Annotated in this window: 60 protein-coding genes, 1 tRNA gene, 2 rRNA genes and 1 pseudogene (2 of these 64 cut by a window edge); 46 read left to right on the plus strand and 18 right to left on the minus strand. The window is 64.1% G+C overall.

The window, feature by feature from the left end; genetic code table 11:
* From ACO06X_RS20250 to ACO06X_RS20260, 3 genes are all read left to right on the plus strand, one after another.
* Positions 1-950: ribosomal RNA gene (locus ACO06X_RS20250) — 23S ribosomal RNA — on the plus strand (it extends 1,843 nt beyond the left edge of the window).
* Positions 951-1,061: 111 nt separating this feature from the next.
* Positions 1,062-1,176 (plus strand): 5S ribosomal RNA (gene rrf / locus ACO06X_RS20255).
* A 114-nt stretch (positions 1,177-1,290) separates the two neighbouring features.
* Positions 1,291-1,367: transfer RNA gene (locus ACO06X_RS20260), tRNA-Met, on the plus strand.
* Between the two features lie 347 nt (positions 1,368-1,714).
* On the opposite strand, the gene ACO06X_RS20265 is transcribed toward ACO06X_RS20260, so the two are convergent.
* The 5 genes from ACO06X_RS20265 to ACO06X_RS20285 are packed head-to-tail and all read right to left on the minus strand — an operon-like array spanning position 1,715 to position 8,660.
* Positions 1,715-2,512, minus strand: a complete 798-nt coding sequence (locus tag ACO06X_RS20265) for a TIGR02391 family protein (RefSeq protein WP_087575911.1) — start codon at positions 2,510-2,512, stop codon at positions 1,715-1,717.
* 18 nt (positions 2,513-2,530) lie between these two features.
* The gene (locus tag ACO06X_RS20270; RefSeq protein ID WP_421837916.1) at positions 2,531-6,172 is read right to left on the minus strand and encodes a DEAD/DEAH box helicase; all 3,642 of its coding nucleotides are present in this window, start codon (positions 6,170-6,172) and stop codon (positions 2,531-2,533) included.
* Positions 6,172-7,065, minus strand: coding sequence for an aminotransferase (locus ACO06X_RS20275; RefSeq protein ID WP_421837917.1), 894 nt, complete (start codon positions 7,063-7,065; stop codon positions 6,172-6,174). Before ACO06X_RS20275 ends, ACO06X_RS20270 begins: the two co-directional genes overlap by 1 nt.
* 52 nt (positions 7,066-7,117) lie before the next feature.
* The gene (locus tag ACO06X_RS20280) at positions 7,118-7,990 is read right to left on the minus strand and encodes a nucleotidyl transferase AbiEii/AbiGii toxin family protein (RefSeq protein ID WP_006954982.1); all 873 of its coding nucleotides are present in this window, start codon (positions 7,988-7,990) and stop codon (positions 7,118-7,120) included.
* A complete protein-coding gene (locus ACO06X_RS20285; protein WP_006954983.1) occupies positions 7,983-8,660 on the minus strand; it encodes a type IV toxin-antitoxin system AbiEi family antitoxin domain-containing protein in 678 nt (225 codons plus the stop codon). The genes ACO06X_RS20280 and ACO06X_RS20285 overlap by 8 nt, the downstream gene beginning before the upstream one ends.
* 230 nt (positions 8,661-8,890) lie before the next feature.
* Here ACO06X_RS20285 and ACO06X_RS20290 point away from each other — a divergent pair, with 230 nt between their 5' ends.
* Genes ACO06X_RS20290 through ACO06X_RS20310 form a run of 5 tightly spaced genes read left to right on the plus strand, consistent with a single transcriptional unit; the run spans position 8,891 to position 12,150 of the window.
* Positions 8,891-9,874, plus strand: coding sequence for an ArdC family protein (locus tag ACO06X_RS20290; protein WP_293778710.1), 984 nt, complete (start codon positions 8,891-8,893; stop codon positions 9,872-9,874).
* Positions 9,871-10,272 carry a DUF2958 domain-containing protein gene (locus ACO06X_RS20295; protein WP_087573771.1) on the plus strand — a complete coding sequence of 134 codons (402 nt, stop codon included), beginning with the start codon at positions 9,871-9,873 and terminating at the stop codon, positions 10,270-10,272. The genes ACO06X_RS20290 and ACO06X_RS20295 overlap by 4 nt, the downstream gene beginning before the upstream one ends.
* Positions 10,272-11,504, plus strand: a complete 1,233-nt coding sequence (locus ACO06X_RS20300) for a hypothetical protein (RefSeq protein WP_087573772.1) — start codon at positions 10,272-10,274, stop codon at positions 11,502-11,504. The genes ACO06X_RS20295 and ACO06X_RS20300 overlap by 1 nt, the downstream gene beginning before the upstream one ends.
* Positions 11,501-11,884, plus strand: coding sequence for a hypothetical protein (locus ACO06X_RS20305; RefSeq protein WP_087573773.1), 384 nt, complete (start codon positions 11,501-11,503; stop codon positions 11,882-11,884). Before ACO06X_RS20300 ends, ACO06X_RS20305 begins: the two co-directional genes overlap by 4 nt.
* 56 nt (positions 11,885-11,940) lie before the next feature.
* Complete coding sequence (locus ACO06X_RS20310) at positions 11,941-12,150, plus strand: hypothetical protein (RefSeq protein WP_087573774.1); 210 nt, start codon at positions 11,941-11,943, stop codon at positions 12,148-12,150.
* On the opposite strand, the gene ACO06X_RS20315 is transcribed toward ACO06X_RS20310, so the two are convergent.
* Positions 12,134-12,322 carry a DUF6771 family protein gene (locus ACO06X_RS20315; RefSeq protein ID WP_421837918.1) on the minus strand — a complete coding sequence of 63 codons (189 nt, stop codon included), beginning with the start codon at positions 12,320-12,322 and terminating at the stop codon, positions 12,134-12,136. The genes ACO06X_RS20310 and ACO06X_RS20315 overlap by 17 nt on opposite strands.
* A 106-nt stretch (positions 12,323-12,428) precedes the next feature.
* The gene (locus tag ACO06X_RS20320; protein WP_087573775.1) at positions 12,429-12,926 is read right to left on the minus strand and encodes a GNAT family N-acetyltransferase; all 498 of its coding nucleotides are present in this window, start codon (positions 12,924-12,926) and stop codon (positions 12,429-12,431) included.
* A gap of 201 nt (positions 12,927-13,127) precedes the next feature.
* On the opposite strand from ACO06X_RS20320, the gene ACO06X_RS20325 reads away from it, so the two are divergent.
* From ACO06X_RS20325 to ACO06X_RS20370, 10 genes are all read left to right on the plus strand, one after another.
* Positions 13,128-13,343, plus strand: a complete 216-nt coding sequence (locus ACO06X_RS20325; RefSeq protein ID WP_087573777.1) for a hypothetical protein — start codon at positions 13,128-13,130, stop codon at positions 13,341-13,343.
* Positions 13,344-13,480: 137 nt separating this feature from the next.
* A complete protein-coding gene (locus tag ACO06X_RS20330; RefSeq protein ID WP_087573778.1) occupies positions 13,481-15,664 on the plus strand; it encodes a ParB/RepB/Spo0J family partition protein in 2,184 nt (727 codons plus the stop codon).
* 65 nt (positions 15,665-15,729) lie between these two features.
* The gene (locus ACO06X_RS20335; protein ID WP_087573779.1) at positions 15,730-15,924 is read left to right on the plus strand and encodes a hypothetical protein; all 195 of its coding nucleotides are present in this window, start codon (positions 15,730-15,732) and stop codon (positions 15,922-15,924) included.
* Positions 15,925-16,008: 84 nt separating this feature from the next.
* Entirely contained in the window at positions 16,009-16,476 is a 468-nt protein-coding gene (locus ACO06X_RS20340; RefSeq protein WP_087573780.1) for a DUF6878 family protein, read from the plus strand.
* 10 nt (positions 16,477-16,486) lie between these two features.
* Entirely contained in the window at positions 16,487-16,900 is a 414-nt protein-coding gene (locus ACO06X_RS20345) for a DUF6915 family protein (protein ID WP_087573781.1), read from the plus strand.
* The gene (locus ACO06X_RS20350) at positions 16,897-17,166 is read left to right on the plus strand and encodes a hypothetical protein (RefSeq protein WP_087573782.1); all 270 of its coding nucleotides are present in this window, start codon (positions 16,897-16,899) and stop codon (positions 17,164-17,166) included. The genes ACO06X_RS20345 and ACO06X_RS20350 overlap by 4 nt, the downstream gene beginning before the upstream one ends.
* 77 nt (positions 17,167-17,243) lie before the next feature.
* Complete coding sequence (locus ACO06X_RS20355) at positions 17,244-17,990, plus strand: hypothetical protein (RefSeq protein ID WP_421837919.1); 747 nt, start codon at positions 17,244-17,246, stop codon at positions 17,988-17,990.
* A gap of 75 nt (positions 17,991-18,065) precedes the next feature.
* Positions 18,066-18,539 (plus strand): hypothetical protein, encoded by a 474-nt coding sequence (locus ACO06X_RS20360; protein ID WP_421837920.1) that lies wholly within the window; start codon positions 18,066-18,068, stop codon positions 18,537-18,539.
* Complete coding sequence (locus ACO06X_RS20365) at positions 18,536-18,826, plus strand: hypothetical protein (RefSeq protein WP_087573785.1); 291 nt, start codon at positions 18,536-18,538, stop codon at positions 18,824-18,826. The genes ACO06X_RS20360 and ACO06X_RS20365 overlap by 4 nt, the downstream gene beginning before the upstream one ends.
* Complete coding sequence (locus ACO06X_RS20370; RefSeq protein WP_087573786.1) at positions 18,823-19,626, plus strand: DUF7007 domain-containing protein; 804 nt, start codon at positions 18,823-18,825, stop codon at positions 19,624-19,626. The genes ACO06X_RS20365 and ACO06X_RS20370 overlap by 4 nt, the downstream gene beginning before the upstream one ends.
* A 119-nt stretch (positions 19,627-19,745) precedes the next feature.
* On the opposite strand, the gene ACO06X_RS20375 is transcribed toward ACO06X_RS20370, so the two are convergent.
* The 7 genes from ACO06X_RS20375 to ACO06X_RS20405 all read right to left on the minus strand — a co-directional run bounded on the left by ACO06X_RS20375 (position 19,746) and on the right by ACO06X_RS20405 (position 26,486).
* Positions 19,746-20,018: a DUF3325 family protein gene (locus tag ACO06X_RS20375; protein WP_176392277.1), complete on the minus strand. Its 273-nt coding sequence runs from the start codon at positions 20,016-20,018 to the stop codon at positions 19,746-19,748.
* Complete coding sequence (locus tag ACO06X_RS20380; protein ID WP_176392278.1) at positions 20,015-21,484, minus strand: PepSY-associated TM helix domain-containing protein; 1,470 nt, start codon at positions 21,482-21,484, stop codon at positions 20,015-20,017. Before ACO06X_RS20380 ends, ACO06X_RS20375 begins: the two co-directional genes overlap by 4 nt.
* Entirely contained in the window at positions 21,481-21,768 is a 288-nt protein-coding gene (locus ACO06X_RS20385) for a hypothetical protein (protein ID WP_176392279.1), read from the minus strand. Before ACO06X_RS20385 ends, ACO06X_RS20380 begins: the two co-directional genes overlap by 4 nt.
* A complete protein-coding gene (locus ACO06X_RS20390; RefSeq protein WP_293778692.1) occupies positions 21,756-24,248 on the minus strand; it encodes a TonB-dependent siderophore receptor in 2,493 nt (830 codons plus the stop codon). Before ACO06X_RS20390 ends, ACO06X_RS20385 begins: the two co-directional genes overlap by 13 nt.
* 98 nt (positions 24,249-24,346) lie before the next feature.
* The gene (locus tag ACO06X_RS20395) at positions 24,347-25,282 is read right to left on the minus strand and encodes a FecR family protein (RefSeq protein ID WP_176392280.1); all 936 of its coding nucleotides are present in this window, start codon (positions 25,280-25,282) and stop codon (positions 24,347-24,349) included.
* Positions 25,279-25,791 (minus strand): RNA polymerase sigma factor, encoded by a 513-nt coding sequence (locus ACO06X_RS20400; RefSeq protein ID WP_087573791.1) that lies wholly within the window; start codon positions 25,789-25,791, stop codon positions 25,279-25,281. The genes ACO06X_RS20395 and ACO06X_RS20400 overlap by 4 nt, the downstream gene beginning before the upstream one ends.
* A complete protein-coding gene (locus tag ACO06X_RS20405; RefSeq protein WP_087573792.1) occupies positions 25,788-26,486 on the minus strand; it encodes an energy transducer TonB in 699 nt (232 codons plus the stop codon). The genes ACO06X_RS20400 and ACO06X_RS20405 overlap by 4 nt, the downstream gene beginning before the upstream one ends.
* A gap of 369 nt (positions 26,487-26,855) precedes the next feature.
* On the opposite strand from ACO06X_RS20405, the gene ACO06X_RS20410 reads away from it, so the two are divergent.
* The 7 genes from ACO06X_RS20410 (at position 26,856) to ACO06X_RS20440 (ending at position 35,490) form a co-directional block, all read left to right on the plus strand.
* Positions 26,856-27,050 carry a hypothetical protein gene (locus ACO06X_RS20410; RefSeq protein ID WP_087573793.1) on the plus strand — a complete coding sequence of 65 codons (195 nt, stop codon included), beginning with the start codon at positions 26,856-26,858 and terminating at the stop codon, positions 27,048-27,050.
* Positions 27,051-27,147: 97 nt separating this feature from the next.
* Complete coding sequence (locus tag ACO06X_RS20415; RefSeq protein ID WP_087573794.1) at positions 27,148-31,512, plus strand: strawberry notch-like NTP hydrolase domain-containing protein; 4,365 nt, start codon at positions 27,148-27,150, stop codon at positions 31,510-31,512.
* A gap of 8 nt (positions 31,513-31,520) precedes the next feature.
* Complete coding sequence (locus tag ACO06X_RS20420) at positions 31,521-32,585, plus strand: DUF7146 domain-containing protein (protein WP_176392283.1); 1,065 nt, start codon at positions 31,521-31,523, stop codon at positions 32,583-32,585.
* A gap of 312 nt (positions 32,586-32,897) precedes the next feature.
* Entirely contained in the window at positions 32,898-33,824 is a 927-nt protein-coding gene (locus ACO06X_RS20425; protein ID WP_087573795.1) for a DUF2493 domain-containing protein, read from the plus strand.
* 51 nt (positions 33,825-33,875) lie between these two features.
* Positions 33,876-34,118, plus strand: a complete 243-nt coding sequence (locus ACO06X_RS20430; protein ID WP_087573796.1) for a hypothetical protein — start codon at positions 33,876-33,878, stop codon at positions 34,116-34,118.
* A complete protein-coding gene (locus ACO06X_RS20435; protein ID WP_087573797.1) occupies positions 34,115-34,717 on the plus strand; it encodes a DNA-3-methyladenine glycosylase I in 603 nt (200 codons plus the stop codon). The genes ACO06X_RS20430 and ACO06X_RS20435 overlap by 4 nt, the downstream gene beginning before the upstream one ends.
* Positions 34,718-35,166: 449 nt before the next feature.
* Positions 35,167-35,490 carry a DUF736 domain-containing protein gene (locus ACO06X_RS20440; protein ID WP_087573798.1) on the plus strand — a complete coding sequence of 108 codons (324 nt, stop codon included), beginning with the start codon at positions 35,167-35,169 and terminating at the stop codon, positions 35,488-35,490.
* Between the two features lie 88 nt (positions 35,491-35,578).
* On the opposite strand, the gene ACO06X_RS20445 is transcribed toward ACO06X_RS20440, so the two are convergent.
* The gene (locus ACO06X_RS20445; RefSeq protein WP_087573799.1) at positions 35,579-36,472 is read right to left on the minus strand and encodes a Shedu immune nuclease family protein; all 894 of its coding nucleotides are present in this window, start codon (positions 36,470-36,472) and stop codon (positions 35,579-35,581) included.
* Positions 36,473-36,802: 330 nt separating this feature from the next.
* Between ACO06X_RS20445 and ACO06X_RS20450 the strand changes: the two genes are divergently transcribed.
* The 3 genes from ACO06X_RS20450 (at position 36,803) to ACO06X_RS20460 (ending at position 38,367) form a co-directional block, all read left to right on the plus strand.
* On the plus strand, positions 36,803-36,964 hold the full coding sequence (locus ACO06X_RS20450) for a hypothetical protein (RefSeq protein WP_176392285.1): 162 nt from the start codon (positions 36,803-36,805) through the stop codon (positions 36,962-36,964).
* Between the two features lie 148 nt (positions 36,965-37,112).
* Positions 37,113-37,565, plus strand: coding sequence for a hypothetical protein (locus tag ACO06X_RS20455; RefSeq protein ID WP_087573800.1), 453 nt, complete (start codon positions 37,113-37,115; stop codon positions 37,563-37,565).
* Between the two features lie 484 nt (positions 37,566-38,049).
* Positions 38,050-38,367 (plus strand): DUF736 domain-containing protein, encoded by a 318-nt coding sequence (locus tag ACO06X_RS20460; protein WP_087573801.1) that lies wholly within the window; start codon positions 38,050-38,052, stop codon positions 38,365-38,367.
* A gap of 148 nt (positions 38,368-38,515) precedes the next feature.
* Here ACO06X_RS20460 and ACO06X_RS20465 read toward each other — a convergent pair whose 3' ends face one another.
* A complete protein-coding gene (locus tag ACO06X_RS20465) occupies positions 38,516-38,938 on the minus strand; it encodes a helix-turn-helix domain-containing protein (protein ID WP_254911426.1) in 423 nt (140 codons plus the stop codon).
* Between the two features lie 474 nt (positions 38,939-39,412).
* Here ACO06X_RS20465 and ACO06X_RS20470 point away from each other — a divergent pair, with 474 nt between their 5' ends.
* From ACO06X_RS20470 to ACO06X_RS20520, 11 genes are all read left to right on the plus strand, one after another.
* Positions 39,413-39,703 carry a DUF2285 domain-containing protein gene (locus ACO06X_RS20470; protein ID WP_087573803.1) on the plus strand — a complete coding sequence of 97 codons (291 nt, stop codon included), beginning with the start codon at positions 39,413-39,415 and terminating at the stop codon, positions 39,701-39,703.
* 99 nt (positions 39,704-39,802) lie between these two features.
* A complete protein-coding gene (locus ACO06X_RS20475) occupies positions 39,803-40,024 on the plus strand; it encodes a transcriptional regulator domain-containing protein (RefSeq protein ID WP_366484225.1) in 222 nt (73 codons plus the stop codon).
* A gap of 55 nt (positions 40,025-40,079) precedes the next feature.
* Positions 40,080-40,577 carry a DUF2285 domain-containing protein gene (locus tag ACO06X_RS20480; RefSeq protein WP_421837921.1) on the plus strand — a complete coding sequence of 166 codons (498 nt, stop codon included), beginning with the start codon at positions 40,080-40,082 and terminating at the stop codon, positions 40,575-40,577.
* 114 nt (positions 40,578-40,691) lie between these two features.
* Positions 40,692-40,991, plus strand: coding sequence for a helix-turn-helix transcriptional regulator (locus ACO06X_RS20485; protein ID WP_087573805.1), 300 nt, complete (start codon positions 40,692-40,694; stop codon positions 40,989-40,991).
* 6 nt (positions 40,992-40,997) lie between these two features.
* Positions 40,998-41,882, plus strand: a complete 885-nt coding sequence (locus ACO06X_RS20490; RefSeq protein WP_087573806.1) for a replication initiator protein A — start codon at positions 40,998-41,000, stop codon at positions 41,880-41,882.
* Positions 41,883-42,206: 324 nt separating this feature from the next.
* Entirely contained in the window at positions 42,207-42,980 is a 774-nt protein-coding gene (locus ACO06X_RS20495) for a DNA-methyltransferase (RefSeq protein WP_087573807.1), read from the plus strand.
* Entirely contained in the window at positions 42,977-43,495 is a 519-nt protein-coding gene (locus ACO06X_RS20500) for a DUF2840 domain-containing protein (RefSeq protein ID WP_087573808.1), read from the plus strand. The genes ACO06X_RS20495 and ACO06X_RS20500 overlap by 4 nt, the downstream gene beginning before the upstream one ends.
* Positions 43,492-44,094 (plus strand): S26 family signal peptidase, encoded by a 603-nt coding sequence (locus tag ACO06X_RS20505; RefSeq protein WP_087573809.1) that lies wholly within the window; start codon positions 43,492-43,494, stop codon positions 44,092-44,094. The genes ACO06X_RS20500 and ACO06X_RS20505 overlap by 4 nt, the downstream gene beginning before the upstream one ends.
* Entirely contained in the window at positions 44,081-44,425 is a 345-nt protein-coding gene (locus ACO06X_RS20510; protein WP_087573810.1) for a DUF736 domain-containing protein, read from the plus strand. The genes ACO06X_RS20505 and ACO06X_RS20510 overlap by 14 nt, the downstream gene beginning before the upstream one ends.
* A gap of 4 nt (positions 44,426-44,429) precedes the next feature.
* Entirely contained in the window at positions 44,430-45,239 is an 810-nt protein-coding gene (locus tag ACO06X_RS20515) for a lytic transglycosylase domain-containing protein (protein ID WP_087573811.1), read from the plus strand.
* 244 nt (positions 45,240-45,483) lie between these two features.
* Complete coding sequence (locus ACO06X_RS20520) at positions 45,484-47,229, plus strand: relaxase/mobilization nuclease domain-containing protein (RefSeq protein ID WP_087573817.1); 1,746 nt, start codon at positions 45,484-45,486, stop codon at positions 47,227-47,229.
* Positions 47,230-47,236: 7 nt separating this feature from the next.
* Here the strand turns inward: ACO06X_RS20520 and ACO06X_RS20525 are convergent, their stop codons facing one another.
* Positions 47,237-47,752 carry a GNAT family N-acetyltransferase gene (locus ACO06X_RS20525; protein ID WP_087573812.1) on the minus strand — a complete coding sequence of 172 codons (516 nt, stop codon included), beginning with the start codon at positions 47,750-47,752 and terminating at the stop codon, positions 47,237-47,239.
* A 20-nt stretch (positions 47,753-47,772) separates the two neighbouring features.
* The gene (locus tag ACO06X_RS20530; protein ID WP_421837922.1) at positions 47,773-48,075 is read right to left on the minus strand and encodes a DUF1778 domain-containing protein; all 303 of its coding nucleotides are present in this window, start codon (positions 48,073-48,075) and stop codon (positions 47,773-47,775) included.
* Positions 48,076-48,366: 291 nt separating this feature from the next.
* Here ACO06X_RS20530 and ACO06X_RS20535 point away from each other — a divergent pair, with 291 nt between their 5' ends.
* The 7 genes and pseudogenes from ACO06X_RS20535 to ACO06X_RS20565 all read left to right on the plus strand — a co-directional run.
* Positions 48,367-49,200: a DUF3800 domain-containing protein gene (locus ACO06X_RS20535; protein ID WP_217895225.1), complete on the plus strand. Its 834-nt coding sequence runs from the start codon at positions 48,367-48,369 to the stop codon at positions 49,198-49,200.
* A gap of 35 nt (positions 49,201-49,235) precedes the next feature.
* Positions 49,236-49,457: pseudogene (locus ACO06X_RS20540) on the plus strand (type IV secretory system conjugative DNA transfer family protein); the annotation flags it as partial.
* A 93-nt stretch (positions 49,458-49,550) separates the two neighbouring features.
* On the plus strand, positions 49,551-50,084 hold the full coding sequence (locus tag ACO06X_RS20545) for a sigma-70 family RNA polymerase sigma factor (RefSeq protein ID WP_176392498.1): 534 nt from the start codon (positions 49,551-49,553) through the stop codon (positions 50,082-50,084).
* A gap of 54 nt (positions 50,085-50,138) precedes the next feature.
* Positions 50,139-51,191: a FecR family protein gene (locus tag ACO06X_RS20550; RefSeq protein WP_087576084.1), complete on the plus strand. Its 1,053-nt coding sequence runs from the start codon at positions 50,139-50,141 to the stop codon at positions 51,189-51,191.
* A 216-nt stretch (positions 51,192-51,407) separates the two neighbouring features.
* Entirely contained in the window at positions 51,408-53,756 is a 2,349-nt protein-coding gene (locus ACO06X_RS20555) for a TonB-dependent siderophore receptor (RefSeq protein WP_176392499.1), read from the plus strand.
* Between the two features lie 9 nt (positions 53,757-53,765).
* On the plus strand, positions 53,766-54,965 hold the full coding sequence (locus ACO06X_RS20560) for a PepSY-associated TM helix domain-containing protein (RefSeq protein WP_421837923.1): 1,200 nt from the start codon (positions 53,766-53,768) through the stop codon (positions 54,963-54,965).
* Positions 54,952-55,041, plus strand: the 5' end (the start) of a protein-coding gene (locus ACO06X_RS20565) for an energy transducer TonB (RefSeq protein ID WP_087576087.1). It continues 699 nt past the right edge of the window; the window shows 90 of its 789 coding nt (coding positions 1-90); the start codon lies at positions 54,952-54,954; the stop codon falls past the right edge of the window. The genes ACO06X_RS20560 and ACO06X_RS20565 overlap by 14 nt, the downstream gene beginning before the upstream one ends.

Consider the following 55,041-nt stretch of genomic DNA (forward strand, 5'->3'; position numbering starts at 1 on the left):
CGAAATTCCTTGTCGGGTAAGTTCCGACCTGCACGAATGGCGTAACGACTTCCCCACTGTCTCCAGGATATGCTCAGCGAAATTGAATTCTCCGTGAAGATGCGGAGTACCCGCGGTTAGACGGAAAGACCCCGTGCACCTTTACTGCAGCTTCAGAGTGGCATTAGGAAAGAATTGTGTAGCATAGGTGGGAGGCTTTGAAGCATCGGCGCCAGCTGATGTGGAGCCATAGGTGAAATACCACCCTGTTGTTTTCTGATGTCTAACCCAGAACCGTTATCCGGTTCGGGGACCCTCTGTGGCGGGTAGTTTGACTGGGGCGGTCGCCTCCTAAAGAGTAACGGAGGCGCGCGATGGTAGGCTCAGGACGGTTGGAAACCGTCTGTTAGAGTGCAATGGCATAAGCCTGCCTGACTGCGAGACTGACGAGTCGAGCAGAGACGAAAGTCGGTCATAGTGATCCGGTGGTCCCTCGTGGAAGGGCCATCGCTCAACGGATAAAAGGTACGCCGGGGATAACAGGCTGATGATTCCCAAGAGCTCATATCGACGGAATCGTTTGGCACCTCGATGTCGGCTCATCACATCCTGGGGCTGGAGCAGGTCCCAAGGGTTTGGCTGTTCGCCAATTAAAGTGGTACGTGAGCTGGGTTCAGAACGTCGCGAGACAGTTTGGTCCCTATCTGCCGTGGGCGTCGATACTTGAGAGGAGTTGCCCCTAGTACGAGAGGACCGGGGTGAACATGCCTCTGGTGTACCTGTCATTCCGCCAGGAGTGCAGCAGGGTAGCTATGCATGGACGGGATAACCGCTGAAAGCATCTAAGCGGGAAGCCTCCCTCAAGATTAGGTATCATCGAGTCGTGGTAGACCACCACGTTGATAGGCTGGGTGTGGAAGTGCGGTAACGCATGAAGCTAACCAGTCCTAATAACTCTGTTCATGCTTGAGAATTCCACCATCAATGACAGCTTTGCTGGCCTTGACAGGCGGACGAACTCTCCGGCCAGAACAACGCTAAATATGCATCGATTAAAAACCCGATATGCGCCTGCTTCATTGCTTGGTGACCATAGCGTCTGTGCCCCACCCGATCCCATCTCGAACTCGGCCGTGAAACCGGACTGCGCCAATGGTACTAACGCTCAAGCGTTGGAAGAGTAGGTCGTCGCCAGGCATTGAAGCCGGCGCATATCGAGGTAAAACCCATTCACATGTCAAATCAGCCGCTGCCGGACGTAACCGAGCGGCAGCTTTTTTGTCTTTGGCGCCAACGCCAAATACTCAGTGACGCGGGGTGGAGCAGTCCGGTAGCTCGTCAGGCTCATAACCTGAAGGTCGTAGGTTCAAATCCTACTCCCGCAACCATCTAAAAGCCCTCTAACTCAAGCAGTTAGAGGGCTTTTTAGTGCCCGGAATCCGGAAGCAAATTCGCCCTCCGGAATCATATCGGAATCACTTTTGCGGAAAGAATGGCGTAGTTTGCTTGAGCCCCGCTCGTGCCGCTGCGTGCGAAAAAAACTCCGACGCGGTTCTGTGACGCTTCCGACTCGGGAAAGTGGCCTGGCCGCGAACAGACATCGGCGGCTGGGCATCCCCGCAGACGGATGCACTCAGTTCAACCATCTCCCTGGATTGCAGTGGAGACAGGGAGCGCCCGCCATTCGTTGACCAGTCAGCCCAATAGGTCGCCTCTGGTCGGCATTCCCTGTCCCTTAGAGTTGCGATGTCCGCGTCGACTTGTCGAGACGGCGGTGGATCAGCGACACGATCGTCAGCAAATCCTCCGCATCATCCTTGGTCATCTCCCAATGGATGCGCGCCTCATGCGCCGTAGGATTCCTGAACATGCCAAACGTGCCTCTGACGAGATTGGCAAAGCCGCTCTGTTCGCTTCTCTCGCTGATCGTCGATCGGGAGTTGATCGCCAGCATCGGGGATACCCCGCCGAGCGCCTGATCGACGAGACTGCCGCCATCGTCAGTGACGCCGGTCAGGCGCCGTATCTTATCGGCTACGCTCTTCACGGCTTCCTGCACAGCATGAAAATAATTGTCGGCCAATAACTCGGCCCTGCAAAATGCAAGAACGTCCGGGTGAACACCGCGACCTTCCAGGTCCGTCCGCAAATCCCGCGCCCGGCGTTGTGCTTCAGGGAGAGTTGTCGCCTGCGCCACGCTTTTCAGTGCGCCTGTTTCGTCAACGACAAGACCGGCGAAGGCCAGCGCCTGATTGAGCGCAGCGCGCATCGGTTCAAAGCGATGGGGTTCGCGGCTGTAGCGTGCCGGACTCATCGCGAGCCGGATGAACTCCAGCACATGGGTCCTATTGCGCTTGCTGTTCTGACTTTCCGCGAACGCATTATAAATGCGTAACCGTTTCGTGCTCTGGCCAGGATCGACCATTTTGGCAGACTGAAGCAGAAAGCCGATTTCACTGTTCTGCAGGCCGTTGTCGGTGTCACCGAGCGCCCCCGCAATTGCCTCGAGTTGATCCTGCAAAAACAGCTTCATCTGCGTGTCTGACCTCTCTCAAACCGGTCGGAAGATGCGGATCACGGCCGCCTGTTTTCCTGTTGTGCGAAGTTCGAAATCGCTCCGGAAAGGTCCCCGGCCGTCCGGCTTTCTTCCATTCGAAACAGCAAGCTCAAAGCCGGCGGGATCAAGCCAGCGCATTCTTTCACCTTCCTCCACGGGTATGACCGCGTATCGTTGCCGATGGCCATTCGTACCGGTGAGGTCAGCGTTGAATAACTCCGGGGCTGTTTCGGGCATTTCCCGTCGCGGCAAGCTCGCCTGCCAGCGCTGGAAGAGTTGAGGGTCGATGCGATCTTCGCTGTCCGGCTCATCGATATCTTCCTCGATCCATGCATCGAATTCCAGGCGCCGGGCCGTGGCTGCTTCTCTGGTCCGCGCCAGTCCTTGCGAAAGGCAGAAGGCAACGAAGGGATCATGGGTGCCCCAACGCAGCAGTTCTCGCGCCCAGAAGCCGAACCATGGCAAGCCGGTCGTTTGCTTCCAGTCCGCCAGCGTCGGCGTGGTCACGGCGTCAGGCGCGCCATCGGACCAGGCTTTGGCGACAACAGCGCCAATCGCGACGCCCAGCCGGAATTCGAGATTGTCGGCCACGAAGCGTTGCCACGCGCGCAGGCTTTCCGCGTCCGGAGCTCTGGCGCCCGGCTCGTTCATCCACCAGCCCAGCACGTCATTCCATTGATCGAGCAGCGCCTGATCACCGAGGGTAGGGCGCACGCGGAATCCGAATCCCTTATCGCCCTCGAGAAGGCTGCCAATTTGCTCGAACAGGTCGATCCGCCCTTCGGCGTCGAGCGCACCATAGTCGACCGCGCCGGCAATCGAGGCCAGGATCTGCGCCGCAACCGCCTCAAAACGCCGACCCACCCAAGGCGTGAATCCATATTGGTAGAGGCGCTGCCGTTCGCCAGCGTCGGGATAGATATGCTGGATGATCCCACTGCCGCGACGGATGAATGCGACCTCCAGCCACGCCTCCTGCTCGGCCGCGACGGCCGTGAATGTCCTTGCCCAAAGCGCGCGTAACTGTTCTTCGGCGCGGGCGGGCGTCATCGCCCCCTCTTCATCGCGCTCCGTCTCGGCAAGCGCGGTCAGCAGCACGCTGTCGAGTTCATCCATCGCATCGGCGAGGCGCGATGTCGGATCGCTTGCTCCCGTCCCCGCATCGCCGCTGACGGTTCCCGGAGCTGTTCGCTCCAGCCAGTCCATGAAAGCGTCCGGCGCTATTCGCAGCAATTCGTTCGCCTTGCGCCAGATTCGAGTCAATAGCAGCGCCAGCGGGCTTTCGGCCGCATCGGCTTCCTGTTCCTCGGCGAGCAATCTGCGGGTCAGTTCCTGATACTCGGCCGTCCACTCGCGAAGTTGGCGTTCCTGAACGGGTCTGGGCGCCTTCGGCTTCGTCGAATTCGACGTCGTCGAAATCCGTGTCGGCAACGCCACCAGCGTCATACCCTCGATACCGCGTGCGGCGCCGGGTCGCCCGGCTCGACCAGCCAGGTTGCGGAACTCTGATGTAGAGAATGGCGCGACGATCGGGGCTTCCTCGACCGGATCCCAGGAGCGTCGCTTGAGTGAAGTCAGAAAGATAAGGTCGAACGGGAGATTGACACCTTCGGTCAGCGTGGCCGTCGCCACTGTAATTGGACAGATTTTCCGATCGATCATCTCGACCATCAGGCGGCGTAGCCGCTGCGGCATCTGGCCATGGCTAGTGGCGATGCCACGATCGAGCAGGAACAGTTCGAAAGAATCGGCCCCGCAATAATCGAGGCATGCGGCACGGGCTTCATCGAAGCGGTCGCCCAGAAATCCTTCCGGCCGCTCGAATTCGACGACCGCTTCCCAGGCGCCGAGGGCCAGTGCCTCGCTGAACCAGCGCATCGTCTGCTCGGGCTCCTGCGCGACCGAAATCAGGATGCGCTGCTCTTCACGGGCCAGATGTAGAGCCGTCCACAGGACGCTCAGGCTGTTGAAACGATTGAGGCTGTTACGCCATTGCGCCGCCAGCAGGGGCATGGGCGCGAAACGAAGCGGGAGATAGACGGGGTTCTCCTGGCCCCGCAGATAGAGCGGCTTACCATTCATGAGGTCGAGCAGGATCTGCCCGGATGATCCCGGCGCGGTTTCCAGCACACCGATCACCTGCCGCGTGCTGCGGTATCGGACGCCGACCGCCTTGGCTTCTGCATGTCCCTCGATCCATCGCGCCACCGGGCCGGATGCGCCGCCCGCTACTGCCGTCAGCGCAATCCGGGTGACTTCCGGGCGCTGGGCAAGGATTCGCGACACAAGGTTCTCGAGGCGGAGCGATCGATTGCTGTGGTCGGAAAAGCTGACGGCCGTCGCCTCGCTGGCTTCGGGCACGACCTGATGCGCTTCATCAATGATCAGCAGGGAGAGCCGCGCGATCAGCAGCTTGCCCAGATAGCGCAGCAGGGCATCGGCCTTTTCGACGGTGGCGATCAGGACCACCGGCTCTTCACTGGTCAGCCAGGCATCGGTAATCCCCCAGTCCGCACCGCCATAGAGACCGGTGACGATGACATCGCCACGCAACTCCGAACTGAGCTTGGCTTCCACCTCGCCAGCGAGCGCTCTTGAAGGGACAATGTAGAGCGCCAATGGCCCGAGCCCGTCCGGCGCTCTGAGCAGCAATTCCTTGATGAGGGCCAGATTGGCGACAAGCGTCTTGCCTGACCCCGTGGGGGTGCAAAGCGCGAAACTCGATTCCCGAAGAAGCCGTTCAATCCCATGAAGATGGGACGTCCATAGGATGCCCCGATTGCGGCTGAACTGGTCACGGGCATAGCGTAGCAGCCGGTCGGTGCGTTCCGGACGCAAGGCAGCAAGGCGCCGCAGCGGGGTGAAAATCGATGCGGCGACATAGCGGTCTGCAACCTGTCGCATCAGCCCGATCACCAGCGCGGCATCATGGCTGAACAGCTGGTTGGCAAGGTCGTCCAACGCTCGCAGCTTGGCCATCGCGGGCGCCAAACGCTCATCGTCCCCGCGTCGAAGGCTGTCGGCGATCAGGCCGAGCGAGCGCACCAGTTCGACGGTCACGGTCCACAGGAAACCGGGCGTATCGTCTTCACCGTGCATGGCGGCGAATATGGCGTTCTCGGCGTCTGCGCTCGTCAGTCCGGGATTGGCTCGCCAAAAGGCGGCGCTCCGCTGCACGACCCTGTCGAAATCCGCGCGGAGGAAGGCGGAATAGAGGCGGACACCTTCATGCTCGCTCTCGATCTGATCCAGCAGCCCCGACGCCATCGCGGGCAAACCGCCTAGTTGGTACGCCGCAGCGGCGAGAAGTTCGATGGGTACGATGCCGCGCACGCCATCCTCGGCCCGCGAGAGCCATTCGAGAATTTCTCCCGTTCGCCGGTAGCAATCGACCGCTCGGGGGGATTCTCGGCCTTCGATTGTGCTGAATATATGGGCGGCGTGAAGAAGCCGGCGCGCGTCGTTCAACTGACTTGCCGATTCGCGGTCGCCCCAGCCAATCGTTGGAACCTGCCAGGTCGTCTGCAGACAGCGGACATAGGCGCGCGCCTGGGGCCGGGTGAGCGCGTTCTCGATTGCGAGGGCCTGCCGGATCTGTTCGGCCAGGACCAGGCGTTCTTCGTCAAGCGCAGCCATCAGCCCTCACTCCAGAGAAGGGCGTAGAGGTCATCGATCAGGCTGTCGCCATCTTCCAGAATGACCTCGACAACCTGCAGATCCCGTCCGGCCTTGTAATCGGCGGGCCTTTCCTCCCAGCCCACGACGGTCTCACTCGCCTCACGTTTGGCGGCGCCATTGCCGCAGATCACGACAAGGTCGGTTCGCTCGGGCTGTGGTCCGAGTTGCATGACAGCACGGTCAATCGATACGATCGTCGCCGCATGGCCTTCCCGGTCACGCTGTTCGAGCAGGAACTGCAATTGCCGCAGGCCATGTGGGATGGCTGTGTCCCGGTTCATCTCGAACCAGATCCCCTTGCCATTATGCTCGAGTTCGTTCGTGTCCGGATTGCGCACCTTCTTGCCGTGCAGCAGCGCCGCCACCGCCGATTCGGTCAGCGTCTTTCGCCACTTGGCTTCGCCGGCAATGACGCGGATGACTTCACCGCCGCCATTCAAGGCGATGCCGACAAAATCTGTGCCGTGGCGGCCATAGATTTCCCGCACACGTTCCGGATCGAAGCGCAGCGCCCAGAGATATTTCTCGACATCATCATGTTCGCGAAACAGAAAGATCGGCACGCGCCAGGCATGCTGACCGACAAAGTCTTCCTGATAGGCCTCGGTTACGAGGCCGGCCATCACTTCCCCGAACAGGCCCCTGAGCGCCTTGGACGGCAGGCAGTTGGGATAGGCGATGACAGGCGCCGCCGCACCGTCGGGATGCAGGCTGATGCCGATCTTGCGGTGGAAATATTCCCGGGCATCGAGATGCGCCGACTCGAAATAGGGGCGCAGCGCGGTGATCAACTCGTCATCGATTTCCTGCTGCTGCTCGAGCAGGAGATGGCCGTAATTGCCGCCGCGCACCGTACCATAGGCTTTGAGCCAGGCTTCGAGCGCTTGTTTGGGAGGTGGGCAGTCATGCATTGTCCGTCTCCCTCGAAAGAGGGGTTAACCGGTCAAGCTTGGCGAGGAAGAAGCGCTCGCTCCATAGGTCGAGCGATTTGGTTTCGGCGGGGCGCAGGAAGCGGCGTACATCCTCGGCCGCCGCGTTCCAGTCGATCTTCGCGATTGTGTCGCCGAGCGCCTGTTTGAGCCAGGGCATGTCGACGACGATGCTCTCGTCTCCTGCCCATGGGCCAGCCTGAATCAGCGCGGTGCGGAGCAGGGTGAGGTTGGGCGCGGTTCCCCTGGCGACATACCAGGAGAAATCATACCAATCCCTGCCCTTGAGGAAGCCGCGGCAGAGCAGGGCATGGATCTTGAGTGCGAAATTGGATGGCAGATCCTGGTGGCGCACTTCATGATCGGCCGGGAAGTCGAGATAGGTCGCATCCTCGTACGAGCCGGTGGGTGGGTTAACATCGATCTCCAGCTTGATCCGGATCGTCCGGGGTTTGCCGGTTCCCGCGAAGGACAGGTCGAGTTGGCTCGCGATCGAATCATTCTTGAGCAGGGCCTGCCGGATCGCGCTGTCCATCTTCGCTTTGGGCAGCGCGTCGAGTTTGAGCCCGAACTGCTCGAAGACCTCGACCAGTATCTTGAGATAGGGCGACCAGTCGAAATCCGGGTCAGGCACGCGCAACAGAAAATCCAGATCCTCCGAAAAGCGGGGCAGGCCATGCAGGATGCGCAGCGAGGTGCCACCCTGGAACAAGGCGACGTCGAAGAAATCGCCGCGCCACAGGGCATAGAGCGCGATCTCCTGGAGGATTTCCTTGACGGCATTCTCCTCCTCGAGCGCATTGACCGCTTCATATCGGCGCAGCTTTTCCTTGATGATGTCAATCATGGGCTGGTGATTGCTTTCTGGCCGGGAGTACGGTGCTTTCCAGCGCGGCGAGGAAGGCGTTGACTGCCTTGTGCTTGTACACGGGTTGGAGCTTGGCAAAGTCCTTGCGACGGAGCGCGGCAAGCCTGTCTTCCTCGATCCGCATTCCCTCGATGACCCAGTCGATCCCGGTCCATGGCTGCTTGCGCAGCGCGACGAGATCCATCAGCGCGCGCAGGGGCTGCGCGACGAACGCCGTGAGGTTGCCGATGGGGGTCCGATCAACGCCGGTCAGGAAGCGATAGTCGGCGATGGCGAGCGGGTGAAAATCGAAGGGGCCGAAGTCCGGCGTCTCATAATGCAGCGTCTTGCGCCCCGGCGAGACGCTGGCGGTGACGAAGACACCTTCGGGAATCCAGCCATGATAAGCGAGCGCGCTTTCGAAGGAGACATAGCTCCCGGGCAGCAGACTTTGCGCGATCGCGAAGGGATGGACCATCTCGCTGCGATAGCGTGATCCTAGCAGATAGGTGCCGCGCTTGACCCGGAGCAGCGAGCCATCCTTGAGCGCGCGATTGACCAAACCATAACGCCGCGCATCGCCGCCGCCGAGCAAGCGTCCCAACTGGCGTTCGCTCAGGATATGATCGGCGAGACCTGCCGCCTTAATCTGCTGTGCCAGGGAGGACATGAAGTTCTTGATACTTCCAAAATATGAAAGTTTCCAGAATTTCTTTGTCGTGGGCTTAAAGGGGAAAGCCTTCCCCTGCCGGGCAGCCACGCTTTGCGAGTCTCCCCGGACCCCTTCGAACGGGGCTCGCGCCCCGTAACGCCCCAATAGAGGGAGAGGAAAGCCGGTTGGCCGTGACGGGTTGAGGGTGGCGAGAGAGGCTCGCCGCCGGCCCGCCGCGGAGACAGGCCATGGCATCTTCACGCCGCACCCGCTCGACGACCGAACGGGTGAACCTCTACGAACAGATCACCAACCGCATCATCGCCGAACTCGAATCCGGGCGCGTGCCCTGGGTTCAGCCCTGGGGTTCGTCCCGCGCCGCGATCGGCATGCCCTACAATGCCGTCAGCAACCGGCGTTACAGCGGCCTCAATATCCTGACGCTGTGGAACGCCGTCGTCGAACGCGGCTTTGCCGGACACGCTTTCCTGACCTTCCGGCAGGCAATCGCGCTCGGCGGCTCGGTGCGTAAGGGTGAGCATGGCGTCGGCATCATTTATACTCGCCGCTTCATCCCCGGCGAAGAGCGGCGTCGCGCCGAGAATGAAGGACGCGAACCTTCGGGCGGCATCCCCTTCCTCAAGAGCTTCACCGTCTTTTCGGTCGAGCAATGCGACGGGCTTCCCGCCCATATCTGCGAACCGCCGCCGCCGATCCCCGAAGGGCTGATCCTCCCGCAGGCCGAGGCGCTGATCGCAGCAACCGGTGCCGATTTCCGCATTGGCGGAGCAATGGCTTATTATTCCCCGCGCCATGACTATGTGCAGGTGCCACGGCCGGACGATTATTTCGAGCCGGTGAACTGGCACCGGACGGCGCTGCATGAGCTGTCGCACTGGGTCGGCCACCCCTCGCGTCTCAATCGCGATCAGAGTGGTATCTTCGGATCGCCCGGCTATGCGCGGGAAGAACTTATTGCAGAGATTTCAGCAGCTTACTGCTGCGCTGCGCTGGGAATCGCACCCACCGTCCGACACGCCGATTATATAGGCTCCTGGCTTGAAATCCTCAAGGACGATCATCGCGCCATCCTGCGCGCCGCCAGTGCTGCCTCGAAGACGGCCGACTATCTGCTCGCCTTCCGGCCTGAATCCGCGCTCGCCGCCAATGACGACGATCCGGACCCCGATCCCGACTGCGCCATGGCGCTCGAAGGGAGGGCTGCGGCATGATCCTCCTCACCCCAGAATTACGCGACCAGCTTCGCGCCAACGACCTTGCCCGGTGCGAAGCGCTTCGTCGCGGCGATCGGGCACCCGATCCGGTGCCGGTGGTCCGTTTCTTCAATCCGGTCGGAGCGGCCACCTGGCTCGCGACCGAGCTGGATGAGGACGACATTTTCTTCGGCCTCGCGGACCTCGGTTTCGGCTGTCCGGAGCTGGGTAGCTTTGCGCTGGAGGAGATGGAGGCGATCCAGCTGCCTTTTGGTCTCGGCATCGAGCGCGACACCCTGTTCGAAGGCGCGTTTCCGCTTTCGGTCTATGCCGAAGCCGCCCGCCGCGCCGGCTCGCTGATTGAAGGCGAACGCATCCTCTATCGGGCTTCCCGGGCCGCGAAAGGTGGTGCGTGATGCGCTTCGCCAAATGGCCCCGGCCCACCGCCTATGAGGAGACGTCGCGCAAACGCGCCGCCTTCGCCCATAAGCAGCGGCGCGAGCGCGAGGCGCTGCCACTCTTCGCCGATCTGATCGCCAGAGGGCAACATAGCGTCGAGGAGGAGATGGCGCGCCGGGCCGAATGGTGGCCCCGCCAGCAGCAGGACCGGCGGGACGCGCGCGCCGCCGTCTGGCGCTCGGCACGGGCGAGCCTGTTCGCCTTTCCCGAAGCACAGCGCCGGACGATCCGACGGGCCTGGCGGGATTGTCCCTATCCGGGCGATCCCTCAAGCTTCTCGGACCTGTTGCACCAGATCCGCATCGGCAAGGTCGATCCGGGACGGCCGCCGTGGAAATATCATGCGCGTCCGCAGGCGCGCATGATAGCGACTCCTGTCCGTTTCGGCGACGCCTTCAAGCGGGTCGGCCAGCGCAGGATCGAGCCCGCACCCGGCTTCCCTCCAGTCGAGGCGCCCCAATATTGCGGTCATCTCGGGCATGGCATCCTGTTCATCGACGCAGTGCCGCCGGTCGACGCCGATGGTCTTACAACCTTCCAGGTCCGGGGCGTCTGCACCGATGCCGATATCGCGCTGATCGGCCGACTTGCCGAAGCAGAGCGGCAGCAGCCGGTTCGGGTGGTGCGGGTCGATCTGCCGCATACCCGCGCCACCGGTTTCTCGCATCGCCTCCTCATCCTCGCCTGTTCGGCGACCAAGCGGCACGATCCGGGATGGATGCCGGCCTGGGAGCGCTATGACGGGCCGCTCTGGCAGACTTGGCGTAGTGTCGATCCCGATCGCAAGCTCGCGCGCGTCAGCTTCCTGTCGGCGCGCTACGGCTTCGGCGCGGGCGACCGGCCGATCGAGGATTATGATGCGCGGCTGTCGCCCGATCTCGCTGACCGTATGATCGCGGGTGGCATGACGATGCGCTGGCCACGGCCGCCGAGCCCGAACAAGCCCGACAATTATGGCTCGCATCCCGGCTGCGAGATCGCCAGCCTCTGCTATCATGGCACGCGGCCCTTCACTGACGTCGCGCTGGTCGGTGGCGGCCTCTACCTCAAGGTCATGCGCGCCTTCCTCGAAGGCTTTCGCGAGATGCGCTGCATCACCCCCGATGCCGAGATCACCGAAATCAACGCCGGGATCGGCGTGATGCGCCAGCGCCTGCGCGCCTGGCTCGAACAGGGGCGCGGGCCATGAGCGATCCGCGCGCCCGTGTCGGGCATAATGGCGGGCCGGCGCTCGACGAGGAGGACAACGGCTCGCCGACCCCGCGCTATTGCAAATACTGCCGGCACTGGTCGCCGCCGTCCGATTGGGACGTGCGCGCCTATGATGCCTTCCAGCTTGGTCTCTCGAAAAGGCGGGTTAAGCGTCCGTCTGGCACCTGCGACCGGGTACTGATGCAGGCGGGCAAGCCGCTGGCTTTTTCGGCGACGGTCGACACCTTCGGATGCCTGAACTTCTCGGCGAAGCCGCCGGCGCCGATTGTGCGCGGGCGCGGGTTCGTCACCATCTATGAAGGCGATCGGATCGTCTGGCAGGGCCATGAGGAGGATGTGCCCGAGGAACATCGCTGAGCATCCCGATCCGGCGCATGCTATGGAGGGACCGTCGTTCCGCTGGAGTCGCGCCGATGCCCAAAAACCGTCAGACCTTTCACGATCCGCTGGACGAACTGCCGCCGGTGACGATCGAAATCCTCAAGGGTGACATATTGCGCTTCACCCAGGTCGACGCGGATGGACGGACCAACGTCGTGACCTTCTCCGATCGTCTTGCGGTCCGGCGGGGCGTGTTCGATGCCGCGCCTGTGGGCACCGAAAGGCTCAGAGCGGAAGCCTGAGCTGATTGATATCGGGCGCGGGCACGCCTTCCAGTTTCTCGATGATCGTTGCCGCGAGCGTATCGGCGGCCCGTTCACGCATATGTTTATCGGGCATCGTCAGCCCAACGGGTGCCCAGCCCGGCGCCGCCAGCAAGATGGCGGACAGTTCCTGTCGTTCGATTCGTTCCATGTGGACATGAGAACAAATAACGAACATTCTGGCAATCGACTTGCGATGAATACCCCCGCCGCCGTGCCTTGACGCGCGCTCGCCAAGGCTGACTTCAACGGCGCTGTCAGTGCGCGGCGAAGCCTTCATGGTAGGAAACCTCGCCCGCGCAAGGCTCGCCTGACAGGATCAGCGACTGGAAATATTCCGGCGGAACATCGCCATAATGCAGTGCATGATCGCTGCTGAACCCGAAGCGACGATAATATGCGGGGTCGCCGAGCAGGACGCATCCCGCCGCGCCCCGTTGCCGAAGTTGCTGCAATCCCTCCCGGATCAAGGCGCTGCCGATGCCACCGCACTGGCGGTTGGGCCAGACCGATACCGGCCCCAGGCCGAACCAGCCCAGATCCTTGCCGCCGATCAGCACCGGCGAGAAGGCGATATGCCCCACGATCTCGCCATCCTGCTCCGCGACAAGCGAGAGGGTGAGCGCGCCGGCAGCTCTGAGCGCGTCGACGATCGCGCCTTCGGTCTGGCTGCTGTGTTCGGCATGTTTGAAGGCGGCTTCGGTCAGGGCGCGAATGGACGAGATGTCGGCGGGTGTTTCGGCGCGAATGATCATCAGGCTCGTCTGGCGGGTCCGTCCCGCTCGGGCAACAGCAACATGCCCGTCAGACCGTGAACAGCGCTCGACATGCGCCCGAGCATAGGGGCGTGGGCGGCCTGCCTGCGGCGGCGCCCAAGAGCGAGAGGATCCCTGCGGGTCTCGTGACGGGCAGGAAGCCGGGAGAGAGTCTCGCGGTCGCTCGTCATGGAGAACCCCATGACCCAAACCACCTCTTCGCATCCTGTCATTGCCCGCCTGCGCGCCTTTGTCGCGGCCTGGCTTGTGATGGAAGCAACACCCGACATGGACGCCGCAGATTATGAGGCGCGGGTCCATGAAACCCGCCTGTCGCCAGGCTTGTCGCTGCTGGTCATCCTTCTGGGAGCGCTCCTGTGCTGGGCGGCAGTTCTGGTTCTGGCCGGTATGCTGTGAGGGCGCCGGGTGGTGTCGGGGGTGAGCGACACGGGCCTGCCGGTGGCAGGCCCGGAAGAGGAAGAGGGAAGCCGGGGCTTCGTGACGGGCTGGGAGCCGGGAGAGAGTCTTCCGGCGGCCCGTCATGGAGAAAACCCATGGCCAAAGCGCCTCAAAAGATCATCCTCAGCGGCTCGCGCGACATCCCGTTCGACCGTCTGGTCCTGTCCCAATCCAATGTCCGGCGCGTGAAGGCCGGCGTGTCGATCGGCGAACTGGCCGCCGACATCGTGCGGCGCACCCTGCTTCAGAGCCTTAATGTGCGGCCCATCCTGGACGCGGCGGGCCAGGAGACCGGCCAGTTCGAGGTGCCGGCCGGTGGCCGGCGGTTCCGTGCGCTCGAACTCCTCGTCAAGCAGAAGCGGCTCGCCAAGGACGCGCCCATCCCGTGCGTCGTCAAGGCGGCCAATGATGCCGTATCGGCCGAGGAAGACAGCTTTGCGGAAAATACCTTCCGCGAGCAGCTCCATCCCCTCGACCAGTTCCGTGCCATGCAGGCGATGGTCGACAAGGGCGAGGGCGTGGAAGCGATCGCCGCGCATTTCCTGGTGACCCCGGCGGTCGTCAATCAGCGCCTGCGCCTCGCCAGGGTCTCGCCAACGCTGCATGACATCTATGCCGAGGACGGCATGACGCTCGAGCAGCTCATGGCCTTCGCGGTCTCCGATGATCATGCGCGCCAGGAACAGGTCTGGGAGATGCTGGCGCACAGCTATAACAAGTCGGGCGCTTATATCCGCCAGAAGCTCACCGAGAATTCGGTGCGCGCGGGCGACAAGCGGGTGCGCTTCATCGGTGTCGAGGCCTATGTCGCGGCGGGCGGCTGTGTGATGCGCGACCTGTTCGAACCCGATGATGGCGGCTGGCTGACCGATCCCGCGCTGCTCGATCGTCTGGTCGGCGAGAAGCTTCAGGCCGAAGGCGAGACCATTGCCGCCGAGGGCTGGAAATGGGTCGCGACCGCCGTCGACATGCCCTGGGGCGTGACTAACGGCCTGCGCGAGATCGACGGGGTCGAACTTGCCATGACCGGTGAGGAGGAAGAACGGCTCGCCACGCTCCAGACCGAGATCGAGGAGCTGGAAGCCGAATGGGCCGATGCGCCCGAGGTTCCCGACGAGGTCCAGGCGCGTATCGAGGCCATCGATGCCGCGATCGGCGCTCTGATCGAACGGCCGATGACCTTCGAGGCGCAGGACATGGCGATCGCCGGCGCGTTCCTGTCGATCGAGGTCGACGGCACGCTTTCGGTCGAGCGCGGCTATGTCCGTCCCGAGGATGAGCCGGTGGTCGAGGCCGATGGCGAGACGGATGCCGGTATCGATGGCGATGCCGACTATCGTGCCGGTGCTGATGGTGACGATGAGGAGGAAGGCGTGGCTGGCCCCGCCGTCTCCAACGTGGTCGCTATTGGTGGTGTGGGCGGCGCGGCGTCGAATGACGACGGCGATGAGGATGGTGAGGTGGTCAAGCCGCTGCCCGACCGGCTCGTCGCCGAACTCACCGCCTGGCGGACGCTGGCGCTGCAGGATGCGTTCGCACAGTCGCCCTCGACGGCCTTCGCGGCGGTGCTGCACGCCTTCGTGCTCGACTGCTTCTACTCTTCGACCCGCGAGTCCTGCCTGCAGATCTCGCTCAATGAAGCGTCGTTCGGTTTCTCGACGACGGGGCTGCGCGACAGCGCGCCGGCGCGGGCGATCGCCGAGCGGCACAAGCGCTGGGCCGACCGGCTTCCGGATTCCGACAAGGATCTGTGGGACGTGCTGCTCGCCTTCGACGGCAATGAGCAGGCGGCGCTGTTCGCGCATTGCGCCTCGCGGGTGCTCAATGCCCAGCAGGAGGTGGTCCCCAAGTACGACAATGGCCGCATCTCGAAGAGCAGCATCGAGCGCCGGGTCGAGCATAGTCATGTCCTTGCCCGTGCGGTCGGACTGGACCTGGTCGGCGCGGGCTGGCGGCCGACGGTGGCGGGCTATCTCGGTAGCGTCACCAAGCAGCGGATCATCGCCGATGTGGCCGAGGCCAAGGGCGCGAAGTTCGCGGAGATGATCGACCATCTCAAGAAGGCCGACATGGCCCGCGAGGCCGAACGGCTGCTCGAGGATGGCGACTGGCTGCCCGAGCCGATGCGCACGCCGGCGTTGGTCGATGGGCTCGCGGTCGATGAACCGACTGCGGTTGAGGAAGCCGAAGCGCTTCCGGCCTTCCTCGACGAGGAGCTGGACGGGGCTGGCACCGCTGCCGACAATGACGATGGCGAGGCGCTGCCGGAAGCGGCCTGAGCGTCCGGGCGGGGTGGCATTCGCTGCCCCGTCTTTTCTTTCATTCGTTCCTGAAGGATCGACCCATGTCTGCTGCCAATCTTGAGACCGCCAGCGCCGACCGTCTGGCGCCCATCCTGCACGCCGCCTTGCACCGTCTCGGTCAGTTGGGCCGTGAGGGGGCCGTGGCGCTCGCCCGGCTCGTCGAGGATGATGACACCGATTTCGACGAAGCGGCCGAATGGATCGCTGACATCGCCAACGGGGCTTTGCGCGAATGACGCACCGTCCCCGATTTTCACCGTCCCGTTTTTTCCAGAAAGCCCGGTCACAGCGCCGGGCTTTCGCCGTTCAGGAGATCCGTCATGACGGACACCACTCAGCCCACCATCGACATGGATGCGCTCATGTCGAAATACGCCCTCTGGGAAGCCGCCGCCGCCGCGCTCGTCCCAGACAACAAGGCCCGGCTCTTCGCCTTCCTCGCCTCAGCCCGCATCACGCGCGTCACCGTGCTCTTCGACGGTGAAGGCGATAGCAGCCAGATCGAGGATATCACCGCCTATCAGGGTGACGCGCAGGTCGCGCTGCCCGACGGCAAGGTGTTGAGCCTCGATCTTCCCTATGGACAAACCCAGCCTGTCGAACGGCAGCACAGTGCCGAACTGGCGCTCGAGACCATGGCCTTTGACCTTCTCAAGGAGAAGCATGATGGCTGGGAAAATTCGGACGGGGCTTATGGCGAATTCACCTTCGACGTCGCCGCCGGCACGATCACGCTCGACTACAATGAGCGGTTCATGTCGTCCGAACATCATGCCTATAGCTGGTGAGGAGGAAGCGATGGGACCTTGCTATCATCACGCGCTCTCTTCGGTTCGCAAATGGGGCGGCGTGCCGGAAGACTATCTGGCCCTGCACCAGTGGTTCGATCAACCCTCCAAGGAGATCATAGCGGATTTCCGTCATCGTGCGCTCCGGCACCACGCTCAGGGTATATTCGAACTGGAGAGGGCCTTCGGAGCGACCGTCACCGTGTCGACAGGCCGGGTTGTTCCGGTCCGGCAGATAGGCGAACAGCACGTTCGAGAAGATCTCGGGTTCATTCCCAGCTTTGCGGACTGGGTGCGCTGCATCCGTCCCGAACCCTGGATGGGCCGGGCGCAGCCGATCCATCGCGATGTCGATCCGTTCGCCACCGGAGATCCGGAGCGGCAACCCGCTGCGGTGACGCCCATAGCGGGAGAAGGACCATGACCGCCATCTATCCTTTGCGGCTCTTCCTCGATTGCTCGACGGCGCACCTCTCGCCTGATGCGCGCAGCTATGTCGACAGGACGGACGTGATCGCGTCGTCGACGCCCTATGGCTGGTCCGTCTGGGCCAGCGAAGAACCCGGCGAGGATGTACCGGACGATCTTGCCGCGATCATGGCGCACGCCCGCTCGCTCGGCGCGGAATATATCAACTTCGACCGCGATGCAGACGAGATCGACGAACTTCCCGTCTTCGACTGGGGGTAGCCGGGCGCCCCCCTTCACCTTGTTTAACCACCGAGCCCGGCCGTCGCGCCGGGCTTTTGCATATCTGGAGACCGATCATGACTGATTACCATTCGCCGACCGTCGTGCGCCCGAGCATTCCCGCCGGAGCGATTACGCCGCTCGAACTGGCCCTGCTCACCGCCATGTTCGAGCATGAGGCTGATGGCGACGCGCTGTATTTCTTCGCCAGCGAAGGTGCGTCGAGCAGTGTCTCGCTCGACATTGCGGAGGCAAAGACACTGCTTGCCGCCGAAACCATCGTTGAGGGAGAAATCACCGCCTTTGTGCGGGATCGACTGGCCCAGGCCGGTCCCGATGACGTCGAACTGGAACTCGACCTGTCCGATCTGGACGAGGCGCATATCTTCCAACCGATCGTGCGGCGTTGCGATGCCCTCGATCATGTCGTCATCACTTCCGCCTGGACCTGCACCAGGATGCAGCCCGATGGTTTTGGTGGCAGTGTCACCGTCGTGACGGCGGGCCATGTCTTCTGGAGTTCCACCCACGAGATGGAGGCGCAATTGCTTGACCGCGCCGACTATGGCGATCCTGGCTGTGCGCCCGGGCACGGCAAGCATCCCGTGCTGACGCTCGACGAAGCCGAGATCCGCTCCATGGTGGCGGATATCCAGCAGGCCTATGAGGGCACCGATGCCGCCGGTGTCACGGTCAGCGACGAGCAGATCCGCCAGGCCTGCGCCGCGCTGATCCCGACGCTCGACCTCGACGAGCAGCTTCGCGGTCTGGAATTCAGCGCCGCCATGGCCGCCATCCGGCTCGCGCGCGCCGCGTCCGCCTGATCCTTTTCCCTTCCCCAACCACCCCCTCGAAAGCCCGGCCATGCGCCGGGCTTTCGCGTTTCAAGGAGCATAAAAATGTCCGCACAGCATATCTATGACAGCGCGCCGCTCGGCAGCCTGATCACTTTCTCCAATGGCGAGCCGCGTCCGCCCCAGAGGTTCACACGCAAATTGCGCGCCTGGAACGATGAGAATGGCATGGGGCGTCTGGTCGAGCGGTCTGCCGGTCATTCCGGCCGCTTTGCGTCGCCCGCGACCTTCGCGCTCCATCTCGGCAATTATGGCAGCCAAGGCATCATCACCATGGTGGTCCGCCGGATCTACACCGTCACCAGCCAGCTTCGGTTCGAGATCGCCGACCAGCCCAAGGCCGGCATGGTCCGTATCCTGTCGCGCCGCGATGGCCGCGAGGAACTGCACCATCTCGCGCCCGACTTTGCTGCGGCCGAGGCCTGGGCCGCGGAGCATCGCTATCATGGCGCGGTCATGGAGGAGGTCATGACCCCCGACAGCGTCGTGCCGCCCGTTCGGCTCGGGAGGGCGGCATGAGCAGGCTGCGTCATTTCGTGCATGTCTATGCGACCATCCGGATCAAAGTGGCGGTCGATGCGTGCGATCATCGCGCGGCCATGCGCGCCGCTGACGCTGTGGTGTTCGGTGACCGGAACGCCGTGGGACTGATTCCGGTCCATCCGGCCGTGATCGACGCCGACTATGCCGAGGAGGTCACCGAGTATCTGGTCGACGAGGCCGATGATCCGAGCTTCGCGCGAACGCGCAGTTACGGTCCCGACCATGCGCCAAGGCTGGCTTATGGCGACAGGAGGGTAGCATGAGCGCGGTCCTTCCGGACTATGGCACCAGCGCCGACGGGCACCTCGCGGCCCGGGTCGGCGACCTTGCCTATATCGCGCTGCCGGGCGCATCGGGTCTGCGTCTCGCGTCGGGATGGCGGCTGCGGCGTCCGATCGGGGAATGGCGCGAAGCCGATGTCTATGGCAGCGAGGGCATCGTGCCTGATGCCGCGGGCTTTCGCGCGCATGTTGAGGATGTCGCGCGCCATCTCACCCAGCGCGAAGCCCTGGGACGCAAGGAGGTGCGGCTGCGTGTCTCGACGCCCTGGGGCCTGTCGCAGGGCGCGACCATCTATGCCGAAGGCGTGGTCTGCCATTCCACCGCTTCGCATGGCGGGTTCAAGCTCGATCGCGCCCGCAACGCCGCGCTGCATCCGGCCTTGCGGATCAAGGGCGGGTGGTATGAGGAAGACGGAGACTGGGCGCGGGTGGCGGTCGGCTTCCCCGACCTCTTCACCGACCGGGAGAAACGATCTGCCGACCGGACGCTTCGCGACTGGGAACCCGATGCCTGGGAGGCCGTCCATGGCCGAGTGCTGAGCGCCGAGGATTCGTTCACCCGTGGCCGGCAGCGGTTCGAGCGCGAACACGCGGCGGACTGGGTGGTGATCTCCGCCGTCACGTCCAAACAGCATCCGGGTTTCGTCGAGACCATCGCCGCGAATGGTGGTCGGCGCGATGCGTTGCAAACCCGCGCCTGGCTCGTGCCCTGCGCCGAATATAGCGCCGGACGACACGGTTTCGTGATCGATCCCGCCCGACACGCCATGCTTCCCGCCTGAGCGGAGCCCGTCCCGGTTATCGGGACGGGCTTTTTCTATGCCTGCCGGTCAGAGCCAGCCTTATGTCGCGGCTTTCGACTTTGTTTCGTCAGCACTAAGCGAACAGCTGTTGGTCGGAACTATCGCTTTCTTAGAACTCCGCAGACAGGCAGGAGCAGAGCGATTGCGACGATCGTCAGGCTGGCGCTCCCCAAGAGTGCGAAGATCGCCATGGCGCCGCCGATGCAGGCATGCACTGCTGACAGAAGAAGCAATAATATTCCCGTCCGCCTGCACGAGCGCGACAGTGATGGTTGCAGCGTCCGTCCGATGACGTCGCGCTGGTGCCGCTTCATCGACAGGCACAGAAGTAGCAACGCAAACGCCACGCCGATCTGCATCACGCCGTTCACGCGCGTTGGGGCCGAAAGAGGGACACCGAAAGGCTCAGCAGGCCAGCCGCCAGCAGCGCCCCATCGACCATTAATGGTGCTGCATTGCCTCGCGCTATCCAGGCAAGAAGACCAATACCGGTCGGTTCGATCGGTATGAAAGGCGTGGCAAGACACAGAATGCCGAGCACGACCCCTTGTTGCCGCCATGCGCGGGCTGGTCGAACGCAGAGCGCATGGACCAGCATGATCAACCAGGCCAGGAAGAACGCTGCCCCCTCAAGACTGGCGCGCCCTGCAAAGTCGGAAGGGATCAACCGATTGGCGGTCAGCAGCGATGCGACGCCGATGGGCAGGCCTGCGATTACCGCGACATTGATCCGCGCGGCAAGATTCTCTGCACTATCCTCGCGCGCCGCGCGCTTTTTGACCCAGAGTATGAGGCCGGTGGCGATCATGGCGGTCGCGAGCAGACCCGATGCGAAAAAGAGAAACCGCATCGCCTCGCTCGAGAAACGCGCCAGGTGAAAGCCGTAGAGCCATTGATAGGCGGCGACGGCCGGCCCGCTGTTGTCATGCGCGTCGATGAGCGCGCCGTCTGCCCGGTAGCGCCGCCAGGCAAGATCATAGGAAATGCTATCGCGGTCGGCCCGTTCGATCGTCGTGAGGGCGTCAGCTGTCCCAGGATGCTCGACAAGGATGCGCCCCGGCGCTGAGCCGTGCCAATGGCTGCGCGCGTCCGTAAGCATCGCATCAATCCGAAGCGGCGCCCTGGGGCCCGCTGGGAAGGTGATCGGCGTCTGCTCCGCAAGTGCGCTACGGAACGCGCTGACATTGCCTGAAAAGGCCTTGTCGATGCCCCAGGGCATGAACATCGTCATGAGCGCGACTAGCCCCGTGAAACTGATCAGGAGATGATAGGGCAGCGCGGCGACTCCCGCGACATTATGAGCATCGAGCCAGCTGCGCTGTCCTTTGCGGGGACGGAAGGTGAAGAAGTCGGCGAAGATGCGGCGATGGGTTACGATCCCGCTGATGAGCGCCACCAGCATGATGATCGCCGCGAAACAGACCAGCCAGCGGCCGCCGCTGCCCGGCGCATTGAGATCGAAATGGAAATAGAACAGGAAGTCGCCGCCCATGGTCTCGCGCACCCGGAGTGGACCGCCCGTTCGCGGGTCGAGCAGCTGCGAGGCGAAGCCGCCATCGCCTTTCCACAGGACTTCGGTGACGGGAGTGCGCGGTGTCGGCAGGTCGATGCGCCACAGGGTCGCCCCCTGCCCATGTTCGCCAAGCCATGCGAGCGCATGGGGTACTGCGCTGGGATCGGCGGTCACGCCCGTCAGCTCCGGCCGCATCCACTGTGTGATCTCCTGCCGATAGTAGGTCAGCGAGCCGGTGAGGAAGACCGCATAGAGCAGCCAGCCTGGAATAAGGCCTGCCCAGCCATGGAGGAAGGCCATGCTTTGCCGGAAACTGTCCTTCATCGGCCGACCATGCTGCCCAGCGCAAACAGGGCCGTGGCTGCGCCGGCGACGCTTGCCCAGACTGTCCAGCCGCGCCTGGGGACAAAGGCCCAGAGCGCGACGAGGACGAACAGAATATAGGCCGACAGCGAGGCAGCAAGGCTTGCTTCCACGGCAGGGCCCGGCAGGGCGATGGCGAGGAGCGACGCCCACAGGCTTGCCAGCAGATAGCCGCCGCCGAGCGCTGCGATCGTCCGGCCGAGCACTGCACCCCGCGATGGCCCGCGCCGATCTACCATCGCCATGAGAGATCGGCGGTGACGTTGCGCGCCTGGCCGTAATAACAGCGGTCGATCCCGCTGCAGGACGCGACATAGGTCTTGTCGAGCAGATTGTTGGCCTTGACCGAGAATTGCAGGCCCTTGAGCGAGGTGATCCAGTGCCCGAGTTCGAACCGGAGCGAAGCGTCGACGAGGACGTAAGCCGGTACGCGGGAAAGGTTCGCGTCATCGCCCCAGCTCGCGCTGACATAGCGCAGGCCCGCTCCGGCGCCGACCCCGGCCGGCGCATCATAGTTCAGCCAGAGAGCGGCCGTATGGCGCGGCACGGCGATCGGGCGCAGCCCCTGCTGGGCGCGGTCCTCGATCTGCCGCGTCACCGGATTGATGCCGCTCACGCTGTCGTTGCTGCTGGTCACGCGCGGATCGAGCAGCGTGTAGCTGCCGATCAGGCTGAAAGTCTTGGCAAGAGCGACATTGGCTTCAACCTCGAAACCGCGCATGCGAATCTCTCCGGTCTGGCGGGAAAAGTCCGGATGATCAGGATCGGTGGTGAGAACATTGCGGCGGCGCAGGTCGAAAATGGATGCGGTTACGAAGCTGCGACCACCCTTGGGCTGATATTTGATCCCGGCCTCGACCTGTCGACCATGTTCGGGCGCGAAAGCGTTGCCTTGCCAGTCCGTCCCATCCTGCGGCGTGAAGGATTCCGCATAGCTCACATAAGGGGCCAGCCCATTGTCGAAGAGATACAGGAGGCCTGCGCGCTTGGTGAGCGCGTCAGCCTTTTGCGTCTGGCTGAGACCGCTGGGATTGTCGCGCGTGCGGCCCGATGCCCAGTCCTGGCGAAGCCCGATCAGCAGGCGCCAGCGATCGAGGGCGATCTGGTCCTGGAGATAGAGACCGGTCTGCTCGTTGCGATAGGCCTGGTCGCGGAACTGTACGCGGGGAGGAATCGTCTGGCCATAGACTGGCGCGAAGATGTCGAGCGTCGGTGCGACCGCGAACTCGCGCAAGGTGTCGCTCTTCAGCAGCTGCCAGTCGACACCGCCGAGAAGCTGATGCTGGAGACCGCCCGTCATGAACCGGGCCGAGAGGCGGGTGTCGACGGTGAGATCGTTCGAATGCTCGAGAAGTCCGAAGGCCTGCCGGTTGGCGGTGCGCAAATCGGCGGTCAGGCGCGAGATGTATGTGTTTTGATTGTCGAGCCGGTTGTGCGTGAAGCGTAGCGCCTGGTTGAAGCTGACAGCGTCGCTGAAACGATGTTCGAACTGATAGCCGATCGACGCCGTCGTGCGGTCCCAGCGCTGGTAATTGGGGTCGCCCGTGAAGAGCGTCCGCGACACCTGCCCATAAGGGTTGGCGATGATGGTGCCGATCGTCGGCAGCCAGTTCAGCGTCGATCCGGCGAAATCGTCATGCTGGTAATGGCTGAGCAGCGTGAGACTGGTGCGCTCGTCCGGCCGCCAGGTGAGCGCAGGCGCCACCATGACGCGCTTCCTGTCGGAATAGGAATAGATGTCATGGGTCTCGAAAGCCGTCCCCGAAAAGCGGGCGAGCAGGCTGCCGTCCTGCGTGACCGGGCCGGTCACGTCGAGACCGACCTGCTTGCGATCGAAGCTGCCGTAGCGGAGCAGCAGTTCCCCGCCGAACTCCGCCTGTGGCCGGCGACTGATCATGTTGATGAGTCCGCCCGGCACCGACTGGCCAAACAGGACCGATGCCGGTCCTTTGACCACCTCCACGCGCTCATAGAGCCATGGATCGAGCCCGGCCGTCACATAGCCGGTGCCGCCAAGACGGAGGCCGTCGATATAGGTGTTGATGGCGGCGCCTGTCGTGCCGTCATTGCCGAAGCCGCGCACCGCGACGGCATCGCCGCCATAGGTGTTGCCCTTGCCATTGGCGAAGACGCCGGCGCTATAAGCGACCGCGTCGCCGACCGACAGGACATTGCGCATCCGCATCTCGTCGAGATCGATGACCGAGATCGACTGGGGCGTCTCGATGAGCGGGATGGCAAGCTTGGTCCCACTGATCGCAGCGGTGTCGGGCAGAACGGCCGTCACAATGATGTCTTGCCTGCTGCGGGCGGAGCGTCCCTCCGCGCTTTCGGAAGCGGTGCTGCGGCTATCGTCGGCAGCGGGCGTCGCGCTGACGAGAACCGGCTCGAGCGCCAGTGCGGCACGGGATGCGCGGACCACGGTAATTGTCCGGCCGTCCAGCCAGCGCCAGGAAAGCCCCGTGCCCTTGAGCAGCTGGGACAGCGCCTGCTCGGCGCTCATTCGTCCCTCCACACCGGATGTGGCTAGCCGTTCGGTCAACCCCGCTTCATAGGAGATCTGCAGTCCGCTCGCTTCCGCGAGGCGATTGAGCGCAGCGGTGAGCGGGCCAGCCGGGATGGCATAGGCAGAGACAGATGTGGTCTGTGTCGTTTGGGCAAGGGCTGGTGTGGCAGCAAGCGACGTGGACAGCAGCAAGGCGAGCGCGGACGCTGGACGGATCATCATTCCCCCGAATATTGCGGCCGGCCGCGACATGCGACCGACACTCAATAGCAAAGACGGGACGGTCTCCGATTTGGGTATGTGTCGCGCTCAAAAAATCAGCGCCGCAGCAGAATGAGCCGATCCGTAAGCCGGGTCTCGCGAAGTCCCAGGCTTTTGCGGACAGCCTCGATCGCATCGTCAGGCCGGGTAAGGTCGAAGACCCCGCTGACCCGGATCGTCTTGGCCTCGCCGAGGGCCAGGACATAACCGCGCCGATAACGTCCCACTTCGCGCAGGACATCGGTGAGTGGCATGCCAGCTGCGACGAGTTTTCCCCGCGTCCAGGCCTGGCTACCATCGATATCGACTGCCCGGACGCGGCCGACCTCGCCATCCTGCCAGTCGACCGCGTCGCCCAGCCCCAGGCGTTTGCTGGTATTTCCCGACCGAACCTCGATCCTATGTTCGGTGACGACCGCAGAGGCTGTGGTCCCATCGGTCGCCACAATGAAGCGTGTGCCCAACGCTGTCGCGCTGCCGTTCGCAGCTTCCACTACGAAGGGGTGGTCCCTGTCTGCCGCCACAGCGAAAAGCGCGCGGCCGCCGATCAACCTGACCGCCCGCTTCCTTGACGTAAAATGCACAGCGATAGCCGTGTCGCTGTCGAGGACGACCTGAGAGCCGTCCGCCAACGCGACGGTTCGCACGGTGCCGGGTTCGGTAACATAATCGGCGCCAAGGCGGGCGAACCAGTGACCGCCCGGACCGAGCCATAGCAGGAGCAGGCTGGCCGCGATGGCCCATGGCACCTGGGACCATCTCACGAAGCGGCGCGGATGCGTGACGGCTGCGGCCACCGGTCGGGTTTCGACGCAACGGTCGAGATCATACCAGAGCGCCTCCATGCGGCGGAGCGCGTCCTCATGGCGAGGGTCAGCGGCGCGCCACGCATCCAGAGCATGTTCGTCGACCGCGCTGAGGCCCTCCTCGCGGCGGAGGATCCAGTCGCTCGCGGCTTGGGCGATCGCTTTTGGAAGGGGCGTCCCGGTCACGCTTCCGCCTCCCCGATCCGGGCGGCGATGAGCATCATGGCGGATCGCAGATGCTTGTCGACCATGTTGCGGCCGATGCCGAGCCGTTTGCCGATCTCGATGCTGGAGAGACCTTCCTGCTTGCGCAACAGGAACACGTCGCGGCAACGTGGCGGCAGGTCGTCGATCGCTTCCGAGAGCAAACGCATCCGCTCCCGCTCGATGAGCAACGCTTCAGCGTTTGGCTCAGAGCTGGCGATCTCGAACCTTTCGGGAGCATCGCAGATGATTTCCGTGCGCTTGCTGGTGAGGCGAGCATCATCGACGATCAGGTTCGACGCTACACGCTTCAGATAGGCTTCCGCGTTGTCGATCCCTCCGCGCGCCAGGGCCGGTCCCGCACGCAGCCAGGATTCCTGTGCGATATCGTCCGCGTCCGCCCGCCCGCCGAGCCTGGAACGCACCCATTGGCGCAAGCCAATATGATGAAGGCCGGCGTGTCGGCCCCAATGTCGGCTGCTCTGGCTCACCGGCTCGCGACCTGTCTGACGGACGTGCGTTCGAGAACGAAGACCACCGGCACGCGGATATCGACGAGATCGGGAAGTGCGGCAGGAATGACGGGGAAGGGTTCGGCCCGGCTCACGGCATCGCGCGCTGCCGCATCGAGTGAGCGATGGCCTGAGCTTTGCACCACTTCCAGGTCGGACACGGTCCCGTCACGGTGCAGGACGAAGGCGATCTGGGCACTGCCTTCTTCACGCGCCTGCCGGGACGCTTCCGGATAGACACGGGCTGCGACGATCCGGTCGTGCAGCGAGCGACGATAAGCGTCCACATCGACGGAATCCGTATTGGCCGTAGGCTCGAGCGGTGGATCGGCCAGGGCCTGCAATCCGACCGTATTTGCAACGGGCAACGGGGCCGGCATGGATCGCGGCAAGGGTCGCGGAGCGACTGTGCGGCCGATCGTCCCCTTTATCCCTTCGTCCGGTTGAGGACGAGGGGCCGAACCATGGCTTTGAAGATCGAACACAAGCGGCTGCCGCGACGGTTGAACTTCGCCCGGAAAAACGACGTGGAAGGCTGCGGAAATGGCGGCGAGCAGCACCCCGTGGAGTGCGAGCGTCAGAAAAATCACCCCAAACCGGGATGTGTCAAATTTCCGCCCTTCGACGAAGGGCCTGGTAGTCCCGCCCTGTCGATCCACGGTTCCGTCCTTCATGCACGATGCGGACTTTACAATTTTTGCGAGCGAATCGCAATAGCGTCGCGGTTCCACGACTCATCCCTGGCTCAACGCCTTGCAGCCTTTACTCCAAAGCTGCTCAAGCGACGCCGGGGGCGCGATCTGCCATTCCACCGCTTCCCATGGCGGGTTCAGGCGAAGAAGCGACCGCCATGTTCACGATCTTCGGGCATGGTCATCTGCCTCTGCACGGCTCCATCCCGCCTGACCGACGTCCGGCAAGAGGTACGGCCTCATGTCCGTCAACCCGCGAGGGGTTCCCCTCTCTGACGCTCGGTGACGGTCTCGTCCGGCCCTTGTTTCCGGCATCTGCGGGGATTGTCCCGCACGAGAACGGAGACGACCATGACCCAGGACACGCAAGCCTATCACCGCGACGACATTGCCGTCTGGCCTGATGGCGTCTGGGCGACACTCGGCGAAGTTTGGGCCGGTCATTTCACGCACAGGTCAGACGACTATGAGATCGTGCGCAGTGACGATCATGCGCGGCTCAAGGCGCTGGGCGTCGAGGAAGACCTCGATATCGAGCCCGGGTGAGAGGGAGAGGCTTGGCCGGGAAGGGGGAACCCGGCCGGGCTTAGAGAGAGCGTCCGGCGGGCTTCGCCCTTTCGCGCTCTCCCGGAGACTTGCCCCCATGACCCACACCCTGTCCGACGCGGCGCTTCGCGCCGCGCCCCTCGCGGCTGCACCCGGCCTTGCTCCATCCGGCTTCGCTTCGCAGGGCGTTGCCCTGCTCACCGCCGCGCGTGGCATCCTGCCCAGCCTGGAGGCCGGGCGACCGATCGACGCCGCAACCTTGCGCGCGGCGATGTCGCGAGCCTTTGGCGGGACCGACGCCGAAGGCGCGTGGGACTGGAAGAACGCCTATGATGCCTGCGAGGCCGCCGAGATCCTGTTCCTGCGCCGCTATGGCCAGACGATCATCGGCCGTGCGCCCGCCAGCGCGCTGGCGCTGATCGAACGGATTGCCACCCTGCTGCCGACGCACACCCGCCGCTCTGAAACCTCCCATGCGCTCCAGCAATATTCGACACCGCCCGGCCTTGCCTATGTCGCTTCGGTCGCCGCGGTGCTCGTGCCCGGCGATCATGTGCTCGAACCTTCGGCCGGCACCGGCATGCTCGCCGTCCATGCCCTGCTGGCGCGGGCGGGCCTCACGCTCAACGAGTTGGCCGAGACCCGCGCCGAACTGCTTGGGGCTCTGTTTCCGGGCATCGCCGTCTCGAACCATGATGCCGCGTCGATCGACGACCGGCTGCCCGGCGTCGTGCGCCCGAGCGTGGTGCTGATGAACCCGCCGTTCTCGGCGGTCGCGCATGTCGACCGCACGATGAAGGACGCGGCATTGCGCCATATCGCATCGGCGCTGGCCCGGCTCGAACCGGGTGGCCGGCTGGTCGCGATCACGGGCGCGAGCTGTTCGCCCGATGCGCCGGCCTGGCGCGATGCGTTCGAAACGTTGCAGGCGTCCGCGCGCGTGGTGTTCACCGCCGCGATCGACGGCAAGGTCTATGCGAAGCATGGCACGACCATCGACACGCGGCTGACCGTGATCGACAAGCTCCCGGCCGACGATCCCACGGTGCTGCCGGCGAGCACGGGCATAGCGGCCGATACCGCCACGCTGCTTGGCTGGGTGCTGGAGACCGTGCCGCCGCGGGCACCAGTTACGCCGTCGCCGGCAGCGGTCCTGCCGGTCACCGCATCGGCTTCGCGCGCTCCGGCGAAAGCACCGATCACGGCCACACCTTCGGTTCCCGCCGTCCCGGAGGCCGAAGCGGTCGAACTCGTCTATAAGACGATCGACTGGACGCCGCCCGCCGACCGGCTCGGCGAGAGTATCTATGAGCCTTATGCGCTCCAGTCGCTCGTGATTCCGGGCGCGGGCGCGCATCCGACCCCGCTGGTCCAGTCCGCCGCGATGGCCTCCGTCGCGCCGCCCAGGCCCTCTTACCGGCCGCATCTGCCACCGCAACTCGCCACGCTGGGTATCCTCTCCGACGCGCAGATCGAATCCGTGATCTATGCGGGCGAAGCGCATAGCGGGCATATGTCGGGCGCCTGGAAGGTGGATGCCACCTGCGACGTGGTCACCGCCGCGCCCGAGGATAGCGAGGGTAGTGTCCGCTTCCGGCGCGGCTGGTTCCTCGGCGACGGCACCGGCGCGGGCAAGGGCCGGCAGGTTGCCGCGATCATCCTGGACAATTGGCTCAAGGGCCGGCGCAAAGCCTTGTGGCTATCGGTCTCGGATCGGTTGCTAGAGGACGCGCAGCGCGACTGGACCGCGCTCGGTCAGGAGCGCCTGCTGGTGACGCCGCTCTCGCGGTTCAAGCAGGGCAGCGATATCCGGCTCGACGAGGGCGTGCTGTTCACGACCTATGCGACGCTGCGCTCGGCTGAGCGCGGCGGCAAGAAATCACGGGTCGAGCAGATCGTCGAGTGGCTCGGCACCGAGTTCGACGGGGTGATCGTGTTCGACGAGGCGCACGCGATGGCGAATGCCGCCGGCGGCAAGGGCGAACGCGGCGATGTCGCCCCTTCGCAGCAGGGCCGCGCCGGACTGCGTCTGCAGCATGCACTGCCCAATGCCCGCATCGTCTATGTCTCCGCAACCGGCGCGACCACGGTGCAGAACCTTGCCTATGCCCAGCGTCTGGGCCTCTGGGGGGGCGACGACTTCCCGTTCGCGACGCGCGGGGAGTTCGTCACCGCGATCGAGAATGGCGGGGTCGCGGCGATGGAGGTGCTCGCGAGGGATCTGAAGGCGCTCGGGCTTTATGCCGCCCGTTCGCTATCCTTCGACGGTGTCGAATATGAGATGCTCGAGCACCGGCTGACGCCTGAGCAGGTGCGCATCTACGACAGCTATGCCTCGGCGTTCGAGGTGATCCACAACAATCTCGACGCCGCGCTCGAAGCCGCCGGGGTCACCAGCGCCAGTCACGGCACGCTGAACCGTCAGGCCAAGGCGCAGGCCAAGTCGGCCTACCAAGGCATGCTCCAGCGCTTCTTCAATCATCTCATCACCAGCATGCAGACGCCCGCTGTCATCGCCAGCATCGCATGCGATCTGGAGGCGGGCCATGCCGCCGTGGTGCAGATCGTCTCGACCGGCGAAGCGATGCAGGAGCGTCGTCTCGCCGAAATCCCCGCCGACGAGTGGAATGACGTGTCGGTGGACATCACGCCGCGGGACGGCGTTCTCTCCTACCTGCAGCACAGCTTCCCGGTGCAGCTCTACGAGCCGTTCACCGATGGCGAGGGTAATCTCTCGTCCCGGCCGGTCCATGACGCGGAGGGCAATCCGATCGTCAACCGCGAGTCGGTGCGCTTGCGTGATGCGATGATCGAGCGGCTTGCCGCGCTGCCGCCCGTTCCCGGTGCGCTTGACCAGATCGTGCAGCATTTCGGGACGGAGATGGTGGCGGAGGTGACGGGCCGCTCGCGGCGCGTGGTGCCGAAGCAGCGGGACGACGGCACGGTGCGCTTCGCGGTCGAGAACCGTCCGGCCTCGGCGGCGCTGCTCGAGACCGACGCCTTCCAGAACGATCAGAAGCGCATCCTGATCTTTTCCGAAGCGGGCGGCACGGGCCGGTCCTATCATGCCGATCTCGGCGCGGTGAACCAGCGCCGCCGCGTGCATTATCTGCTCGAAGCGGGCTGGAAGGCGGACGCCGCGATCCAGGGCTTCGGGCGGACCAATCGCACCAATCAGAAGCAGCCGCCGCTGTTCCGGCCGGTCTCGACCGATGTGAAGGCGCAGAAGCGCTTCATCTCGACCATCGCCCGGCGTCTGGACTCGCTGGGCGCGATCACGCGCGGCCAGCGCCAGACCGGCGGGCAGAATATGTTCCGTCCCGAGGATAATCTGGAAAGCTGGTATGCGCGCGATGCGCTGCGCCAGCTCTATGTCCTGCTCGCGCGCGGCAAGGTCGAGGGCTGCTCGCTCGCCCGCTTCGAGGCAGCGACCGGCCTGTCACTGCTCGACAGCGATGGCGGGCTCAAGGATGAGCTGCCCGGCATCAACATCTTCCTGAACCGCATGCTGGCGCTGACCGTCGCGATGCAGAACCTGCTGTTCGAGGCGTTCGAAGGTCTGCTCACTGCCCGGATCGAACAGGCGCAGGCGTCGGGAAGCTATGAGGTGGGCCTCGAGACCTTGCAGGCCGAGAGCTTCCGCGTCGTCGGCCGCGCGCCGATCTACACTCATCCAGGCACCGGCGCACAGACGGCGCTGCTGACGATCGAGCGCAAGGACCGGCTGACCCCGCTGTCGCTGGCCGACGCCCTCGCACAGGCCGAGACAAGCGGCGCGAAGCTGCTGGTGAATGCCAGGACCGGCAAGGCCGCGATCCAGCGCCGGGCGCGCAGCGTGACCGATGATGACGGTGCGATCCATGCGCGCGTGCGCCTGGTCTGGCCACTCACCGACAGCGTGATCCCGGCCGAGATGCTGCTTGCCGGCCACTGGGAGGAAGTGGGGCGCGATGCCTTCAGCGCTGCCTGGGCAGCCGAGCTTGCCGGCTTGCCGAGTCATGAGGTCTCGACGCTGCATATGGTCTCGGGCCTGTTGCTACCGATCTGGAAGTTGCTCCCGGACGAATCGACCCGCGTTTACCGGTTGCAGAGCGATGACGGCGAGCGGATCATCGGTCGGCGCGTCTCTCCGGCCTGGGCAGCGCGCGTCGCCAATGATGACGGCCCGGTCAAGCTGACGGGCGATGAAGCCATGGCGCTGCTGATGTCGGGCGAAGCCGCGCTGCTTCTGGCGCAGAACCAGAAGCTCCAGCGCGTTCGCGCGATGAATGACTGGCGGATCGAACTGACCGGCTTCAACGATCTGGGCGTCGAGCGCCTCAAATCCATGGGCTTGATCTCCGAGATCGTCTCGTGGAAGCTGAAGCTCTATGTGCCGACAGGGGCTGTCGGCGTCGGCGTGCTGGAGCGTCTGTTCGATCGTTTCCCGGTCGAGCGGATCTCCGGGCGCAAGGCCGCCTGAGGAGCCCCATGATGCCCACCAAAATGCTGACAAGTCCGGCCAGCCAGATTGCCGTTGCTCTTGCCGACAACGCCGAGGCCGTGTGTCGCCATTATCTCTCGAAGGGCCATCGTGAAGGCTGCTACTGGCTGGTGGGCGATGTGCGGAACACGCCGGGACGCAGCCTCTATGTCCGTCTCTCCGCGTCCCCAGACGGGCGCGGGGCGGCGGGCAAGTGGACCGATGCGCAAAGCGGCGATCATGGCGACCTGCTCGACGTGATCGCCGCGGCCTGCTCGCATCACAGCCTGCGCGAGACGCTCGACGAGGCCCGGCATTTCCTGAGCCTGCCCATGCCGCCGCCGGTCGAGAACGAGCCGTTCAGACGGAGCAAGGCGCCGACCGGAACGCCCGAGGCCGCGCGGCGGCTTCATGGCGGATCGAAGCCGATCGGCAGCAGCCTGGTCCGAACCTATCTCGCGTCCCGGCACATCACGAATCTCACGGGGTGCGAGGCGCTGCGCTTCCATCCGCATTGCTGGTATCGGGCATCGGACGACGACCTCCCCGATGTTCGTCCCGCATGGCCGGCGATGATCGCTGCGGTCACCGATCTCGATGGCAGCATCACCGGAGCGCATCGCACCTGGCTCGCGCTCGACGGCTCCGCCAAGGCGCCGGTCGCCTATCCCCGCCGCGCCATGGGCGACCTGCTCGGAAACGGGGTGCGGTTCGGGCGTGCCGGCGCGGTGATGATGGCCGGCGAAGGCATCGAGACCATGCTGTCGCTGCGCCAGGTCATGCCGGTGATGCCCGCGATCGCCGGGCTCTCCGCCGCCCATCTCGCCGCCATCCTGTTCCCGGCAGGGCTGAAGCGCCTCTATGTCGCGCGCGACGACGATCCTGCCGGCGCGGGGGCGTTGAAGACATTGACCCAGCGAACGATCCCGGCGGGGATCGAGATCGTGCCGCTTGAACCGAGGCTCGGCGATTTCAACGACGACCTTATGGCCTTCGGGCGGGAGCGTCTGGCGGCAGGGCTTCGAGGTCAACTGCGGGCCGAGGATGCCGCGCGCTTCCTGACGCTCGGTTGAGGAGCAGCGGATCACCGTCTGCGCTGGTGGATCATCGCCATCGGCTCCGGCCTTTAGGAGACGCCACGCCACCGGCCTTCGGGAGAGGGCGACTGCGGCAGTCGGCCCGGGACGGCAATGGCTGCGCGGGGGGCTATTTTCCGCCGGGGCTGAAGCCCCTTTGCATCGCGAGGCAAAATAGCCCCCGCTGCGCCATCCTCCGCTTTGCTCCGGCCGCACCCCAGGGGCTGCGGTGCAGTCCCGTTCCGCCCGCCGCTGGCCGTCGCCACGAAGGCCGCGAGAGGCGCGGCTGACAGGCACGGAAGACTTTCGATGACGCATGATGACCAGCCCCAGGATCCGCAGCCCGGCTCCACCGCCTATCTCCTTCAGGAAATGCAGCTTTACGGCTACCGGCCCTATGATGATGAACCCGATCATCGCCCGCTGCCCGACGACCGCATCGCCGGCGGCGCGGTCGCCGAAATGTTCGATGCCCTGGTCTCCTGCCTGATCGACACGCGAATCGAACCCGACCTTGAGGATCTCGCCTGGGGCATCGTCAATGTCTTCCACCGCGCCGGCGAACGTGTTGAACGCGAGCTTGACGACAATGAACAGGCGCAGAAGCGCATGCAGCGCGAACAGGATGGCAGCGAGGTCAAGTCGGTCGAGCTGGAACGCGCGATCGCCGAAGGCATCACCATGATCGAACGCCGCGACACGATGGAGTTTTTCCGCGATGCCGCCGCCGACCAGTTCCGCATCCATCTGCGCAAACCCTGGCTTCCCCGTTCCGGGCCGATGGTCAACCACAAGGCGCTGACCTCGGCGGTGCTCGACAGCCGCAAGCATGTCGAGAAGCGCGGCTATCAGAAGCAGCGGCTGCTCGATCCCGAGGGAGTACGCATCGTCTTCACTTGCGGCGCCGACTACAACGATCACCAGCGCATCTATAAAGTGCTCGATAAGGTCCATCAGCAACTGCCGACGATGATCCTCAGGCACGGCGCGACCTCGACCGGCGGAGAACGCATCGCCGCCTGCTGGGCACGTGATCGCAATGTGCCGCAGGATCCGTACCGTCCCGACTGGAACCGGCACAAGAAGGCCGCGCCGTTCAAGCGCAACGATGTGATGCTGGCGGACATGCCCAAGGGCGTGATCGTCTTCCCCGGCACCGGCATCCAGGACAATCTCGCCGACAAGGCCCGCAAGCTCGGCATCCGCGTCTGGGATTTCCGGAAACGGGCCGGGTGATCCGGAATTTGAAACGAAACAAGAACGAAAATCTTGCGCTCATGAACGTCGATGCCCTATCTCATATATCTGCCGCACGGGCTGGCGGACTCTAGCAGGGGATTTTCGATGACGGGCAAGGCTGCTCGCAACGCCGAGCTTGAAAGGCTTCATAGCGAAGGCGCCAGTTATGCAGCGCTCGGTCGCCAGTTCAACCTGTCGCCTGCGCGCGTGACACAGGTGATCGCGAGGGTGAGGCGCATGCGCAAAACCACGGCGCTGCGTCTGGATGCCCCTTTGCGTCACACGACATGAGCGTCCTGTTCACGCCACCTGATAGGCAACCACGCTGCCTCTGGTGCGCGGCGTCGAACGACTATATCGCCTATCACGACAGCGAATGGGGTTTTCCGGTCGATGACGATCGCCGCCTGTTCGAGAAATTGAGTCTGGAGGGCTTCCAGTCCGGCCTGTCCTGGCGGACCATTCTCACCAAGCGCGAGAATTTTCGTGCGGCCTTTGACGGGTTCGATATCGACAGCGTAGCGGCCTTCGATAAGGCCGACGTCGAACGCCTGCTGCAGGATGCGGGCATCGTGCGGCATCGCGGCAAGATCGAGGCGGTGATCAACAATGCCGCCCGGGCGCAGGACCTCGTGCGCGAGGCCGGATCGCTTGCTGCCTATGTCTGGAGCTTCGAGCCGCAGGGCGCGGATATCCCGTATCTCGCCTCAACCTCGCCTGCGTCCATTGCGATGTCGAAGGATCTGAAGAAGCGCGGCTGGGCTTTTGTCGGTCCGACTACGGTCCATGCCTTCATGCAGGCGATGGGCCTCATCAACGATCATGCGCAAGGCTGCGTCACCCGCGCGAAAGCGCAGCGCGCCCGTGAGGCGTTCCGGCGGCCGGGCTGAGCGGATCTTCCCGAATATCGTCCGGCCCGGCCCATGGCGATGGCGCGATGCAGCCGAACCCGATGCGGCACGAACAGCGGTACGATCGCCGAAGGTCTGCGGGAAAGCGTTGCGCCGCAACCTGGCGACGCGCCGCGCCTGATGCGCGGCGGGCTGATGCGATGCCCCTGGGGCGGCGGTGGGAAGGCCTGCAATTCTGGGGCTGAGGCGTGCGATAGGCATGCGCCACTGCAACCGATCTTCAGACAGGTCGGCTATGGCCACAGCGGACTTTCTCCGGGCTGCTGGAGACCAACCCCTCTTTTGTCGCCTGATACGAGCCTCGGCCGCCTTGTTCCGTCAACCCGCAAGGGGTTCCCCTGCGCTGACGCTCCGGTGACGTCGGCATCCGGTCTCTCCTGTGGGCGCCATCGGGGATGGTCCCCGAGCAACCACAAGGAGTTTTCGTCATGGCCACGATCGCCAACCTCACCGTGAAGAATGACGGCAGCATGGAGGGCATGCTCGCCACCCTGACCGTCCAGGCCCCGATCGCCATCGTCCCCAACGGCCGCAAGGTGAAGGACAGCGAGCCCGACTACCGCATCTTCAGCCGTAAGACCGGATATGAGCTGGGCGGCGGTTGGAACCGCTTCTCGCAGACCACCGGCGCCGAATATACTTCGGTGTCGATGATGGCGCCGGAGTTCGACGCTCCCATCTACGGCAATATCGCCAACGCGCCGGGCGACGATCCGACGAAGAAGGTCATCATCTGGAATCCGCCGGCCTGACCCCCAGGGCCTGCGGCGGCCCCGCCTTCGGGTGGGGCCGGAACCTTGCCCTTGGTTCTGCATCGCCATTGTAAAGCCCGGCGGCCGTTCAACCGGAATGGCCGCCGGGCCGAGATTTCTTCTGCCGCGCCATGAATTTCTGGACAGCGGGATGCATGGATTCATACAGGGCCGGCTCGGAATCGCGGGTCCATTTATCGTTAAAGACCAGCGGCTCGTTCCGCTTCCAGGCATCGATGTCATAGCCTTCGGCGCGCAGGGCGGCTTCGGCGATGTCCGATAGCTCGAGTTCAGCCGGCCTCATATGCGCGAACATGATCGTCGGCATCGCTTCTGCCGACTGCAGGCGATAGCCGCGGCTATTGGCGCGCAAGACCGCTTTCGGCTTGTTGTGCCCCGCCGCGACCTCCCGGCGGATGGTGTCGTAGGTCATGATGGTGAGATCGCGTTCGGCGCCATAACCGGCTAGCCGCAATTTGCGTGCATCATGATGCTCAAATTCCGCCGAGCGACCGATCACCAGCACGTAGCGGACCGACAGCCGGTGCTGCGCCATCGGCGCAGGCACCATCAACGGACGCAGCTTGTCGCGCAGGCGATCGGGATGTTGATGGACATAGTCGCGCCAGACGTCGACTTGCGCGACCGCGTCGTTGAATTCGGTGCTGAAGGCAACATTCTTGCTGGAATTCTTGAAGATCGGCTTGCTGCTGTCTTCCAGTTCCACCAGCACCAGGCGCCACTCGATGCTGGATTTGGTCAGATAAGCATAATCGGTCGATCGTTCGCCGACGGGAAACTTGGCGATCACGCTGTTCATGTGGACCCGATGGTTGAGCATGTCCGGCGTCGGCATGAACATCGTGTTCGCCTCGAGAAATGCCTGAATGGCGTTCTCGTTCGCTTTCGGTGACGCAATCAGCTCGTCGAATTCGGCCAGCCTGGTTTCAATCTCGCAAGATAAGGATTTCGGCAAGCCCATTGTCTCCCTGAACTGGTCATGCGGTCATCCTGAATCTGTACGCGGCTCGCGCATGTGCTGACCATCAGATTCTTTGCGCCATAAGCGAGCGACCGGGCGGCGCGGCATGGGGCCTGCCCGTAACGCAAAAGTCCAACCTCGCTCGTGTGTCGGCGCTGATCCCTGTGGCCGAAGTCCGGCCTCCTTCAATCAACCCGCAAGGGGTCCGCTACGCAAGCGTGCGGCCGCTTGGGACATGTCCCGGCGCGGTGATTGCGGCCAGCCCCCGGCCGGCGGGGCACCTGTCGAGCGGAGGATGGTCTTCCGCTCCTTCCGACAGGAGTATAGTCCATGCCGCTCAAGACCGCCCAGTCGCTCGCCTGGAACCTCGCCAAGACGCTGATGACGATCATGGTCATCGTGCGGACCGGCAATGGCTATGCGGTGATGCCCTGGGACGAGTTCGACGGCAATCCGGCCGAACTGGTCCGCGAATATGATCCCTTTTCCTGATCGAAAAGGCGACCCTGCCTTGTCGAAGCGACGCAATATCTGTTTCGCTTCGGCCCTTCAGGCGCTATGTTGCTTCTTGCAAGACAAGCGCTGTGGAGGTGGTGGCGGGCGCGTCCGACGATCATTCGTCATGCAAAGGACGCTATCCATGACCATCTTTCTCGTTCTCGGCCTGTTTGCCGGCCTCTATATGCTCTGGCTGCTCTTCAGCCTCGCCGTCTATGCACTGCCCCTCTACGCTGGCATCGGCCTTGCCTTCTGGATGCACGGGGCCGGCTGCGGCTATGCGCCCGCGATCCTTGCCGGCTTTGCGGCCGGGTTCGCGACGCTGTTCGCCGGGCAATTGCTCTTCGCGCTGTCGGGCTCGCCGCTGTTGCGGCTCGCGCTTGCGCTTCTCTTCGTCCTGCCAGCGGGCATTGCCGGCTATCAGGCCGTCCATGGTGTGTTGGGCCTCGCGATCGATCCCGGTGCGACGCTCACCATTCTGAGCGGTCTGGGCGCCGCCCTGATCGCGGGCACCGCCTGGACCCGGCTGACCGGCTTCGAGCCGGGCGGACAGGTTCAGCAGCCCATGATGCCATCGCTTCCCGCCGCCGAATAAGGCGGCGCGAGAGGGCACGGAGGGATCGCGGCAAAGCCGACAGGCCGGTCATTGGCTGCATTCCGGGCGGCAGGCCCGATGTCTTCCACAGTGACGCGGTGGCTGGACGCGACGGGCGTCCCTGTCCGGTGCCAAGGAAGGCTTAACCCATGTACCGGGGCATCCGTTGTCTCCTGGTTACCCGACCTCCAGATGCCGGAATCGCCAGCCTGTTGGCGCCTTTGCCCGCCCGCGCCAGAGCGGCCTCGGTTCGATGCGCGTCATGCCGACAGGATCGCGTACCGCTCGACGGGCTTGCCGCAACGGCCTTCCGCCCATTTTCTTCCCCCGGCGTGCCGCCGTTCCTCGCGGATCCAAGAAAATCGGCAGCCGGCCGTCCTTCGCTGCGCTGCGGGCCGAAGGCTGCGGCGCCCGTCGCCTGCCGGCTCCCCTTGCGCATCGAGGCCGCGATGGTCGCGGGCTCGAAGCAAAAGGAACAAAGGCAATGGCAAAGATCGGCAGCTTCAAGAAGGTCTCGGGTGAACTCAAGGGCGACATCGTCACGCTCGGGCTTCAGGCCAAGGCGGTTCGTTTCGTCCCGGACAGCGAGGCCAGCGGCAACGCGCCCAGCCACCGCATCTATGTGGGAGACGCCGAAGTGGGCGCCGCCTGGGAGAAGCGGACCAGCGACGACCGCCCCTATCTCTCGGTCAAGCTCGACGATCCCAGCTTCGTCGCCCCGATCTTCGCGCAGCTCTTCGCAGCAGAAGACGGCGGCTATGATCTGGTCTGGAACCGGCAGACCCGCCGCGCGCGGGACTGAGCCGGACAGGGCGCCACCCGGCACCGGCCGGGTGGCGCCCCGACGCGTGCAGCGTTCAAGGTCAATCGTCGGGCCGCACCAGATCGATATGGCTGACGCCCAATGCACGGGACAATTCATACAGGATGATGACAGAGCGTGGCCGGCGCTATGCCTCATGACCGGGTGGGGAGAAGCGAACCAGCAAATCAGAAGCTTCTACGCCCAATTCCCGTGCAAGCCGGTCGACCACCTCGATGCTGGCGGCATAGACGCACCGCTCCAGCGCACTGATGTAGGTGCGATCTATCTGCGCTCGATGGGCAAGTTCTTCCTGCGACAAGCGAGCAGCTCGCCGATATTTGAGCAGGTTGGCGGCAAAGGTTTCCCGGATTTCCATGACCGGAAACACGCACTCTTGAAGAGTATTTAACCACGGAGTATTCTCTACATGACGCGCTGAAAGCCAGTGTGCCGCATGGCTGTCGTTGTTGGAAGATGAACGGATTATGTCGGTAAATACCGAACTCGGCGACGGTTCTTGAGCTCTTTCCCGCTTGTTGCCGTGATCGAAGCGAAGCGCGACCTTCACGTCGGTTCGCCTTCTTCCAACATTTTTGGCCCAGTCCGCAAATTACCGACAAAATGCGGTCCGCTAAGAAACTCGAAAAGCTCAGCTTTTTGGCGACGGAGATTAGAGAAACTCCCAACACCGACAATGGCTATCGGGAGGGGCTCTCGTGGATTCTGCCAGTAAGAATGAGGCCAGGCTGGAGATTTTCTTGCTGAACCTGATCGCGATGGCAGTCAGGCGACTCGCGCGAGACGCCGGCGAGGCTCCCCTCACGTCATCGACAAATAATTTGGCCACCGGGTTCGAGGCCTTAACCCTCTCTAAATCCGTGAAAACTAGCATCCGGCGAAAGAGTCGTCCGGGCGCTGTCAAGGCGCTAAAATCAATCGATCCAAAATGGATGGTTCACAGAGGCGAGGAAATGGCACGCGTCTGGCCGCGTGGCGCACGGCATGACGCGTCAGCCTTGGGGTGAGGGAAGGATGTCTGCACATGTCGATCGTGCCTTTCGAGGACACTCCGCCGGGCAGTGATGTGCTCACCGCTTATGATCTCGCGCATCTCGACACCTATATCCAGTTGCTCGATGCGGAGAAGGCGCCGGGCACGTCCTGGCAGCACACAGTGGAAACCCTGTTCGGAATCGACGCCGCGCGCGAGCCCGTCCGCGCACATCAGGTTCATGAGGCCCACCTTGCTCGCGCCCGCTGGATGACCGAGGTGGGCTACCGGCAACTGGCCGCACTGGAAATGCGGCGTAGCGAATCGCCGAAAAAGGACTGAAACAGTCCTTCCCGTAGCGTCCCTGACGCCTCGAGGCGCATTATTCGCCTTTCCCGTGACGCGATAGCCTGCCTTCCCAAAAAGATAAGGGAGGGGACCATGTCGCCAGCCGACGCCTGGCGCGCGGAGGAACCCGCGCGTCTTCCCGACAATGCCGATATCGGCATCGCCGCTTTCGAGTTTCTGCGGCGCAATCCTGCATACCACCATGATTTCGATCAAATCGCCCGCCGGAAAAATCCCGATCGAAAGGAGGAAGCCGTCACCGCCCAGCGGTGGGGGCTGCGATTTCCTGGTCGATCCATCCCGGCCGGCACCTGACCGCCGCATCATCTGGCGCGCTGACGTCAATCGCTTCACCGTGCTGATCGGCCGCATGCCGGCGCTCTTCGCCGGCGTGGCGCCGATCGAACTGGGCAGGTTGCAGGGCCTGACCATCGTCGAGGAGGGCGAGGACGGTCTCCATGCCATGATGGGCGAGCGCGAGACGATCGTTCATCTGCGCATCGAGCCCGATGCGGATCGCTGGGGTTCGATCCTGCTGCCCTTCGAGCCGTCGAACCGTACACGCGCCCGCACCGCCCAATGGCTGATGGCGCGGATCGGCGGCGAGATGCGGGAGCCTTCTCCCGAAGGGCTTTGGGATACGCTGGCACGACGATCGCATCTCCATATCCTCCTGCGCCTGCTCGATGGCGCGCGTCTTGGCATTCCCTTGCGCGACATGGCCGCAGTGCTCGTCGATCCGTCCTGCGCCCGCATTACGTCAGGCGACTGGGTCGACAGCGCCGAGCGCAAGCGCCTGCGCCGCTGGCTCGCCGAGGCCATGCGACTCGTCGAAGGAGGATATCGCACCCTGCTGGGCGGCCCATAGGGACATAATTTCTTTTTTTGTCTGTCCCTTCTTCGACGCCATCGCGCTCGCCAATCCTGCCCTCCTCATCGCCGGTCAGCGCCGTTGCTGCCGGCTCTTGTCAGGAGGACGATCATGGAGCCCGAGCCCACCGCCGCTCGCCCACGCTATCTCGCCGAGCCCAATCCGGCCGCGATCGTGCGGCCGCGCTATCTGAAGACCCCCGATGCCGCGACGCATCTCGGTCTTTCTCCCCGCACCCTCGAAAAGCATCGCTGCTTTGGCACCGGCCCGGTCTATCGCCGGCTGGGCGGTCGCATCGTCTATGCGATCGACGATCTTGACGCCTGGGCGGCGCGGGGAACGCGCAAATCGACCTCCGATCCCGGCGTCGGCACCGTCCTGCCCGCGCAGCGCCGGTTCCGGCAGGATTGACCGGCGATGTCGCGCGCCGTTTCCCCCCTCTCCGGCGAACGCGCCCAGCTCGACCTGTTCCGGTCGGTGCCGGGCGACATCGCCCCGCGCGATGCGCAGGATCTCATGTCCTGGCCCTTCTTCAGCCTCGCCAAGCGCAAACGCACCGCGCCCATCGATTTCCGGATGGGCGAGACATGGATCTCGGTCGAGGCGGTGCCGGAACACGGGATGGCGACCATCTGGGACGCGGATGTCCTGATCTGGGCGGCGAGCCAGATCGTCGAAGCGCGCGATGCCGGCCGCCCGACCTCACGGCTGATGGTCACGACCCCCCATGAAATCCTCGCCTTCACAGGCCGCAGCATCGGGCGCGATCATTATGACCGCCTGAAGGCCGCGCTGGACCGGCTGCAGTCCACCACGGTCGCCACGTCGATCCGCCAGCAGCACCAGCGCCGCCGTCATCGCTTTTCCTGGATCAACGAATGGCGCGAACTGGCCGATGGCCAGGGGCGACCGCTCGGCATCGAACTGATCCTGCCCGACTGGTTCTATGCTGGCGTCGTCGATCGCGCGCTCGTGCTGACCATCGACCGCGCCTATTTCGATCTCACCGGTGGCCTGGAACGCTGGCTCTACCGCATCGTGCGCAAGCATGGCGGTCATCAGCCTGGCGGCTGGAGCTTCGACATCGCGCATCTGCATCTCAAGTCAGGTGCGCTCTCGCCATTGAAGCAATTCGCGTTCGAGGTGCGCGGTATCGTCCGCCGACAGGCGCTTCCCGGTTATATCCTCACCATCGAATATGGCTTCGGCCGCGAGCGGCTGAACTTCGTCGCCGCCCCGGTTGATCCGCTCGACCGCGCCATGCGCCGGCTCAAGCTCAGGCCTGTGGATAACCGGCCATGAGACATGGCCTATTAAAAACCGCGCGACCTGGCCGATTGAAAACCGTCCGCTTGGCCTATCAAAAACCTCAAGCCCGCGCGACTCGCAGGAAATCTGCGACGAATCCGCCCCTTCTAACGGTGCTAACAATAGAGTCCTTCGGACTCTTGCTAACCGGTTGCCGGTTTGTGGACGATCGGCGTTCGAATGTGTCGGTTTTCGGCAAAGCGAAGACTGGGGGTGATCGGTGACTGATCTTCCCCTTAAACCGGAGACTGGTTGTCCTTTAATCGTAGACTGGCGCAACGGTCAGTCTCCTCTTCAAGGCCATGCGGGTGCGCAGCCATGACGTTGCTGACCAGCGACTGTCGCGTCCTCATGCCGGCTCATGCGCCGTTCGACATGATTCTGGCCGACCCGCCCTATGACGATACCTCATTGGGCTGGGATCGGCGTGTCGAGGGCTGGCTCGCACTCGCGCACAATGCGCTCGCGCCTTCAGGATCGCTCTGGCTGTTCGGTTCGCTGCGCAGCTTCCTCACGCTCGGCGCCGAGATACGCGCTGCCGGGCTGCGATATGCGCAGGAACTGGTCTGGGAAAAGCAGAATGGCAGCGCCTTTCATGCCGATCGCTTCAAGCGTGTCCATGAACTGATCGTCCAATTCTATCGCGACGATGCGCGCTGGTCGGACATCTACAATGACGTCCAGACGACATCCGACGCGACGGCGCGCACCGCCCGGCGCAAGCATCGTCCGCCGCATACCGGGCAGATCGATGCCGGCTGCTATGTGAGCCAGGATGGCGGTCCCCGGCTGATGCGCTCGGTCATCTATGCACGCAATTGTCATGGCCGTGCCATCCATCCGACGCAAAAGCCGGTCGGCCTGCTCGAAATTCTGATCCGCAACAGTTGTCCTCCGGGCGGTCACGTCGGCGACTGGTTTGCAGGTTCCGGCGCGGTCGGCGAGGCCTGCCGCGCCACCGCCCGGCGCTCCATTGGCTGCGAAATCGACGCCGACATGGCGCGCCGCGCGAGCATCCGCATCGCGGCGGCGCTGCCGTTCGGTTGCGCACCTCCTCTCCCTGCACCGCCTCTTTCCGGAGACCTTCCATGACCCAGCCGCCGCCCGGCGCGCGCGTGCCTTCGGGCATCGCCGTCCCGCTTCGCCATGACCGCACCGAGATCGAACTGATCTGGATCGAGAAGCGGCTTGAGCACTGGATACGCTTCGGCCGGATCGCCAGCGAACGCATCCTCACGCGCAAGACACGCATCTTTGCCTTCCGGCCCGATGCCGTCGTCGCGTTCGTGCGCTGGTCGGCCAACGACTATGGCACCGTCCATTCGCGCATCGACATATTGCGCGCGGTGCGCAGCGGTGAGCCCTATACCACCGTGCCTTTCGTGCGGCCGGGCGGGGAACTGCTGCTCTCGATCCAGGGCTGGCCCAGGGTACGCACCGTGATCGAGGCGATCGATCAGGTCGAGGCCGAAGGCCTCGATCCCTGCGATATCGCGCCCGATCACTGGCGCCACGTCCACAACCGGCTTTCCGCCGGCGAGCCGTTCCGCGCCTATACGATGGAGCGCCATCAGGCATGGCTCAAGCGCAAGGCGCTGGGGCAATGAGCCGCCTTCCGCTCTCTTATTATGTGCCGCATCTGACCGGCGTGGCGATCGGCATGGCGGTGAGCACGCTCATCCTGCCCATGCCAAAATTGCTGCTCTGGAACGCCAGCGCCAGCGCGCCGATCGGGCTCTATGCGATCAATCCGCTGCGCGAACCGGCGGTCGGCGACATGGTCGCCGTCATGCCGCCGCCCGCGCTTGGCCGGATCATGGCGCAGCGCCATTATCTGCCTGTCGGCGTGCCGCTCCTCAAGCATGTCGCCGCGCGGCCCGGTGCCCTGATCTGCCGCCGCGATGCGACGGTGACGATCGACGGGCGCCGCGTCGCGACAGCGAAATCCGCGGACAGCCACGGCCGTCCCTTGCCGGTCTGGCGCGGCTGCCATGTGCTGCGCGATGGCGAGCTGTTCCTGCTCAATGCCGCACCGGACAGTTTTGACGGGCGCTATTTTGGGGCCGTTCCGGCTGCGGGCCTGCTCGGCCGCGCGACGCCGATCCTCACCCGCGACACGCCGAACGCGCCGCTGCGCTGGCGCTTCGGTAGCGCGCGCTCAGACCATTTCCCCACGCAAAAGGAGAAGTCCCATGCAGATCGGTAGCTTTGAACAATCCGGCGACGGCTTCGTCGGGCGTTTGCTGACGCTCACGCTCGACGTGCCGCTGCGGCTCGTGCCGACCGGCTTTACCGGCCACGGCCGCGCGCCCGACTGGCGCATCCATCTCGCCGACGACGCTGCGCCCGAGGGCATCGGGCTGGAGGTCGGCTCCGGCTGGAACCATGACGGCAAGGCCGGCGGCTTCATCGCGCTCCAGCTCGATTGCCCGTCCTTCTCGCGCCCGGTTCGCGCCAATCTGCTGCGCTCCCATCGCGACGGTGACGCACATGTGCTGCTCTGGTCGCCGCGGCTGCGGCGTCCCAAAGCGGAATAGGACGATGCAGCCTCGCTTCGCTTCGCGCTGCCATCGCCGCGCCATTCGCTTCACTGCCGCATCGGTCCTTGCCGGCACGGCTTCCTTCCTCTTCCCGGTCATCGCTCTGCTGGTGCCCGGCACGGCGGCGGCGCAGGTCGCCTCCATCGCCGCGCATCCTTACGCCCCGCATGTTGCCGAGGCGGCGCAGCGCTTCGGCATTCCCGAAGCGTGGATATGGGCGGTGATGCGCGTCGAAAGCAACGGCGATGCGAACGCGACATCGCCGGTCGGCGCGATGGGTCTCATGCAACTCATGCCCGGCACCTGGAGCACGCTGACCGCGCGCTATGGGCTGGGGAGCAATGTCTGGGACGTGCGCGCCAATATCCTCGCCGGTGCGGCATACTTGCGCGAAATGGTCGACCGCTATGGCGATCTGTCCAGCGCGCTCGCCGCCTATAATGCGGGGCCGGGCCGCGTCGACGACTGGCGCCAGCGTGGTCGTTCGCTACCCGCCGAAACGATCGCCTATGTGGCGAAGATCGCGCCGATGGTCGGCACATCCGGCGTCGCCGCGTCGGCCGATCTGACGGTAGTTTCGCGCACGCCGATCGCACCGGCCGGGCCCTCCTGGCGCAGCGCGACGCTGTTCGTGCTGCGCGGCGATGGCGAACCGGACAGCGACGATGCGGCATCCGGTGCAGCACCTTCCGCGCAGGCCGAACGGCTTGTCTCCGCTCCACCCTCTCAGTCTGCCATGCGCTCTTCACGCGCCTCCACCCTCGCTTCGCATGGGCTGTTCGCGCCCGTCTCGGGGAGCAGCGAGCGATGAGCCGCGCTGGCGTTCGCAGGCGTCATTCGGCGCAGGGCGTAGTGTGGTGGAAAGGAAGGCAAGTCACAGGAATTGAAGGGAAAAAGGGAAGGCGAGATAAAAAGGACGCCACCTGTGGGGCGTTATGTGGTTGGGATTGTGGGATTTTTCCGGGTGGCTCGGCATTGCCCCGGGTGGCGCGTTTTCGGAATTATCGCGTCAATGCAAAGCGTCAGCGGGTGGCACCGCCATCTGCGAGGCTCCTGTGATCATCGGCGACGATGATTTCGAGGTGCGGCCGGGAAGGAGCGGGGACGCGGGCAGGGGGGTAGGGCGCAAGGCCCAGAGTCTCGCGGCCCAGGTGAAGCGCGCGGCCGCGAAGGCGGGCTATAGCCGCAAAGGACCGTCGCGGGGGCGTGGGACCGGGCGTCATGGCCGCGGCCGTATCGCTCGCCTCAATGCACGTTCGCCCGCCAACGCCCGGCGCGTCGTTATCAAGGCGCGCGTCGTGCGGCACAGTGGCAGCCGCTATCGCGCGGCGCCGCTCGCCCGGCACATCGCCTATCTGAAGCGCGACGGCGTTACCCGCGACGGGCGCGACGCCAGTCTGTTCGATGCGCGGGGTGATGCCGCCGATGGCAAGGCCTTCGCGGACACCTGCGAACAGGACCGGCATCATTTCCGCTTCATCGTCAGCCCGGAGGATGCGGCCGACATGGCCGACCTGCGTGCCTTCACCCGCGAGCTGATGGACGACATGGCGCGCGATCTCGGTACCCGGCTCGACTGGGTCGCGGTCGATCACTGGAACACCGACAATCCCCATATCCATGTGCTGCTGCGCGGGGTGGACGACACCGGCGCCGATCTCGTCATCGACCGTGATTATATCCGCGAAGGTATGCGCGATCGGGCGCAGGCCCGCGTCACGCTGGAACTGGGGCCGCGCAGCGAGCAGGATATCCGGAGCGCACTCGAACGCGAAGTCGACGCCGATCGCTGGACCAGCCTCGATCGCCGGCTGGAGCGCATGGCCCAGGAGATGGCGGGCGTCGTCGATCTGCGCCCCCAGACGGGCGATGATCCGGAGATGCACCGATTGCTGATCGGGCGGGCGCAGAAGCTCGAACGGCTGGGTCTCGCCAATAATCAGGGGCCGGCAGTCTGGACGCTCCGCGCCGACGCGGAGCAGACCTTGCGCGATCTTTCGATCCGCACCGACATCATCAAGACCATGCATCGGGCGATGCAGGGGCAGGCCCGCGCGCTCGATCCCGCCAGCATCGCCTTGCATCAGGCGACGCCGGCCGATCCGATCATCGGTCGGCTGGTCGAGCGCGGCCTTCATGACGAACTGGCCGGCTCGGCCTATGCCGTGATCGATGGCGCGGACGGCCGCACCCATCATCTGCGCTTCGGCGACATCGACATGACCGGTGACGCCAAAGCCGGTGCGATTGTTGAGACACGGGTCTGGCAGGACGTGAAAGGCATTAGTCGTTTGTCGCTGGCGACGCGCTCCGACCTTACGCTGGCCGAGCAGGTACAAGCGCCGGGTGCGACCTGGCTCGACCGTCAGCTCATCGCGCGCGAGTCCGTCGCGACCGGCAACGGGTTCGGGCAGGAGGTCCGCGACGCGATGGACGCGCGCGCCCGCCATCTCGAAACCCAGGGGCTCGCCCAGCGGCGCGGGACCGGTTTCCTGTTCGCGCGTGATCTGATCGCGACGCTTCGCGAGAAGGAGATCGAGCAGCAGATCGACGCCATCGCGCAGCGCACCGGCCTTGCCCATCGCCCTTCGGGGCCAGGCGATTATGTGAGCGGCGTCTATCGCGAGCGCGTCACTCTGGCTTCGGGGCGCTTCGCCATGATCGACGACGCGGTGGGCTTCCAGCTCGTGCCCTGGCGGCCGGCGCTCGACCAGCATCTGGGCCAGCATATCACCGGAACCATGCAGCCTGGCGGCGGCGTGGACTGGTCGCTCGGGCGCGGTCGGGGGATCGGACTATGATCCTGTTTCAACCGGCGATCGCCTGGACCGTCTCGATTGGCAGGACGAGCGTCAACTCACCCAGCGGCGAGCGGCAGAAGCCATAGCGTTCGTAGAAGGACGCAGCCGCATCGTCCATTGCATGGACTATGACGGCGCGCGCGCCCGCGATGCCCGACGCGGCAAGACAGCGGCGCAAGGCGTCGGCGAGGAGATCGGCGCCAAGACCCATTCCTTGCCACCGGGCGTCGACCGCGAGGCGCGCGATCAGCAGCAAGGGCACCCTGTCCGGCTGCCCCTTGCGCGGCTTCGCGCTGGGCAGAACCGCCCGATGCTCTTGGGCTGTGGTGATCGTGTAATAGCCGGCCACCCGCTGCGGCTCGTCGCGCGCGCAGATCACATAGGTTCGCGCCGAGAGCCCCTCGCTGGTCAGCGCCCGCTCACGCAGCCAGTGGTCCAGCGCCTCATGGGTCTGGCACGAAAAGTCGGCAACCAGATGATCGGCACGCAGCGGCGCCGGCGCAGTGACCGATAGTTCCGGCATATAATCCCCGCGCTAGCGCTTCAGTGATCCCAGGCGGGTTTGCGCGCCATCAGGTCGACGAGCTTCGACGAGGGCGCAGGCGGCGCATCGAGCAGCGCCACAAAGGCCTCATGGGCTTCATCGTCGAGGAAGAAGCTGCGCTGGTCGAGCAAGGCATTCTCCGCCTCGCGGCGCGCGCTCTCCAGCATGAACTCGGAGAGCTTCTGGCCACGCATCGCCGCTGCGCGATTGAGCAGTGCCTTGGTGCCTGCCATCGCCCGGATCTGGATCACATCATCCTTGCGCGCCGTCCGCCCGCTCTCGTGCCGCTCTGCCCGCGCCATCATCTTTGTCCTTCATCGCCGCACCGATCACGGCATTGTCATGACAATATCCATACATTTTCTCGCCAAAAAGGTCCAGCCATGACCCTTGCCTCCAAACGCCACGGACGGCATTGCCAACGCCTCTCAGGGCGGCGGTGGCGTGGAAATACGGGCAAATCTTGACTTTTGGATAACTGTGGACCATTTAAACGGAAGCAACGCTAATCGCTGTCCCGATTCGTCGGGCAGCAAATCCTATGGCCACCTCACGGTGGCCATAGCTGTTTTGGGGGTTCGTCATTGCACATTTTGTACGTCGACGAATCCGGGGATCTTGGAGGACTGCCAGCGGCGCCCCTGCCTGCGGGAAATGACCAGCCGGTTCTCGTGCTCGGCGCACTGATCATCGACGCCAGCCGGCTCGAGGCCGTCACCCAGGATTTCCTTGATCTCAAGCGCCGGTGGTTTCCAGGCCTGCCTTACCCTTCCTCCAACCATCTCGACCGAATCATCCCTGAGATCAAGGGCGGGGATCTTCGGCGCAACCTGACACGATCGGGACGCAACCAGCGCCGCCACGCAACGGGCTTTCTCGATCAGTTACTCGCCATGCTGCAGAGTCATGGTGTGCGCCTGATTGCCCGGATCTGGATCAAGGCGCTCGGACAGCCTTTCAATGGCAAGTCCGTCTACACCTCCTCGATCCAGGGGCTTTACACCTATTTTGACCAGTTCCTGTCGACTGAGGATACTCTTGGGTTTTGCATTGCAGACAGTCGCGACCATCTCAAAAACGTGAATGTCGCGCATTCGGTCTTCACCCAGAAGTTTCGGGCTTCATCGACTGTTTATACGCGCATTCTCGAGTTGCCGACCTTCGGACACAGTGAGAACCACGCCGGTATCCAGATCTGCGATATCATCTGTTCGGCTCTCCTCTATCCCATCGCGGCTGAAGCCTATTGCACGGGCTATGTGGCCAATGTGCATGTCCAGCCTGGCGCTGCGGCTCTGAGGCAACGCTTCGGGCCAATCCTCAAAGCGATGCAGTTCCGCTATCAGGATCCATTGGGGCGCTGGACCGGAGGGATTGTTGTTGCCGATGGACTGGCTCAGCGCAACGCCAGCCTGATGTTTTCCTGAAGCTTTCGTACAGGAGCCTACGCTGCTGCTGGCATGAGAAGCACTATTTGCGCCATGACGGCCCCAAGCATGTGCATTGCTATGCGCCGACGCGAGCGGGGAAGGGCGTTGGTCTCGTCATCCCCTCGCTGCTGACCTGGCCGGGAAGCCGCATCGTCCATAACATCATGGGCGATAACTGGACGCTGACCACGGGTCCTCGCGCGAAACATGGGTGGGTACTGCTGTTCGAATCCATCAATCCCGCCGCCAATGCCAACGTTCAGCATTGCGTAATCCGCCCGCCGCCGCTACATGGTTATTGATAATCGCTCGCAACTAGGCCTTTGTTTCCTGCGCGCGGGCTTCGCGTGTTCGAGGATGTGGCGTTGAAGTCGGAGCCGATTGCTCTCAGCCTCTACAAGTCGCACAGGGAGTCGCTCATATCCTATGCGGGCCGACTCTCCGGCGATCCTGTCGTGGCCGAAGATATCGTGCAGGACGCCTGGCTGCTGCTCGACCGGCAACCGGCCAGCAAACCCATCCGCGAGCCATTGGGTTATCTCAAGCGGATCGTCCGCAATCTGGTGTTCGCGCAAGCACGTCGCAGCCGCTACGAGGGTCAGATCATCGGCGGTGATATGACGGCTGCCGTCGCGCAGCTGCCCGACGAGGCGCCGTCGGCAGAAGCGGAACTTATCGCCCGTGATGACTTGCGGCTGGTGATGGACTTGGTGGACGCCCTGCCGGAAAGGCAGATCGCGGCGTTCAAAATGTATCATTTCGAGGGCATGAAGCTGCGCGAAGTCGCAACGCGGCTCGGTATTTCTACGTCGCTGGCACATCTGTTGGTGACCGAAGCGATGCAGCTTTGCGACGAACGGCGCAAACGGGGCATGGAATGAGAGGCGCGAACAAAATTCTTTTGGAAAACCGCAGCGCAAAAGCATCTAGGCACTATGAGCCGCCACCAGCGCCCGCCTTGTATGCGCTTCTTCCCGAGGCTGGTGTGGGATGCGCAGGCCATGGCGCTTGATGGGGCCGAGGCGCGCCGGGACGCCTCTCACTGGTATGTCCGTCTCCGCGAGGAGGAGCACGATGAGGCGCTGAAAGCCGAATTTTCGGACTGGCTATGCGCCGATGCGCTCCACGGTGAAGCGTGGACCGATATGTGCGAAACCATGGAGGTGGCCGGGCGCGCGCCTGCCGGTTGGCGCTCCTATTCGTTGCCTGGCAATGGACAGCGCCGGGGACGGAGATCTGCACGCCGCCGCTCGCCGGAGCAGCGCAGGCGGGGCATCCAGATCGCCGCTGGGGCCGTAGCTGCCGCATGCGCGATCGTTCTGGCGCTTCCAATCGTCAGCCTGCATTTGCGGGCGGATCACATCACGGGCGCGGGGCACGTCGAACAGGTGCGTCTGGCCGACGGTAGCATGGTGCAGGTTGGGCCGGACAGCGCCATCGCCGTCGATTACAGCGATCGCGGGCGCGTCGTGCGCCTGCTCTCCGGGCAAGCGTTGTTCGATGTGACGCATGATCCCTCTCGCCCGTTCCGGGTCGAGGCGGGACAGGTGACGACGACCGTGCTGGGCACAAAGTTCGACGTGCGGATGTTGGGCGATACTACCAGCGTTGCCGTAGCGCGGGGACATGTGCGGGTGGAGGATCCCGGGCACGTGCCTGCCACTACCCATGACCTCCTTCCCGGCGACTGGGTTCGTATCGACGGCGCCCATCACGATGAGACCGGCAAACTCGCGCCGCAACTGGTCGGCGGATGGGGGCAAGGCGAGGCGCTGGCCGAGAACCGCACGATCGGCAGCGTCGTCGACGAAATCCGCCCATGGTTCGGCGGCCGGATAGTCCTCAACGACGCCCGGCTTGCCGGTCGGCGCGTGACAGGCATCTATAACGTCAAAGACCCCGAAAAGGCTCTGGAGATGATCGTGCGGCCTTATGGCGGGCATATCACGCGCATCACGCCGTGGCTGTTGATCGTCAGCGGAAACTGAGGCTCCTGTCCGCGAAGCACAGCGGACAGGACCGCCCGCCCGAAATAATTTCAACTTTTTTTGGAAAAGCGCCCGTCCCGAGCATCCTGCCCTCGAGAGCGCATTGCAAATGCTTCGCAACTGCGCCGGTAACATGAGGTGGAGATTGCAATGTTCGGGGGTTTTGCGAGTGCTGAGCGGCGCGGGCGTCGCTTTGGGGTAATGGGCGCAGTCCTGATGGCGACGTCAGCGATGGCCGGCCTGGTCGCCACGCCGGCAGCGGCGCAGAGCGCCAGCGCACGGCGCGGCTTCGACATTCCGTCGCAGTCGCTTGCCCAGGCGTTGATGATTTTCGGGCGTCAGGCCGGGTTGCAGGTGACGGCGGAAGGTGCGGTCACGGAGGACAAGACCAGCACGGCGGTCAAGGGCGAGCTGGCCCCGGCCGAGGCGCTCAGCCAGATGCTCACGGGAACCGGCCTGACGTTCCGCTTCGTGGGCAACGGCGTCCAGATCGAGACGGCGCCGCAATCGTCGGGAAACGCCATCCAGCTCGGCCCGGTGCAGGTCGAGGGCGCGGCCGGCACGTCCCGAAGCGGTGACGCCATGCTGGCGAGCGAGGGAACGGGATCCTATGCCGCGCAAGCCGTCACCATCGGCCGGCAAGCACAGTCGCTCAAGGAAATCCCCAATTCTGTCAGCGTCGTCACGCGGCAGCAGATCGAAGACCGCAACATCAATAGCGTAGCCGATGGATTGAAGCAGGTCGCCGGCGTTCAGGTGGTGCAATACAGTCTCGGCAATTTCGGTTTCACCTCCCGCGGCATGAACATCACGACCTTGCAGGTCGATGGTTTGCAGACGGCCGACACGCAGGGGGCGTGGACGACCGACAGCTTCGATATTTCCTTCTATGACCGGATCGAACTGGTCCGTGGCCCCGCCGCGCTGTTCCAGGGCAGCAGCGAGCCGGGCGGCGCGGTCAATCTGGTGCGCAAGCGGGCGCTCGCCGATACGCATGTCAACATCATGGCGCAGGCCGGTTCATGGGATCGCTATCGCGGCGAACTGGATGTGACCGGCCGTCTGGACGCCAGCGGCAGCCTGCGTGGCCGCCTTGTCGCGGCCTATGATGATCGTGGGAGCTACATGGACCATGTCTTCGCGCGCAAGCTCGTGCTCTACGGCACGCTGGAATATGACATTACGCCGGACACGACCGTTTCTGTCGGCGCGATCCATCAGGGCGGCCCCTCGCGGCCGATCTTCGGCCTGCCCACTTATGATGACGGGGGCCTCTATATGGGGCGGCGCAGCGTCTATATGGGCTCGCTCTGGGATCGCAAACGCGACGATGCCGAGCGCTATTTCGTCGATGTCGAGCATCATCTGGACAATGGCGGGATGATCCGGCTGCGCGGCGACCGAACGGACCGTGCCTACAATTTCAAGTCGGGCGCCTTTACCGACAGCTATATCGACCGTGCGACAGGCAACGTCGATATCCAGCAGATCGCGGGCAACGGGCATTCCCGTGACGAGGCCGTCGATCTCAGCCTGACGCTGCCGACGCTGTTCACCAGCGCCGACAACCTTGTGATCGGCGTCAACCACAGCCGTAACAGCAGTTACACGCGCTGGATCTATGGACCGGTCATCACCCGCAACATCTTCAATCCCGATCCGACGACGCCCGAGCCTGCGTTCGAGGATGACGGGCCGACGACCTCCAGAACCATTCAGACGGGCCTCTATGCCAATGCGCGTTTCAAGCTGGTTGATCGTTTGACGCTGACGGCGGGCGGCCGCCTGAGCTGGTACAAAGGGTCGGCCAACTGGCAGAGCGCCGACAGCAAGGCATCGGCGCGGCTCGTGCCCTATGCCGCGCTCAGCTATGACATCACGCCGGAGCTGTCAGCCTATGCCAGCTATTCAGCGACCTTCGTTCCGCAGACCAGCGTCGATCGGGACGGCAATCTGCTGAAGCCCCGCACTGGCACTCTCTACGAACTGGGACTGAAGGGGCAGTTCCTGGACGGCGCGCTGACCGGCCATGCGGCGCTCTATCAGATCATCGACCGTAACCGGGCGATGACCGATCCGGACTATCCGGATGCGTCGGTGGCGCTGGGCAAGGTGCGCAGTCGGGGCTTCGAGGCGGAGGTCGTGGGAGAACCCGCGACCGGATGGAATGTGACGCTGGGCTATGCCTATACGCGGACTCGGTATCTGACCGCCGATGAAGGACTGCCCGGCCTGGTTTTCGCGCCCGGAACCCCCGAGCATGATCTCAAGCTATGGGCCGTGCGGGATTTCAGCAAGGAAACCGGCCGCGGCCTGATTCTGGGCGGCGGCGTCAATGTGAGCAGCGGGATCTATGCCGGGTCCGGCGATCTCGAATGGAAGCAGAAAGCCTATGCCTTGCTCTCGGCCCAGATCGGCTACCAGTTCAGCGAGCGCTTCAGCCTGCGGCTGACGGGCGAAAACCTCACCGACAAGAAATATTATACCCGCATCGAGGGCTGGTCGCGCCAGAGCTATTTCGGTGATCCGCGCAATGTCATGCTGACGGCCAGAATGGGATTCTAGGCGCCGGCCATGCGCGCGCTGCTGGTCATCCTTCACCGATATGTCGATCTGGCGATCGCGGGATTTCTCGTCATCGCCGGACTGACCGGCAGCATAGTGGCATTCCAGTCCGAGTTGGACGCCTGGCTCAATCCCAGCCTGTTCCATATCGAACGGACGGGTCAGTCATTGTCGCCCTCGCGGCTCGCCAAGGCGATCGAACACGCCGATCCTGCTGTTGAGATTTTCACGCTCGTCTTTCCCTCGGCGCCGGGCGAGAGTGCCCAGGCGTTTGTCGGCTCCAGGGGCGGCGATACCGCTCTCGCCTATGATCAGCTGTTCGTGGACCCGGGCACCGGCGCCATCCTTGGCAGGCGCATGAATGGCGTCTTCGGCCTCGATCGGCTCCGCCTCATCCCCTTCCTTTACAGGCTGCACTCTTCGCTGACCATGCCCGGCAACTGGGGCGCGTGGCTGATGGGCGGCATCGCGCTGGCATGGATGTTCGATTGCTTTGCAGGTTTCGCTCTCACGCTGCCGCGCGGCCGTCCCTTCTGGAAGAAGTGGAAACTGGCCTGGACGATCAAACGCGGTGCCGGGCCTTATCGCCTCAATCTCGACCTGCACCGCGCCTGCGGTTTGTGGCTATTGGCAATATTGTTCCTGCTTGCGCTGTCCGGCGTTTCCCTGAACCTCAACAGCGAATTGTTCCGCCCGGTCCTGTCGGCCCTGCTGCCGACCAGCCCGCGCATATGGGATCAGCCCGCACCACCGACCGCGCCGCCCATGACGCTCGATTGGAATGACGCGCTCGCAAAAGCGAAGGGCGAGGCGGCTCGCCGCCACTGGGATCATCCCGTTGCCATGATTTATGCCGCCCGTGCGCAGGGATTCTATGGCATACGCTTTGGCCGCCCCCATCAGGCAGGTTTTGGCGCCTCGACGATCTTCGTCTCCGCTGCGGATGGCCACATCCTGTCGGTCGAAGAAGCAGGTGCGGGCAAAGCCGGGGATATGATCGCAGGGCTGATGCTTCCGGTTCATTCTGGCCAGGTCGCGGGTCTGCCCGGTCGTATCCTCATCTGCGTCACCGGGCTGGTCGTGGCGATGTTGTCCATCACCGGCGTCTATATCTGGTGGAGGAAGCGTGCGTCCCGTAGCAGCAGGCGACGGGCGAACCGGCGGCCGGCTGCTATTGCCCGGAGTGGAGCACTCGATGCTGCTCAATGATGCCCATAGCGACAGTGGCGATCAACCGCACTCTGTCGCTATGCAACCGATGCCCGATACACAGCCAGCCTGTCAC

Source organism: Novosphingobium sp., from assembly GCF_965229225.1.
Classification (GTDB): Bacteria; Pseudomonadota; Alphaproteobacteria; order Sphingomonadales; family Sphingomonadaceae; genus Novosphingobium.

Coding starts and splice junctions, on each gene's coding strand:
- ACO06X_RS20325 (WP_087573777.1), top strand. CDS start 13,128: ATGACCCAAACCACCTCTTCGCATCCTGTCATTGCCCGCCTGCGCGCC.
- ACO06X_RS20455 (WP_087573800.1), top strand. CDS start 37,113: ATGACCATCTTTCTCGTTCTCGGCCTGTTTGCCGGCCTCTATATGCTC.
- ACO06X_RS20265 (WP_087575911.1), bottom strand. CDS start 2,512: ATGAAGCTGTTTTTGCAGGATCAACTCGAGGCAATTGCGGGGGCGCTC.
- ACO06X_RS20485 (WP_087573805.1), top strand. CDS start 40,692: ATGGAGCCCGAGCCCACCGCCGCTCGCCCACGCTATCTCGCCGAGCCC.
- ACO06X_RS20410 (WP_087573793.1), top strand. CDS start 26,856: ATGACCCAGGACACGCAAGCCTATCACCGCGACGACATTGCCGTCTGG.
- ACO06X_RS20430 (WP_087573796.1), top strand. CDS start 33,876: ATGCCCTATCTCATATATCTGCCGCACGGGCTGGCGGACTCTAGCAGG.
- ACO06X_RS20335 (WP_087573779.1), top strand. CDS start 15,730: ATGTCTGCTGCCAATCTTGAGACCGCCAGCGCCGACCGTCTGGCGCCC.
- ACO06X_RS20460 (WP_087573801.1), top strand. CDS start 38,050: ATGGCAAAGATCGGCAGCTTCAAGAAGGTCTCGGGTGAACTCAAGGGC.
- ACO06X_RS20425 (WP_087573795.1), top strand. CDS start 32,898: ATGACGCATGATGACCAGCCCCAGGATCCGCAGCCCGGCTCCACCGCC.
- ACO06X_RS20435 (WP_087573797.1), top strand. CDS start 34,115: ATGAGCGTCCTGTTCACGCCACCTGATAGGCAACCACGCTGCCTCTGG.
- ACO06X_RS20315 (WP_421837918.1), bottom strand. CDS start 12,322: ATGGAACGAATCGAACGACAGGAACTGTCCGCCATCTTGCTGGCGGCG.
- ACO06X_RS20510 (WP_087573810.1), top strand. CDS start 44,081: ATGCAGATCGGTAGCTTTGAACAATCCGGCGACGGCTTCGTCGGGCGT.
- ACO06X_RS20390 (WP_293778692.1), bottom strand. CDS start 24,248: ATGATCCGTCCAGCGTCCGCGCTCGCCTTGCTGCTGTCCACGTCGCTT.
- ACO06X_RS20440 (WP_087573798.1), top strand. CDS start 35,167: ATGGCCACGATCGCCAACCTCACCGTGAAGAATGACGGCAGCATGGAG.
- ACO06X_RS20560 (WP_421837923.1), top strand. CDS start 53,766: ATGCGCGCGCTGCTGGTCATCCTTCACCGATATGTCGATCTGGCGATC.
- ACO06X_RS20500 (WP_087573808.1), top strand. CDS start 42,977: ATGACCCAGCCGCCGCCCGGCGCGCGCGTGCCTTCGGGCATCGCCGTC.
- ACO06X_RS20445 (WP_087573799.1), bottom strand. CDS start 36,472: ATGGGCTTGCCGAAATCCTTATCTTGCGAGATTGAAACCAGGCTGGCC.
- ACO06X_RS20550 (WP_087576084.1), top strand. CDS start 50,139: ATGAGCCGCCACCAGCGCCCGCCTTGTATGCGCTTCTTCCCGAGGCTG.
- ACO06X_RS20350 (WP_087573782.1), top strand. CDS start 16,897: ATGACCGCCATCTATCCTTTGCGGCTCTTCCTCGATTGCTCGACGGCG.
- ACO06X_RS20525 (WP_087573812.1), bottom strand. CDS start 47,752: ATGCCGGAACTATCGGTCACTGCGCCGGCGCCGCTGCGTGCCGATCAT.
- ACO06X_RS20450 (WP_176392285.1), top strand. CDS start 36,803: ATGCCGCTCAAGACCGCCCAGTCGCTCGCCTGGAACCTCGCCAAGACG.
- ACO06X_RS20495 (WP_087573807.1), top strand. CDS start 42,207: ATGACGTTGCTGACCAGCGACTGTCGCGTCCTCATGCCGGCTCATGCG.
- ACO06X_RS20310 (WP_087573774.1), top strand. CDS start 11,941: ATGCCCAAAAACCGTCAGACCTTTCACGATCCGCTGGACGAACTGCCG.
- ACO06X_RS20475 (WP_366484225.1), top strand. CDS start 39,803: ATGTCGCCAGCCGACGCCTGGCGCGCGGAGGAACCCGCGCGTCTTCCC.
- ACO06X_RS20355 (WP_421837919.1), top strand. CDS start 17,244: ATGACTGATTACCATTCGCCGACCGTCGTGCGCCCGAGCATTCCCGCC.
- ACO06X_RS20360 (WP_421837920.1), top strand. CDS start 18,066: ATGTCCGCACAGCATATCTATGACAGCGCGCCGCTCGGCAGCCTGATC.
- ACO06X_RS20290 (WP_293778710.1), top strand. CDS start 8,891: ATGGCATCTTCACGCCGCACCCGCTCGACGACCGAACGGGTGAACCTC.
- ACO06X_RS20285 (WP_006954983.1), bottom strand. CDS start 8,660: ATGTCCTCCCTGGCACAGCAGATTAAGGCGGCAGGTCTCGCCGATCAT.
- ACO06X_RS20505 (WP_087573809.1), top strand. CDS start 43,492: ATGAGCCGCCTTCCGCTCTCTTATTATGTGCCGCATCTGACCGGCGTG.
- ACO06X_RS20370 (WP_087573786.1), top strand. CDS start 18,823: ATGAGCGCGGTCCTTCCGGACTATGGCACCAGCGCCGACGGGCACCTC.
- ACO06X_RS20555 (WP_176392499.1), top strand. CDS start 51,408: ATGGCGACGTCAGCGATGGCCGGCCTGGTCGCCACGCCGGCAGCGGCG.
- ACO06X_RS20295 (WP_087573771.1), top strand. CDS start 9,871: ATGATCCTCCTCACCCCAGAATTACGCGACCAGCTTCGCGCCAACGAC.
- ACO06X_RS20415 (WP_087573794.1), top strand. CDS start 27,148: ATGACCCACACCCTGTCCGACGCGGCGCTTCGCGCCGCGCCCCTCGCG.
- ACO06X_RS20340 (WP_087573780.1), top strand. CDS start 16,009: ATGACGGACACCACTCAGCCCACCATCGACATGGATGCGCTCATGTCG.
- ACO06X_RS20320 (WP_087573775.1), bottom strand. CDS start 12,926: ATGATCATTCGCGCCGAAACACCCGCCGACATCTCGTCCATTCGCGCC.
- ACO06X_RS20365 (WP_087573785.1), top strand. CDS start 18,536: ATGAGCAGGCTGCGTCATTTCGTGCATGTCTATGCGACCATCCGGATC.
- ACO06X_RS20515 (WP_087573811.1), top strand. CDS start 44,430: ATGCAGCCTCGCTTCGCTTCGCGCTGCCATCGCCGCGCCATTCGCTTC.
- ACO06X_RS20420 (WP_176392283.1), top strand. CDS start 31,521: ATGATGCCCACCAAAATGCTGACAAGTCCGGCCAGCCAGATTGCCGTT.
- ACO06X_RS20305 (WP_087573773.1), top strand. CDS start 11,501: ATGAGCGATCCGCGCGCCCGTGTCGGGCATAATGGCGGGCCGGCGCTC.
- ACO06X_RS20345 (WP_087573781.1), top strand. CDS start 16,487: ATGGGACCTTGCTATCATCACGCGCTCTCTTCGGTTCGCAAATGGGGC.
- ACO06X_RS20480 (WP_421837921.1), top strand. CDS start 40,080: ATGCCGGCGCTCTTCGCCGGCGTGGCGCCGATCGAACTGGGCAGGTTG.
- ACO06X_RS20385 (WP_176392279.1), bottom strand. CDS start 21,768: ATGGCGATGGTAGATCGGCGCGGGCCATCGCGGGGTGCAGTGCTCGGC.
- ACO06X_RS20405 (WP_087573792.1), bottom strand. CDS start 26,486: ATGAAGGACGGAACCGTGGATCGACAGGGCGGGACTACCAGGCCCTTC.
- ACO06X_RS20280 (WP_006954982.1), bottom strand. CDS start 7,990: ATGATTGACATCATCAAGGAAAAGCTGCGCCGATATGAAGCGGTCAAT.
- ACO06X_RS20270 (WP_421837916.1), bottom strand. CDS start 6,172: ATGGCTGCGCTTGACGAAGAACGCCTGGTCCTGGCCGAACAGATCCGG.
- ACO06X_RS20470 (WP_087573803.1), top strand. CDS start 39,413: ATGTCGATCGTGCCTTTCGAGGACACTCCGCCGGGCAGTGATGTGCTC.
- ACO06X_RS20330 (WP_087573778.1), top strand. CDS start 13,481: ATGGCCAAAGCGCCTCAAAAGATCATCCTCAGCGGCTCGCGCGACATC.
- ACO06X_RS20490 (WP_087573806.1), top strand. CDS start 40,998: ATGTCGCGCGCCGTTTCCCCCCTCTCCGGCGAACGCGCCCAGCTCGAC.
- ACO06X_RS20300 (WP_087573772.1), top strand. CDS start 10,272: ATGCGCTTCGCCAAATGGCCCCGGCCCACCGCCTATGAGGAGACGTCG.
- ACO06X_RS20530 (WP_421837922.1), bottom strand. CDS start 48,075: ATGGCGCGGGCAGAGCGGCACGAGAGCGGGCGGACGGCGCGCAAGGAT.
- ACO06X_RS20380 (WP_176392278.1), bottom strand. CDS start 21,484: ATGAAGGACAGTTTCCGGCAAAGCATGGCCTTCCTCCATGGCTGGGCA.